This window comes from Ruminococcus sp. 1001713B170207_170306_F1, assembly GCF_015668065.1.
Lineage (GTDB): Bacteria > Bacillota > Clostridia > Lachnospirales > Lachnospiraceae > Blautia_A > Blautia_A faecis.
On sequence record NZ_JADPEX010000022.1, the window covers coordinates 1 to 57671 of the forward strand.

The following is a 57671-nucleotide window of genomic DNA, read 5'->3' on the forward strand; positions in this document are numbered from 1 at the left end:
ATCAATATAACAAGCCCCAGCAAAAAGCCGGGGCTAATACTTCAATTATTTTAGGACATTTTCAAAAACGCTTGACATTATGAAGCCACCAGACACAAATACCAAAACGTTTGTTGTGCCTGGTGGCTTTCTTTTTTACCCATTTCTACGCATTTAGAATAGCGTTTCGGCGGGGATAGGATAAATCATTCCACCACACCTGTAACCATGCCGGAAAAGCCCCGGAATACCGGGCGTTTTAAGGCCCTAAATGCGTAGATTGCCAGTACCTTTTCCGCTGTCGTTCTGCCTCTTTGCGGCGGCGAATCCGTTTGGCACAGGATGGACAGTATTTGGCCCGGTTGGACTTCGGCATAAATGCAGCTCCACACTCGGAGCAGCGTTTCACCTCTTCCCGGTCTTTGGTGATCTCGACACACAGGGCCGCATCCAGCGGGAGGACAGCAGCCCGGAACCACCGGCACAGTAGCGAATAGGAAATGCTTTGAACACAAACACATTCTTCACCATCGTCCAGCAGCAGACAGTTCCCGTCACAGTAATTGCAGCACTCCCGCACCAGCTTCCGGGCCTTGCGATATTGCGGGTAATTCATTCTCGGTAAGCTCATAGCTCTTGCGACCATTCCTTTCCCGGTGTCATCCGCAAAATGCCGTCCACATTCTGCTTGATGATACCGTATTCCTGCATCTGCTTTTTTGCTTCGCCGTACTGTTCATACAGCCGTTCTTTTTCCTCGGCCAGTCGCTTGTACTCGGCTTTCAGGGCGTACAGATCAGGGAGCTTTTTCATGCCCTGTTCCTTTAGGGCCTTTGCCGCAGCTACATACAAAATCAAGGTGCTTTCATGCTCATGTCGAAATTTAGCCTTGTCCGCTGCCTTGCGATATTCCAGCGCCACGGGCCGGAGCTGCTTGTAAGTGGTGATGTTCTTTATCAATACCGCCATATCCGCAAGCCGATGTTCCGCAGCTTTCAGGACAGCGGCGGCCTCGTCGCTGGCGGCGGTGATCTCGGCCACCTTGCGTTCCAAATCCGGGTAAGTGTCTATCCCATGTTCTGTCAGGAAGTTCAGTGTCATTGCGGCCTGCTTTAAGTTGTGGAGCTTCGCCCACTTCTCATAACCCGCCGACTGTTGGGCCTTGATGCTATTTTCCAGATCAATCCGCAGGGAAATTCCCTTGTGTTCTTTCGGTCTCCTTGTGGTGGTGCGGCCCTTGATACGCTCTTTGATTGCTTCCTCGGTGTAGGCTTCGCCCAGCGTCTTGCAGCGGGTGAAGCGTTCCTGTCCGGAGGCGCGGAACGAAATAAATTTGCCCGGTTTGATCTCATAGCCCTGCGCCTGCATGAACCGCAGAAAATCGTCAAAGTCTTTGGCCTGCGGGATGGCAGCATCAATAGCAACTTTGAGCTTTGCTTTCCAGCTTGTCCCTTTCCGCTGGGCGTCCCACTCGGCGTAGCTTTTGCCCTTACTCTGGCCGGGCTTTACAACGGACAATCCGTTTTCCTTGCACAGCCGATCACTGGTGCGCCGGATGTAGGCATAGCTCTGTTTGTTGGAAATGTACTTGCGCTGATTGACCATATCCACGGCACAAAAAATCAGATGATTGTGGACGTGACCCTTGTCAATATGGGTAGTCAGCACATAGGGATATTTCCCTTGCAGCACTTCGTCGGCAAGCTGCTTCACGATCTTGTGTGCCTGTTTCGCCGTGGCCTCGCCGGGAGCAAAGGACTGTATCAGGTGGTGGGCCAGATTGTTGCCCTTTTGGTATGCCTGTGCCAGCAGCATTTCAAATTCTATGTCTGCTGTTTCATAGGAGCAGGCAAAGGAGGACACCAGCAGTTTGTCGTCGGTCTTGTCCGGGTTCTCGATGTAGTCCAGGGCTTTTTTTAGCGTTGACTTGATAGGATGTATCTTTGTAACTGCCATATCTGCGCCAGCGCCCCCTTTATGTCCTCGATGTCCTGTGCGTACACCGGCCCCATGCTGTTCAGCCGCTTTGCAATCTGATTTACATTGACGCCAATCTTCTGTATCTCGGCGGTCTGCGCCCGGACGTCGGTAGTGTCCATATTGACGATATAGCCGTCAATGAGCATCTTCCGGGCGTAGGCTGAAAAGTTTTTCGTATGCAGCAGCGCCATTTTCTGTTCAATCGGTTTTCGTTCCTCCGGCGTCACGGGAACGCGCAGCACAATCTTTCTGGTTCTGTTTACCATGCTTCACCGTCCTTTCCATTCAAGGGGTTTGGGGACTTCCCCAACAAGCAAAACGGACGAGGCCCGGCAGGGGCGGGACGAGCCGTTTTTTCAGGAGTGTGGCTACACTCCCTATGCTTGCTACGTTACTGTTTCTCCGCTAACAAGACGTTACCAAACGCTAAAACTACCCGCAAAATAGACCTCTGGACAGAAAAAGCACAAAAAAAGAGGGCGCTTGCGCGTCCCTCCATAAAAGAGAAAACAGAGGATGTTTTTACTCACCCTCCGTTTCTTCGTTTGGCTGTTTGATTTTCAAGGCCCCGTCAATGGCACCCTCCACGATTGGTAGATACTGCTCCGGGCAAAGTCTCAGCTTGTGGCTGACACGTTTCCGATCTTCACTTTCCTCCCGCATGACTTCTGGATTAAAGTAGTGTTCCACGGGCAGACCGCAAATCTTGATAAACTGTATCACGACGGGCAGGCTGGGGATCGTCCCTTCGTTCTCGATATTAGCAAGATACCGGGATTCGATATTTACCTTTTCCGCCAAGTCTTTTCGTGTGAGATGCTTTGCTTTCCGCGCGACCTTTACGTCCGCACCGAAAGTTTCAAAACCGGGGCAATCTTCGATTTTTACCATATTGCATCACCCATTTACATTCTATATTTCATAGTCTGCTCATGGAATGTTGCTATATGCAGATAGATTAAACTTTATAATTCATATTTTCTTTCTTGCTTTCATACGGCTGACCGAATATAATATCTGGTAAAGCCTTTTCAGGAGGGAAAAACGATGCTTGAATACATTTCTGCGCCGGAAGCTGCGAAAAAGTGGGGTGTTTCCGAACGGCGGGTACAAAAGCTGTGTGAAGAAAATCGCATACCTGGCGCTTTCAAGTTCAGCCGTATGTGGCTGATACCAACGGACGCTGAAAAACCAAAAGATATGAGGATAAAAAACAGATAACTCCATACTGGTACAACATGAGTGCTTTATACTTTTTTAAGGAGGTGCTTTCTATGGCTCGGATAATGATCGTTGAAGATAACCAAGGAACAAACAAAGCTATTTGCGAATACTTGAAAACAGCGGGACATACTCTTTTTCCTGCTCTTGATGGCGAAGAGGCTCTGAATATTTTTCGTGATAACAGCATTGATTTAGCAGTGTTAGATATTATGCTACCCAAAATGTCCGGTGTAACGATTTTACATGAGATCAGAAAGATTAGCAACATCCCTGTTGTTATGCTTACGGCCGTTGACGATGAATATACACAATCCAACAGTTTTGATGAACTAGCAGATGACTACATAACTAAACCGTTTTCTATGCTGATTTTAGGAAAACGAATTACGGCCTTGCTCCGCAGGAGCGAGAATAAATCTACTGTAAGCACAATTCGGCTTGGGAATGTTACCGTAGACTTTGCGGGATATACCGCACATGATGAAAATGGGAAAATTGACATTACCCCGAAAGAACTCGAAATCCTGAAAGTCTTGATTGAAAACAAAGGCTTGGTGTTGTCCCGCAATCAAATACTGGACGATGTTTGGGGCTATGACTGTGATGTAATCGATAGGACAATAGACGCCTACATACGCAACATTCGGAAAAAACTCCGCCTTGATTGCATTACTACGGTCAAGGGCATTGGCTACAAATTCGAGATGGAGAATCACTATGAAAACAAAGCTATTTTATAAAATATTTGCATTTACATTCGGAATGATGCTTCTAATCACCGTTTTGGCTCATCTACTGATTTTTATGATTGCTCCATCAGAAAATGTCCTTATCACAAGCACAACGGTCACAAACGAAGATGTGCTTGCGTTTTCCGAAGTGGATATGCCGCAGCTCATAACGCAGACAATCCTAAAGTCATTTCCGCTGTCATTTGCCTGTTGCATGGCAATTTTGCTGGTTTTTTCGTTTTTGTTCTCCAAAGGAATAACGGGCCCGATATTGTCTATCTCAACGTCTGTCCATCAAATGTCAAAGTTGGATCGTACCGCCGAGATCACCGTGATCTCCACAGACGAAATCGGTGGATTAGCTAATGACATCAACAGCTTGTATCAATCGTTGCTTGTGACAATCCGGAATTTGGAGGAAGAAAAAGATAAAGTCCAACTTGTTGAAAAAGAAAAGATTGATTTTCTGCGTACTGCGTCCCATGAATTAAAAACACCTGTTACAGAGTTAAATGCGACATTGGAAAACATGATTCTTAAAATTGGAGAGTACAGCGATTATGAATCATATTTGCCGAGATGCAAAGAAATTACTGAGCAGCTTGCAGAAATGATAAAAGATATTCTCAATGCGTCACGGCTACAAATGCAGATGGAGGATGTTCCTGTTACAACTTTTTCATTGGCAGAATGTGTCAGCGAATTGTGTGAGCCATACCGCCTGATTGCTGAAACGAACGGGCTGCGGTTTCAGATAGAGATTATTGAAGATATATCAGTGCGTTTGCCAGAAATTCAACTAAAAAAGGCACTGTCGAATATCCTGTCAAACGCCGTGAATTATACAGAAACTGAAAGGCACATAAAAGTTAAGTTGGAAAAATCAGTTTTATCAATTCAAAACGAGTGCGTTCCGCTGTCACCGGATGAACTGCAACACATATTTGAACCGTTCTACAGGCCGAATAGAGCACGCGATCCGGCAAACAGCGGCAACGGCTTGGGGCTGTATATCGTAAAAACCATTTTAGATAAGCAGGGGCTTCAATACTGTTTCACTTCTATGAAATCAAAAACCGGCATGGAATTTGTAATCTATTTCTAAACAAGGCTCTGCCCTTTCATCGAAGGGCAGAGTTTTTTGCGTTCAACACTGGTACAACATTGCCTTTATATCCTTTCAACATCAATAAGGTATTCTACTGTACGAAAGGAGGAAAAGTGATTGATTTTTAGAAGCATAAAGTTCAAGGAGGTAATACGATGAAACTGAAAATCTTGACTGACGCGCTTGCGCTCCTGCTTACAGGAAGTGTCCTGACGGGCTTTTCTACACAAGCAGCACCATCAAAAACAGAATCCGATGACCATCAAGCACAGGAAATTTCCGAAGCTGTATTCCGAATGGATGGTGCTGCCGCTCAGGTGAGCTATGATGGCGGAAGTACATGGGATGCATCTCCCACCGTAGAACTTCCGGATTTCTACAGCTATGAAGAATTTGCTGGATGGATTGAAACTGAAAGCGACAACCTACAGGCGCTTGTAGCCGCAGGGGAACTTACTCAGGAGGAAGCTGCCGCTGCTATTGCACAGTATCAATCCGCATTGTCTGGGATCGAGGACGGAGTACAGGTTGGCAAGCGAAGTTCTTACGAAGAGGATCAAGTTTTCTTTAGTATGCCTAATAATCCGCAGTCCGAGGTTTTTCAGACAGTCTTGTATGACGGTAACAGTTATCGGAACTTTGGCCCGTATAATACAAAAGCTGAACTGTATGCGGCCTTGGAGCAATACACAAACGATCAGACTAAATCTGGAAATATGACAGAAGTAGAGGCAAATTCGATACTAGACAAGTACAGATAAGAACAACTACCGGACGACGGCAAAAGAAAAAAAGCCGTCGTAGAGCAGACAATTTGACACGCCCATTTGAAACGGCGGCTTTGATTTTCAGAGCCGCCGTTTCTTTGCGTTTGCACAAACCAATGACGACTTGCAGGGACGCGGTAGCCGATTGGAGGTTATTTTGCCGTGTCCTTCTTTTTATTTCGCAGTATCCATGATCTGCACCAGCTAAAAAAAGCGTAGCCCCTCCGTCGGAGTCATCCGGCTTTGGATATGAACTATACAGTGTAAGCAATCATCTTTATAAAACATTTCTGCGCCCAGCAGGTCCGTTGCGACTTGCTGGGCGCTTTTTGCTGTTTTCTGAGGACAAACCCGCCTCGAAAAAATATTTTGAGATTTTTTCAAAAAAGAGGCGTTTAGCGGGCAGCGCACGGCGTTGCCGGTGTCATGTTGGCGGAAAGGGACAGAACCACCACATCCCCCAAGGAAAGGGGGTGAGAAGATGGAAGCTATCCCCCGCGATTATGGCGAACAGTGCCGGTTTGATGCTTTTTGCAAAACCGTACTGCGAAATGAGGCCCGAAACTACCACCGGGATATGAAACGCCAGCGCGACCGTGAAATGTCGTTCAGCGTTCTCCCGCAGGCAGAATTGGACAAGCTCTGCACCGTAGATCATTACCCCAGCGATGACTTTGTGTTTTCGTCACATGGCTATGATTTACATATCGACAATGAGCTTGTGGCCGTTGCATTTGCCGAACTGCCCCAGCAGGCGCAGAGCATTTTGATTTTGCACTGTGTTTTGGAACTGGCAGACGGCGAGATCGGCGCACTCATGGGAATGTCCAGAAGTGCCGTCCAGCGGCACAGGACTAAAACGCTGAAAGAGCTGCGAACAAAATTGATGGCGTTGATGCCGGAGGGAGGTTAGACGCGGATGAAAAATCCCAACTACAAAGGCATTGAGCTTTTGCCCCTTTCGGTGATCGAGGCCGCCCGCGCCGGTGATGCCGAGGCCGTGGAACGAGTATTGCGGTACTACGAGGGTTACATCAACAAGTTATGTACCCGGACGCTTTACGACGAATACGGCCAGCCTCATGTGTGCGTAGACGAGTACATGAAGCGCCGTCTGGAAATCAAGCTCATTTCTTCCATCGTCACAATACCGTGACGAACCGGCCCCCGGAGGCTGAAACAGCTTAACCCTTTCCCTGTTTCTTCCCTCTGCCACGGGCCGCTGGCAGCACCTTGAAAAAGAAAGCCCGATGGGAGGCCACCGGTGCAGTATAGGGCAACGGACACATTCTGTATGTACCGCGTCGGTGGATGCGCCATGATCTCATATCCTTTGAGTGAGCGAGAACCATCTACACCGAGAGTTGGCAGCTCGTAAGCAGCGGCACATACGCTAACGATACTCCCGCGTTGAACGCCCACACAGCATTGCGCGGCGCACCCACAAGCATGGGCCGAGGTGAAATTCCTGTGGAGCTGATGCCATCAGCCGTCCGTTTTATGCCCATCTCCCTTATTCTGTAATAATATTGAACAAGCAGTATCGCATACGCTGTTTTGAAAGGGGCGATGTCGATGCAAGAACAAAATTCTACACAGCCGGTTCAGCAGACGTGTCAAAGTGTTTTCAAAAGCGGCGAAAGCACAACGACCAAAAATCAATTCACGCGCAAGTGGATTGAACTGATTAACCAGCTTGAAAAAAATAAAAGGATAGCCGCCGAAAATCGGTAATGACAAGCTATTGACTTGCATGGTATAATTCATGTATGTGAATAGCTTGTTTCTATCTCTACGGAGATGTGAATATGAAAGTAGCTATTTATTGCCGCTTATCCGAAGAAGATCGGAACAAGCAATTTGAAACCGACGACAGCAACAGCATCCAGAACCAGAAAGCCATGCTGCTGCAATATGCTATGGAACAGGGATGGGAAGTATATAACATTTACAGTGACGATGATTACACAGGTTCCGACCGCAGACGCCCGGAATTTAACCGTCTGTTAGCAGATGCGGAGGCCCGCCGATTTAACATTGTCCTCTGCAAAACGCAATCCCGTTTTACCCGTGAATTGGAATTGGTTGAAAAATACATACACGGCCTTTTTCCGATTTGGGGCATCCGATTTGTCAGCATCGTAGACAATGCCGATACTGCCAATAAGGGAAACAAAAAGTCCCGCCAGATCAACGGCCTTGTGAACGAGTGGTACTTGGAGGATATGTCTGATAATATCCGAAGCGTTCTCACCAACCGCCGACAAAACGGTTTTCACATCGGTGCTTTTGCTCTTTATGGGTACAAGAAAGACCCGGAACAAAAAGGGCATCTTATCATTGATGAAGAAGCCGCCGCAATCGTCCGGGAAGTGTTCATCCTCTTTTCACAGGGCAATGGCAAAACCGCCATTGCGCGGATGCTGAACGACAGAGGCATCCCAAATCCCACGGAGTACAAAAGGCTTCACGGCCTGCGTTACCAGCAGCCAAAGAGGAAGAACAGCACGCTCTGGAAATACTTTGCTATCTCCGATATGCTGATAAATGAAATCTATATCGGAAACATGGTGCAAGGCAAATACGGCAGTGTTTCCTATAAGACAAAACAGAACAAACCGCGCCCGAAAAGCGAATGGTATGTCGTCGAGGGAACCCATGAGCCGATTATTGATCGGGAACTTTGGGATAAGGTGCAGGCCATGATTGCAGAACGTGCGAAACCCTTTGATACCGGCACCATCGGCCTATTTGCCAGAAAAGCCCATTGCGCCAACTGCGGCTATACAATGCGTTCTTCCAAAAACCGAGGCAAACATTATCTTCAATGCTCCAACCGCCATGTTGCCAAGGAAGCCTGTATTGGCTCCTTTATCTCCGTGGATAAGCTGGAACAGATGGTGATTGCCGAACTGAACCGGCTGGCTGCGGAGTATCTGGACAAAGACGAGCTGGAACAGAACATTGAGTTTTGCGACAACTTACAGGGACAAAAAAAGCGGCTGCTTGCCGATATGTCGGCCTATGAAAAGAAGATTGCCGAGTACAGTAAAGGCATCCGGGAGCTGTATATGGATAAAGTCAAGGGCCTCATATCCGAGAGCGATTTTGTGGAATTGTCAAAGGACTTTACCACGGAAAAAGAACGCTTAGAGCGTGTGATGATCGACGACCAGAAGCAGCTTGCAGAAATCGAAGAACGGATTGCTGTTGGTGATAATCGTCGTGAACTGATCGAACAGTACACCAATCTGGAACACCTGACACGGGAGATCGTTGAAATTCTGGTTGACTATATCGTGATAGGCAAGCGGATTCCCGGAGCAAAGGATGTTCCCATCGAAATTCACTGGAATTTCTGATATCTGTCCTAAAAATGGGACTAAAACGAACCAATCAACTTAAAATGTTGTTCTTATATGATTGCAGCAGAACAGAAAGCACGCTCCACTTATGACAATATTCTCCGTGTAGTACGAAATATCCCGGAAGTTGCTGATCCTATCCGTTTCCTGCGTGCAAGGGAAGTGGTACATTTCCAGCGATTTGGTGAAGCACTTCGCTCCATCCAGGAACAGTTGGATGCTAAAAACTTCTACGCTTTCAATCCAGGCTTTGACAATCCCTGCTCTGCAAGCTGTGCACCTGAAGCAAAATAGCATATGCTGCTGGTCATAAAGATAACCGTAACAGCAATACACATCTCACAGAAAACCTTTTTTAAACACGCTCTAATACTGCCCGGCAATTGCTGGGCAGCTTCAAAACAGTAGTCAGCAGGCTTTTTCTCCCCATACCAATTGTTCGTTTACTCAACTTCAAAGTCACCACAAATATCCTCTGGAACTATATCATCGGATTCGTGCATAATACTTTTTCTTTCATACCCCTTCATAATCAAACGCCGGTATAAAACTTTCCTCCGCGGTCTCCCCTTCCTGAAAATAGCCATTTTCGATTCCAAGCTCAATGGCAGCGTCCAACACCTTTTCATACTCTCGTCTGGTCACTTTCCGATTCAGTTCCGGAAATTTCTCATTCTTCCAGACAGGCGTATATTGGTTCATTACGCTGATAAAAATATCCTCCCCATAAGTCCGGTACAGATATTTCAATACTGCAATAGAATTTTTGGTATGCCCTGGCAAAATCAGATGACGAACAATTGTCCCGCGTTTTATATATCCATCCTCCACAAACTGACAGGGACCGGTCTGACGCATCATTTCGGCAATTGCACTCTGCGCCGCCTGCGGATAATCCCTTGCGTTGGAAAAAGCAGCAGCCAATTCAGGCTCCATATATTTCATATCTGGCAGATATACATCCACATAACCATCCAGTCTCCGGATAGTTTCCACGCTCTCATACCCACTGGAATTGTACACGACTGGAAGATTCATTCCCTTTCCTCTGGCCAGCTCCAACGCCGAAATAATATGCGGCACATAATGCGCCCCAGTGACCAGATTCAGATTTGCCGCCCCTTTTTCCTGCAATTCCAGAAAAATTTCAGCAAGCCGCTCCACTGAAATTTCTTTTCCAGAATCCCCAATGGCAATATCCCGGTTCTGGCAGAAACAGCACCGCAAGCCGCAGCCAGAGAAAAAAACAGCCCCTGATCCTTTTTTTCCTGAAATACAAGGTTCCTCCCACATATGAAGAGCGGCACGGGCAGCCCTTATAGTACTGTCCATGCCACAATATCCTCTTTTGCCCTCCAGACGATTCACATTACACTTCCGGGGGCATAAGGTACAATTCTTAAATAATTCTTCTCGCATAAATTACGAATTCTCCTCTCTGATCTTCTCGGTCAGTTCCCTTCCCCCCTGGTCATACCACTCTTCCACAAAGGTATCAAAGTAATCCATGGGCTGCTCTCCCATGATCATCTGAATAAAGGCATTTTTCTCCAGGGAAGCAAGCATGTTGGGAATCTCTCCATCCGAATCAACCAGATATGTTCTGCGCACCGAACTATAATGGCCGTCAACCAGCACGCCCACTGCTGAAATTCTGGACTTGTACGCAGCCCAGTCCTCTACAGTTACATTTTTCCCGCTCAAATACTTCATACAGGCATCATAGTAAGACTTCTCCAGTGCGCTTAAATTACTTGCCTTCTGCTTGCCGGACATTACTCTCCTGATATCCTTCGTAACATTATAAATTGCCTCATTATAATCCACATTAATAACCAGCGGTCTGGCTGTAGGGTCCACATTCAAAGCAAAATAGCTGTTGATCTCATCCGCATTTTCCTCATCTTCGAACCGGCTGTAATCAAACAGAACACTGATAATTTTCATTACAATTTCCGGATGTTCGTAGCCCTTTCTCACAACCACATATTTGTTGTCCCGAAAAGAAGCATAAACGTTGTCTTTTTCCTGATATTCAGCAGTAAGGTAATAAGGCTCCCAGTCTGCTTCCGGATCATTCTCAGCCACATCCATAAGCGGATTATTCGGTGCCCACCAAAGTCCAAAAAACGCACCGCATTTACCTTCCACTACCAGATCACGGAGATTATTCTGAGCACGCAGGGCAAAGTTCTGATCCAGTATTCCTCTCTCATATAGCTCGTGCAAATAAGCAACGGCAGATCTGGTCTCCTCTGTCAAAGAACCATAGACAATTTCCCCGTCTTTGTCCTTGATCCATCTTCTTGGATAAGAATAAAATTTCTCAAAAACAGGTTCCACCGAATAATTCTGACTGGTAGTAGACACAAAATTGGTATCACACACAAGTCCCACAGGATCTTCCCCTTCCTCTGCTCCCATCCTGTTTTCCTGAAAAACCTGGATAATATCCATAGCCTCTTCCAGAGTCTTTGGCTCTGCAAGGCCTAGCTGGTCCATCCAGTCCTTTCTCATCCACAAAAGACAGGGACCGTGGTCGATCACCGCTTCCGGCAGCGCCATCAGCCTGCCATCAAAGGTTCCTGCACCGAGAAGCTGGGGACCATAGCTGTTATACATGGCCTTGATTCTCGGGGAGGTACAGTTTGCATAAACCTCAGTCAGATCCTCCACCATGTCATTTTCCACAAGAACATTTAAAGTCTCCCTGTCTGAAACCACCAGTACATCCGGCAAAGTGTGATCATTTACCAGCACATTCACATACTCGTCGTAGCGATCCTCCCGCTCCATATAGGCATTTTCATTCTGCACGTTCAGAATCTCTTTCAGATATCTGGTATAAGCGCTGTCTTCGTAGGTATTTCCTGCTGGAAGATTGGAATTATTGGCACCGCTCATCTGTCCTAAAGTATAAGTCACAAGCTCCGGGTACTTTCCATACGGAGTTGTGGAAGCTTTTTTCCACAATCCGCTATCTGTAAAATTATCTGTCTGGGATTCTTCTGTTTCTGTACTTTTCTCTGCATCCGTTCTGTTTTCTGCTGTCTTTTCCGTCTCGTTGTCTACAGTGCCTGGGTCAGCTGCATCAATTCCGGAATCACTGCATGATTCCTCAGAAAGCTCATAATCTGCTTCTTCGTATTCCACACCCGTTGTCTCTTTTCCCATATTTCCAGCTGCGCTATCACAGCCTGTCAATGAACCAGACGAAATCAACATGGAAAAAGTCAGTCCCAATACCAGAATTCTATTTTTTTTCTTCACTTTTTCCACCTTTCTTTCCTGTTGTGTCCTCTGTGTCTTCTTCCGGTTCCTGCAAAAACTTTTTCGTAGAAAACTCTCCGGCTGCCACAGCCTCCTCATCCGCTTTTTCTCTTGGAATTCTCATTTCTACCCTGGTGCCTTGATCAATCTTGCTAAACACCTTGATTCCGTACTCCATCCCATAAAGAAGCTGCATTCTGTCATTGACATTTTTAAGACCATATCCGGAAGCCTTGTAAGTTACCAGCTTATCTGCCTCTTCCTGTTCCATTCCTGGTCCATTATCCTCCACAGCAAGAAGCACATCCTCACCGTCCTTTACAAAAAACAGTTTCAGAATCTTCTCTCCTTCTTCTTTCATGTCCAGCCCATGCTCCAATGCATTCTCCACAACAGGCTGCAGCAGCAATTTAGGCACAATATCTCCTTTCACCTCCGGGTCAATGTCCCAGATCACCTGAAAATCATTGTCATGCATCACCAGCTGGATATCCAGATACGCCTTAATATTCTGAATACAGTTATCCACAGTTACCATATCCTGCCCCTTACTCAAAGCAGTCCGGTAGAACATAGATAAGGACAAAGTAACCTTACTGATTTCCCTCTGATTGCTTCGAATAGCCATCCAGTTGATAACAGACAGGGAGTTATACAAAAAATGAGGGTTGATCTGGGCAGTCAGTGCCTTCAGTTCAAACTCTTTCAACGCAATCTTATTCTCATAAACCTCATGGATCAGACGATTGATCTCGTCCATCATGCTTCGGAAGCTGCGCACCAAAAGGCCAATTTCATCTCCAGCATTGCTGTCCACCGTAACCTCACGGCTCCCCTGGTTTACCCGGTTCATGTTATCGGTAAGCTCCTCGATCTTTCTGGTAAAAAGTCTGGAAAAAGAAAGTCCCAACACCAGAATTATGGCTACACAGGCCGCAATCAGGGGAATCTCGCTGACCAAGATTCCTGACACAGAGCTGTCCACTGCTGATTGCAGCTTATACAGATAAAAAATCCATCCGCAAGCCGCGTTCTTCCGGTTTACAAAAGCATAATCTCCCTGCCCGGACTCCAGAAACTCCCTGGAGACAGCCTCTCCCGAATCCTTTTCTTCCTTTTCACCCAGCATTTCCTTCTGAAACAGAACATTTCCCCCTTTATCCAGGATCATGCCCCCGGATTCTGCAGAAATAATCTTTTCAAAGGGCTGAAAAATCTTATTATAATCCAGTGTAACGCAAAGAACTGCTGTCTGCTCTCTGCCAGTATAAATCCGCCTTACAGCTGCAATCTCCGGTATCTGGCTGTCCACCACCCACTGCACAGACACATCCTCTTCCAGTTTGTCATACCACCACTCCTTATCCACCTCTGACAAAGGCACAAGTGTATACTCATGGCGCACTTTAATGCTTTCTGCAAACAACTGGATCTGTATAATGGCATCATGATAAGACTTTGGTACAGACAAAAGAGGATCTGCTACTTCTGTATATTTTATATACGCTTGATAATTATCCATATTTTTCTCAGTGATCAGATCCTCAATATCCGGGGAATAAGTGAGATAATTCAGAAGACTGGAAAAAACTTCTATCTGGCTGTCGATTCCCTCTCCGGTCTGTTCCAGAATGGAAGACATATCCTCCATTTCTTTTTCCCGGAGCAGACTGCTCATGCGGTCATGACTATACAATACAAGCAGGATCATGGGAACCAGGCTGGCTGTCACAAGAAGAATAGTCAGCTTATGACGATATTTCATATTCTCAAATTTATTCTTTATGACTGCCGGTATTTTCATCCTCTTCACCGGTTCCTTTCCGATAGGACTCCGGGCTGCTTCCATAATATTCCCTGAAACTTCTGCAGAAATAAGAAACATTGGGGATTCCTACCTGTTCACTGACCTGTGCCACCTTCATATTAGAATTACACAAAAGCTCCTTCGCCTTTTCCATCCGAACCACACGTATAAAGCGGTTCAGGTTCATACCAGTCTCTTTTTTAAAAATAAAGCTGAGATAGCCAGAAGACAAATACACCTTCTCCGCCAATGTCTCAAGACTTAAATCCTCCGCATAGTGCTGGTAAATATAATTCTTCACAGAAGCAACTTCATCTCTGGAATCACTCATGGAACGCTCCAGAAACTCCTCGTACTCCTTAATATTCTCCTGGGTGATTGCAAGGATCTGCTTCAGATTGGTACAACTGTACAGCCGCTCTACCTCATGATCCAGCTTCCGCTCCTCAGAGAATTGATTTTCCTGAAAAAGCTCCTGGATCACATTGGAAAAAACAAATTTCACATACATGGCAGAGAAACGGGTATCATTCTCATATTTCTTCACCAGACACTCAAAATGCTTCTTCAGCTGTTCCACATCTTTGCGGGAAATGTCTTCGGAAATCTTCTCCATCAGACGGGAATCCTGTGTCTCCGCATTCACCGGCTGGCTGTCAGAGGCCTCATTATTAAACACATGCACATCTGGATGATAAAATTTCTCCTCCATGGTCTGCTCCAGCTGGGACATAATTTCAGGCAGCGCCTCATGCCCTTCAAACCGGCTGCTCACTGCAAGGTGAAAACTTGCAGAGTAATTCTGCTTCAAAATGTCATATAAATGCTTGGCAACCAGCTGATAATCGCAGTACACATCAGAAAAAAACAGCACAGACTGTCTGGTATTCAGATTCAGGTAAAAGAAATTCCGGTGCAATCCCTGCATCAGTTCCTCATCAATATTATCTGGAACATTATCAAAAAATGCCTTATCTGATTCGATAAGAATCGCACAGTGCCACTGCTCCCAGTTAGATTCATCTAAAATCTCCCCAGCTTTTTTCAACACTTCTTCATTTCCGGAATACAGGTAAGTCTGAAGAAAATACTGAAGAAGAAAATTCTTCCCTTTCTCTTCCTTCTGCTTCTTGGACCGGATACTTTGAAGCTCTGCTTTTACTTTCCCGATAGTTGTATGAAAGGTATCCGGATCAACCGGCTTCAGCACGTAATCCTTCACTCCGTAACGCATAGCTTCCTGGGCAAAAGCGAAATCACTGTATCCACTAAAAATTACAATTGGAAGATTGGGATACTCTTCTCTGACCTTGCTAGCCAGCTCCAGACCGTCCATATGAGGCATTTTTATGTCTGTTAAAAGAAAATCAATCTCTTCACTTCGCAATACATTCAGTGCCTGCCTGCCATTGGCAGCCTCATGGATCTCGTATTCTCCCTCTTCCTGTGCCAGAAGGAATTTAATTCCCTCCCGCTCAATTTTCTCATCGTCTGTTATCAAAACTCTGTACATATTGGTACTCCGATCTTTTATTATATTTAACACCGGGACAACTCTTCCAACTGTCATTTATGTCCGCCTGTCAGAAAAGCCAGAAATTTCATATCGCCTGTTGCTTCTGCCTCTTTTTTTCTGTCTGGCGCACATGAAATCTTATATAAAGATAAAGATAGCCCCTCGCATCTCTGCAAAGAACTATCTTTATTTTAACATTCTGGTATCATATTGAAAAGGGAATAATCTCCAAATTTCTCAGGTAAAAACCGTTCTTTTACCCAAAGAAATCAACCCTTAACTGCACCTGCAACAACTCCCTCGATAATATATTTCTGGCAAACCAGATATACAACAATAATCGGGATAATGTCGATCATAATACTTGCCATCATCGGTCCCATCTGCACATGACCATAGCTTCCACGGAAATACTGGATTGCCATTGGAATTGTTTTATACTTCTTAATATCCAGAACCAGTGTTGGAAGAAGGTAATCGTTCCATACCCACATCAGCTCCAGAATTGCAGTAGAGATAATGGTTGGTTTCAAAATCGGAATCAAGATCTTAAAGAAAACCTGCAGAGGACTGCATCCATCAATCATGGCAGCTTCCTCAATTTCCAGCGGGCTTCCTTTTACAAAACCGGTAAACATAAATACTGCAAGTCCGGCACCAAATCCAAGGTAAACAATGCAAATGGTGTATGGATTATTCAGTTTCAAAGTATCTGCTGTTTTTGCCAGGGTAAACATAACCATCTGGAAAGGAACAACCATACTGAATACGCAAAGGTAATACAGAACCTTGGAAAGCAAGCCGTTTACACGTACAATGTACCATGCGCACATAGAGCAACAAAGCAGAATCAAAACAACAGACATAACTGAGATCACAAGGCTGTACCAGAAGGATTTCAGGAAATCCATCTGTGTGACGCTGGCTATAAAGTTCTGGATTCCGTTCCAGGTCTCAGATGTAGGAAACTGGAAAACACCAGATGTAGTAATTGCGGACTCCACTTTTAAGGAGTTAAACAGGATCATAACAATCGGGTAGATCCAGATAATTGAAATTATAGAAAGAATTATAGTTGGGATAATACTTTTTTTCTTATCTGCCATTATGCCTGCACCTCCTTAGATGATGTTGCACGAAGCTGGATCAATGCGATCGCAACAACCAGTACAAAGAATACAACTGCTTTTGCCTGACCGATCCCCTTCCATGCAGGACCACTTCGTCCGTAGAATGTATCGTAAATGTTCAGTGCCAGTAACTGTGACTGTTTTCCAGGATCTCCGCCTGTAAGGGAAAGGTTCTGGTCGAACATCTTGAATCCGTTTGTAAGAGTAAGGAATGTACAAATTGTAACAGATGGCATGATCATCGGAATCTTGATTTTAAACAGGATCTGTGTTGCGGTTGCGCCATCAATCTGTGCGGCCTCAATCAGATCCGGAGATACGTTATTAAGACCAGCCACATAAATGATCATCATATATCCAATCTGCTGCCATAACAACAGAATGATCATTCCAATAAAACCATTTGTTGCAGACAACTTCAGAAGAGGCTGTCCCCACATGGAAAGCAGACCGTTTAACAGTGTCTGCCAGATATAACCAAGTACAATACCACCGATCAGGTTCGGCATGAAGAATACAGTACGGAACACGTTTGTTCCTTTGAATCCTTTTGTCAAAGCCAGTGCAATGGAAAATGCCAGCACATTGATCAGAATACTGGAAACAAATGCGAATACAACGGTCAGCCAGAATGCATGACTGAAGTCACCGCCGATAAAAATTTTCTGGTAGTTGGAAAGTCCAACCCAGACTACATCTTTTACAGTTGAAAATTTACAAAATGAAAGATAAATACCCCAGATAAACGGCCATAAGAAACCGATAATAAATGCAGCCAATGTTGGCAGAACAAATACCGGCCACCATTTTTTCAGAGATTTTCCTACCATTTTTCACTCCTCCTTTTCCTGTTATGACACCTTTGCGGAAGGTTATCCGCCACCCCAAAACATTACATCATTTTCCCATTAAAATGGGGAGGCTGTATTTCGCCTCCCCACCCTGTTCACCATTCTATATTATGTCCTGAATTTCTTCCGGACATATTATATGCTGTTGGAAAGAAATTTATTACCTGTTACGATTATTCGGAAAGAGCTTTCTCAGTTGCCCAATTGTCAACGAATGCGGAAACTACATCATCCCAGGAACCGCTTCCTGCTGCATATAATGTAAGTGCTGTACCAAGACCGTTCTTCCACTCTTCAGATGGCATTGTTGTGAAGTTCCATGATACAGGTGTAAGACCAGCTGCTGTATACTCTGCATCCTGTTTTACAAATACGTTTGTGGATTCCTGTGCTGTTTTGAAAGGAATTGTGAAGCCCATATCTTCTGACATAGCCTTTGTTCCATCCTCAGAAGTTACACACCAGTTCATGAAATCAAGTGTTGCCTGGATATCTTCCTCGGAAGCTTCTTTGTTTACACACCAGAAGTTCTCTGTACCGGTTGCAAGGCCTTCATTCTCATCATCAACACCGAAGTAAATCGGGATCATAGCCAACTCGTCATCACTGTATGTCTTGGACAGTTCGCCATATTCCCAGGAACCATTCTGATAGAATACTGCATCTCCGTTGATGAACTCGTTACGAGAGTCATCTGCTGTCTTAGCAGAAAGCTCTGCTCCATCGCAAGTAGAATCTGTAATATAAAGATCAAATACGTTCTTATAGTTATCAAGGTATGTTCCCTTGATTGCATCTGTATCATCGATGCCATCTGCCTGATACTCATAGTAGATTGGAAGGTTTGCAAGGTGTGTTTTGAATCTCCAGTCAGAGGATCCGTCCATACCAGCGCTTGTGAAAGCACCTTTCACTCCAAGCTCATCTTTTCTTGCCTGGATGTCATCAGCAACCTTCTTCAGATCATCAAAACTCTTGATGTCATCTACTGTGTAGCCTGCTTTTTCCAGTAAGGTTTTGTTTACGATCAGTCCATAGGACTCGATTACGTATGCAATACCATCAACTGCATCACCGTCTTTTACAGTGTAAGCATCAGATGTAAGCTGTGAGTAGATATCAGATCCGGACAGATCATAGCAATAATCCTTCCAGTTCTTAAGTCCTACTGGTCCATTTACCTGGAAAAGTGTAGGAGCATCGCTCTTAGCCATCTCAGACTGAAGTGTGGTCTCATACTGTCCGGAAGCTGCTGTAACAACTGTTACCGGAACGCCTGTCTCTTCTGTATATTTTGCTGCCAGGTTCTGCCATGCTTCATCCTGCTCTGGTTTGAAGTTTAAGTAGTAAACCTTTCCAGCTGCATCATCAGCCATAACCGGTAATGCCGGTACCATAGAAGCTGCCATAACTGCGCTAAGTCCCATTGCTGCGATTTTTCTCATCTTCATAATTTTACTCTCCTTTTCTTTGAAAACCGTTTCTTAAGATGTTTATATAATACTGATTTTTCTGTTAAAAAACCATGATAAAAAATCAAGAAACATGTTCATTTTTTTAGAGAGTGATATTTGAATATGGATATTTTGTCGCAACTTGTACAAAACATTACAATTTTTATCAGATCCAGACTTTGAATAATAATTCGGGTCACAAGCCAGAACCTATTGGAAAAAGCAGTCTGTGAAACATCTCATATATGCAAAAGAGGACTGCTTGCGCAGTCCCCTTTCTCTTTCCGCATGTGCGGAGAAAAATCATATTCAAGCTTTTCCAACGGATCCGAAGATTTCCATTTTCTCTTTAACAGTAGCCTTGATTGCATCGAAGCCAGGTGCAAGAAGCTTACGTGGGTCATATCCTTTACCCTGCTGATCTTTGCCTTCCTCGATGTATTTACGTGTAGCATCTGCAAAAGAAAGCTGGCACTCTGTGTTAACATTGATCTTGGAAACTCCAAGGTCGATAGCTTTCTTGATCATGTCTGTAGGAATACCTGTACCACCGTGAAGTACTAACGGCATATCACCTGTAAGCTGCTGGATTGCATCCAGAGTCTCAAAGCTTAAGCCCTTCCAGTTAGCTGGATATTTACCATGAATGTTACCAATACCAGCTGCCAGGAAATCGATACCAAGATCAGCGATCATCTTGCATTCCTTAGGATCTGCGCACTCGCCCATACCGATAACGCCATCTTCCTCACCACCGATGGAGCCAACCTCTGCCTCTAAGGACATTCCATGCTCTCTTGTGATCTTAACCAGTTCTTTAGTCTTAGCAACGTTCTCTTCGATCGGGTAATGAGAACCGTCGAACATGATGGATGAGAATCCAGCCTCAACACATTTCAGGCATCCTTCATATGAACCGTGATCCAGGTGAAGTGCAACCGGAACAGTGATCTTCTGCTCTTCCATCATACCTTTAACCATTCCAACAACGGTCTTATAACCAGCCATGTACTTACCAGCGCCTTCGGAAACGCCCAGAATAACCGGGGAGTTCAGTTCCTGTGCTGTAAGCAGGATAGCCTTTGTCCACTCAAGGTTGTTGATATTGAACTGACCTACTGCATAATGTCCAGCTTTTGCTTTTTTCAGCATTTCTGTTGCATTAACTAACTCATACATGATAAAATTCCTCCTATCTTTGGAAACACCTTAACTATTTCCATTGTCTGTAGTTTAGCAGATTTTTCCCCATTCGTCTACCTCTTTGCAAAAAAAATGAGTTATTGATTCTTTTTTCATTCACCTGGAGCGTATTTGAAAAAAGCTTTCTGCAAGATGTGCGTCACAATTTGTGGAAGATTTTGTCCGGATGAAGGCGCCGTAGCGGGCTACGGCAACTGAATTCAGGCAAAATATACTGCAAAGTGGGGCGGGCAGATTGCGGGAATGATTTTTCAAACACGCTCTGGCGCGCAAAACATCAAAAAAACTGAAAAAATATCTTGCAAAAACTTTCTTCTTTGTATATAATAAATTCATTCACGGATGGATTCCCGAGTGGCCAAAGGGGACAGACTGTAAATCTGCTGGCGATGCCTTCGAAGGTTCGAATCCTTCTCCATCCACTACTACTCCAGAGCATATTCGCTCTGGAGTTTTTCTGTCATATGCCAAAGCGGTTCGAATCCTTCTCCATCCACTATATTCTAAACTCTCAGATATTTTTACCTGGGAGTTTTTTATCCCTCTTCTCTGTATCAGCAGCGCAGCGCCCTGATACCAAACGTTCTTTTTTCGCCTTGAATACTCAGCCGCGAGGAGGGGCCTATGGACTGGCGGCCATTGCGAGGATTCCAGGGATTTTCCATATACGCGCAGGAGGTGGAGCACTGTCTGAGGCCACCATGTGGCCGAGTTTGCTCCACCTCCTGCAAATAAGCGTATATGGAAAATCCCGGAACCGCAGCTCTGGCCGTCAGCCCATAGGTCCCTCCTCGCGGCGTCCCTTAATCTTCCACAAATATAGTCGGATTCTCACACTTATGATACAACACCATCGCCCCAAACGCTGGCATCGGCACCCTGATCACACCTGCCTTGGCTGTATATTCATATTCCTCCGTAGTATATCCATCACGGTAAGACAGCATGATCCGCTTCAACACAGAATCCTTCAGTCTGCTGATTCCCGTCTTCCAGACCTCAATCTCAACCTCCCGATCCTCATTCCGGTTATTCAGAATCACGATCATTCTTTCATCATGGGAAAATCTTCCGAAGCAAAGTCCCTGATAATCATTCCATAGGAACACAAGGGAACCATTACTTAAGAAATCATATTCCTTATGGATCTTAATCATATCTCTGTGGAACGCAATCATCATCTGATCCTCATGTCCCCATGGATAAGTTCTTCTGTTATCCGGATCTGTAAAGCCACAGACACCTGCCTCATCACCATAATAAACAGTTGGTGCTCCCGGCCAGGTCATCTGCACCACAACACCTTCACGCATCACTGCAGGATTGATGTTCTGGGAAGCAGCTTCCGCACCGGCATAGGAAATCCTTCCCACACGGCGGTTTGTTCTGGTGAGAAATCTGGAATGATCATGATTGGACAGCTCATTCATGGACGTATAAAGTGCAGACATATGAAGTGCCCTCATATGAGTCTTCATAGCCCCAATAAAGGCATCACTGTTTCCATAAAGGTCATCCCTGCACTCATCACTGTGCTTCTCCATGCCCGTCAGGAACCAGGTCAGAGGTTCCATAAAGGCATCGTAGTTCATAACCGTATCCCACTCATCCCCTTGCAGCCAGCTCTCCGGATTTCCGTAATGCTCTGCCAGAATGATCGCATTGGGATTTGCCTCCTTTACAGCTTTCCGGAAATCCTTCCAGAACTGATGGTTAAATTCGTTGCTGTGCCCAAGATCTGCCGCCACATCCAATCTCCATCCATCTACATTATAAGGCGCAGAAACCCACTTCTTACCAATCTCCAGAATCTTATCATACAGATCCCTGGAGGCTTCATAATTCAGCTTCGGCAAAGTATCATGAGTCCACCATCCATCATAGGTAGGATTGTACGGCCAGCGGTTCTCGTCATAGAAATTAAAGTAATACCTATATGGACTGTCTGCAGAAATATACGCTCCCTTTGGATATCCCTCCTGGTTCTCATAGATCCGCTCTCTGTCCATCCATTTGTTAAAAGATCCACAATGGTTAAACACACCATCCAGGATTACTTTCATGCCTCTCTTATGGATTTCCTCCACAAGCTTTGCAAACAGTTCATTACTTGCCTCCAGATTCCGCTTATCGGTCACACGCTTAATAAATTTCCGGGCATGGGCATTCTCGCGGTCCCCCTCATTCAGAAGGCCATCATCCATATCCTCCACGATCTTGCCGTAATGGGGATCCACATACTCATAATCCTGAATATCGTACTTGTGATTACTTGGAGAAACAAAAATCGGGTTCAGATAAATAACATCCACTCCCAGATCCTGCAGATAATCCAGTTTATCCATAATTCCCTGCAGGTCACCGCCATAAAACTCCCGCACCCCCATTACTGCCGGAACTTTTCCCCAGTCTCTTACCCTGGAAGCCATATCGCCAATATAAAAATATTCACGATCCTCCACATCATTCGTCGGATCCCCATTGCAGAAGCGATCCACAAAAATCTGGTACATAACAGCACCCTTCGCCCACTGGGGTGTATCATAATCCGGATAAATCTCAAACTCCAGACGCTCCTCCGGGTTCATGGAAACACCCTGATAATTATAATAACAGGTCACCCATCCGTATGTGATCTCAAAATGGTAGCGGACAATCTCCTCTCCCATAATAATAGAAGTCTCATAATAATCAAATCCATTGGATTTGGCCACACGCTCCATCTGTTGACGCTTGCCATCGTATACTAAATAAACCATATCTACGTTGTTCCGCTTGGTGCGGAAGCGGATACGGACCTTGTCTCCTGCTTTGGGATTTGACGGACAACGGTAATAATCAGAACCATCGCTGAACAATGCCTCTGTATTCAAAACCGGTCTCATATTCAATATATATTGCATTTTTTTCATTACATCTGCATTATTACGATCCATAACATCCCTCTTTCAAAAAAATTACATCCTATATTTTAACTGAAAACATTTCTTCCCACAACTGTTAAAATTCGGCTTATTCTCCAAATTTCCGCCCAGCTTACCGACGTTTTCACCAAAGAACTCCCACCACATTTCAAACACGATCTAAAATACCTTATTCATTTAACGTAAAAAAGACAGCCGGTAAAAGCTGTCTTTTTTGGAGAAGGTATTTCTTCTTATGGGGTGTAGCAAAAACTATATAATGTATTGGGGGGTTTTTACGATGTATATAGTACCATGTGTCCACCAAAAAGTGTGCACAAACTTCACAAAAATCACTATTGTTTTTTGTGCATGTTATATACTTTCATTTGATTCACCCGATTTTTCCATTGTAAAAAGTGCTTCAAATTCATCCCGATGAACTTTTTCCTTCTCGAGAAGGAGCTTGGCACAGCCATGAAGAACCTCCATATGCTCAGAAATAATCTTCTTCGCATTGTCATGACACTCCTCAATGATACTGTGAATCTCACTGTCAATTGCCTTGGCAACATCCTCGCTGTAACCACGGGTGTGCGCCAGATCCCGTCCAATAAATACCTCATCGTCATCATCTCCATAGGAGATCAGTCCAATCTTATCGGACATACCATACTTGGTCACCATAGCTCTTGCTTCGCTGGTAGCCCGCTTGATATCGTTGGATGCACCAGTTGTAATATCGCCGAAAATCAGCTCCTCTGCCACACGTCCTCCAAGAAGTGTGGTAATATCCTGGAGCATTTTACCCTTAGTATTAAATATTTCGTCATTCTCTGGAAGAGGCATGGTATAGCCGGCTGCTCCCATTCCGGTAGGGATAATGGAAATGGTGTAAACAGGCTCCATATCCGGCAGCACATGGAACAAGATTGCATGGCCTGCCTCATGATAAGCGGTGATCCTTTTCTCCTTCTCGGAGATCACCTTGCTCTTTTTCTCTGCACCGATGCCAACCTTGATAAAGGCATTCTTAATATCTTTCTGGCGAATAAATACATGACCTTTTCTGGCTGCAGCAATAGCCGCCTCATTCATCAGGTTCTCAAGATCTGCACCTGTAAATCCAGCTGTAGTCTGAGCGATCTGTTTCAGGTCTACATCCTCGCCAAGAGGTTTATCCTTGGCATGAACATGGAGGATTTCTTCCCTTCCTTTAATATCCGGACGACCTACGCCAACCTTGCGGTCAAAACGTCCCGGACGAAGAATTGCAGGATCCAGAATATCCACACGGTTGGTAGCGGCCATTACGATAATGCCTTCATTTACCCCGAATCCATCCATCTCTACAAGAAGCTGGTTCAGAGTCTGTTCCCTTTCATCATGACCGCCTCCCATGCCGGTTCCACGCTGTCTTGCAACAGCATCGATCTCATCAATAAAGATGATACAAGGTGCGTGACGCTTGCCCTCTTCGAAAAGATCTCTTACACGGGAAGCACCTACACCAACAAACATTTCCACAAAATCAGAACCGGAAATGGAGAAAAACGGAACGCCCGCTTCCCCGGCAACAGCCTTGGCCAGAAGCGTCTTACCAGTTCCTGGAGGTCCTACAAGGATAACTCCTTTCGGGATTCTGGCCCCCACCTTGGTATACTTCTGGGGATCCTTCAGGAAATCTACAACCTCCTTCAGTTCTTCTTTCTCTTCCTCCAGGCCCGCTACGTTCTGGAAAGTCACTTTCTTATCATCCGGCATGGACATTCTCGCCCTGCTTTTGCCGAAATTCATCATCTTGGCATTGGTGCCACCACCCCCACCTGACATCTGACGGTTCATCATCAGCATGAGGAAGATGATAAGACCACAGGTAAGAAGTACCGGGAAAACAGAGTTCATAAATACACTCTGCTTCGGCACATCCTCAACAGCAGGATCAAGCCCGCTCTCTCGAAGAAGCTGCTCTGCCTCATTTACATCTGCCACATAAATACGCTTCTGTCCCTCGCCGCTTATATTCACGATCACAGAACCTGTTGGAACCTCACTGTTCTGATGGATCGTGGCACTGGTCACCTTTCCGTCTGTCACTGCCTGCTCCAGCTGTCCATAAGTATAATCACTCTGGACAGCTACCTGATTGTTCAGATACAGGTAACCTGCGATCAAAGCTACGATCAGGACAAGATACAAGCCAATTCTGCCTGACTGCTTATTCACTTGTATAATTCTCCTTTCATTCGAACTCTACCACTCCGATGTATGGCAGATTTCTGTATTTCTGGGCATAGTCAAGACCATAGCCCACAACAAACTCATCTGGAATATTGAAGCAGCAATAATCCACATCAACCCCTTTTACCACTCTGCGGTCCGGTTTGTCCAACAAGGTGCAAAGTCTCACGCTGTTTGGATTACGTCTCTTCAGAACGTCCAGCAGATAGCTTAAGGTTCTTCCGGAATCAATAATATCCTCCACAACAAGAACTTCTTTATCTTCAAGAGGCTGATCCAGATCCTTGACGATCTTTACAACTCCGCTTGATTTGGTGTCATCTCCATAACTGGAAACAGACATGAAATCAAGAGTTACCGGCACTGTGATTCTCTTGGCAAGCTCACACATGAAAAATACTCCGCCCTTAAGAACGCAGATCATGTGGATTTCTTTTCCCTTGTACTCTTCGCTGATCTGGGCTGCTACTTCGCAGATACGCTTCTCCACAGTCTCCTCATCCAGTAAAACTCTGATTTTTTCACTCATGATTATCTTTTCCTCCTTGGTATTGTATTTCCAATATTCTCCTGGTTCTGGGAGCTATTTTATAATTCTCATTTATTCTGCCTCCCACCACCCACAAAACCTCAGAGCCGGTACATAGAAGCAAGATGCTGTCTCTTTCCTCTGATGGGATCTTCTCATCTATAAAATAACGGTTCAGCTTCTTGCTGCTCCCTTTGTCATCTACAATGAGAAAATCTCCCGGCTGTCTGGTCCGGATGGACAGTTCCTGTTTTATTTTATCATAATCCAGCCATTTCGTATACTTTTTTTCTTCAATCTTCTGGCCTTCATTAGAAAATATTTTCAGATAAAAAACATTATCTGTAAAAAGTACCTGTTCACAAGCAGTTTCCAGCTCCTTTTTACTCAACTGGACACTTTTTTGCAGTGCATTCCTCTCCTGATTTTTTTCAGCTTTCACTGGATCGTACTCTTTTGAACTTAGATTTCTATCTGACATTCCCAGTAATTGTCTTTCTCCCAGTAAAATTCCTCCATAAGTTCGAAGCGCCGCCAGATCATAAGGCAGATTGATCCGTCGTCCCACCTGAAGCTTCAGAAGGCTCTCCACACTTTTTACATGAGCAGCTGTAAAATCCTTACGTTTCCCAGCCAGCTCTTCAAAAACCTGAAGCACTCCGTAAGAAGCTATGGCAGGCTCATCCCGCCAGAATGCTTCTGACAGGAAAATTCCCCGTTCCCTGTTTTCCCCATACTTTTTCACAAGGCGTTCTCCCTGACGGGACAAATACTCCTCTGCCTGACTAACAAGACTGGCCGTCTCCGCCATATGGCGGACAGCAGAAGCATTCACCTGTTCTTCCAGAATAGGCAATATCTGATGTCTGATCTTATTTCTTGTATAATCATCTGTAAGATTGGTACTGTCTGTTACATAGGGAATCTGTTCTTTTATTAAATAATTGACAATTTCCTGTTTATTTAAACACAAAATGGGCCGAATAATTTCATCCCGCACCGGCAAAATAGAAGCCAGACCTTTCAGCCCCGTTCCTCTGCAAAGATTGTGGAGCAAAGTTTCCGCCACATCATTTTCATTGTGGGCCAGAGCAATACGGATCCGTAATTTTCCTTCTCTGGCGGCAGAGACTCTTCCCCCACCCTGGAGGTCAGCCGTTTCTGATTTTCCAAAATAATCAGCTTCTGCCCTGGAAAACGCATCCTGTCTGACTTTTCTTCCTGTCTCTTCCAGTCCCATTTTCCATTTCTTTGCAAGCTCCGGTACCGGGTAATGATAGGATAAAAAAGGAATCGTCCATTTTTCGCAGGTCTCTCTTACTACTCTTTCATCCCGGTCAGCTTCCTCGCCGCGGATTCCATGATGCACATGTACCGCACACAGCGAAAAAGTTGCTTCAGCCTGATATCTTTTTAACATTTCCAGCATAGCCATGGAGTCTCCTCCTCCGGAAACTCCGGCAAGGACCACATCCCCATCCACTACCATGCCATGTTCTTTCATATATGCTTTCACTTTCTGATACATACTAGCTCTGCCTCTGATACGTTACTGATTCTTTCGTGAACCGTAACAATATTACTTCTTTCAAACATATTCATATGCTCATATGATTCCATATCTGTTTTTTACTCAAAAATAATCATTCTATTTCTTCCACATTCCAGCTACAAGAACCGTCATATCATCCCTGGCGCAGTAATCGCTGTATCCCAGCACCCGCTCCAGAATCCCCCGGCTCATCTCCTTGGGAGTCTCTTCATGGATATCCATAATGATTTCTTTCATGGTCTCCTCCTCCCGCATGGCAGGCAGCGCATCCAAGACGCCATCTGTCATCATGATCAGATAATCCCCGTGATACAGCTTCCTTGAAGATGTTTCAAAATCCACCTGCTGTATCAGCCCTGCCGCCAGACTCTCTGAAGAAATGGCCTCCACCCAGTGATCCCTTTTGATAAAAGTGGCGGAAGCCCCCGCTTTCAGGAAGTTACAGATTCCCGTATATAAATCCACTGCGCAGATGTCCACTGTTGAAAAAATCCCTTCCTGTCCCTTCATCACAAGAGCAGAGTTCACCATTTTCGCCGCCGTCTCCTGGGTAAAACCGGATTCCAGAAATTGTTCCAGAAGTTCTACCACTTCCTCGCTTTCCCGGCATGCCTCCACCCCGGAGCCCATTCCATCAGAAAGACACATTACAAAACGGCCTGCCTCTTCCTGTCTGCAAATATAATTGTCTCCGGAAACCTTCTCCATTTCCTTGGTCAGCTTTGCCACTCCGTAAAGTACCTGATAGCTTACATCCTCCACAAAATGAACCGTATGGTATTCTCCATTTACAATTCTTCTTCCTCCTGCTGCCGCCATGGGAGTTCCGAATTCCTGAGACAAAAGCTGTGCCACCTCATTAACAGAAATGCACTGCCCGCTTCTGGCACGCATGGTAAGAAAAATCTCACGTCTTCCTTCCACCTTGTCCATCACCCAGACCTGCTTCACCACAATATGACGCTTCCTGAGAATCTTCTGCAATTCCGTCATAAGCTGGGGATCCGCAATGGAAATGTCGTACAGGTCTTCTGCCACCATATCCATGATTCTGGACATCTCCTGGAGTTGCTGTGCCACGGCAAGACGGCTTTCGATCATCCGGTTGTCCCATATCAGCTTCTGCCGCTCCCTCATATAAGAGTTACCAAGTGTCTCATAATACTGGGAAAAACGACTGCATACACTCATCCAGTCGCTTTTTGTCTCCTGTATTTTCTCCTGATTTCCCTCCTCCATGGAACGAATCATCCGCTCGCTTCCTCTGTACATTTCCTGCGACTGGGTGCCCCAGCAGATTTCCCGCTGATAACAGTGGCTGCATATCTCATCACAGGTCTCCCTTATGATTCCATCCACCTGGCCGTTGCTTAAATAGTCTTTTCGGTAGGGTAATCCATAAAAGCTGTCTGCAAGCTTCCGAAAAGAAGCCGCATACCGCTCCACCTTCTCCTTCTGGGGATTTTTCTCTTCGGCCGGCTGCTCTGCCTTAAGGAAACTTCTTCCCCTGAAAAAAACTTTTGCCATGTCCCGCAGCACCAGCAGCACACTGATCACGAGCATGGCAATTATCCATTCCTGCATATTCTCCCCTCCCCTTTACAGCCTTACAGTGCCAGAGCCTGTTTGAAAAAGCATTCCCGCAAGCTGCACGCCCCACTGTTCATGTAGTCTTTAACTGCTGCCCTTGTTTTTGCAAAGGAATGCTGCATTTACATCACCTTCGGCAGCACCTTATGCCTATTATAGGGGACAGGTATGAAAATATATGTCAAACAAAGACGACCATATTGAAAAATATATCGTCAGAAACTTCCAAACTTCGTTTTTCCCAGAACCTTATTTCTCCTCCTGAAAAATAATCTCATTCTCCTTCACAAGACCCAGCTTCTCTCTGGCGGCCTGCTCTGCGTACTCATCCGTGAGCATATACTGCTTCAGATCTTCAATCTCCTGAGTGCGCGCCTGCTCTTCCTCAATCTGCTGGCTTAATGCCTCTGCCCTGGTCTCATAGCCGGCAAGAGATTCCTTAAGGTCCCGGCTCTGTGCCATAAGCGTCAGAATCAGAATCAGAACGATCAGAGAAATACCGAACATCCCGAGATGATTATACCCTATTGTCTTTTTTCTTCGTTTTTTCCCTGATTTTCCCAAACTTCCTGCCTCTTCTCATCTGCAAACGATTTCTGGTACTATTTTTGTACTGATTTGCAGATTGCTTAACTAAAATTTTACAACGTTTACAAAAAAATAGCAACCAATTTATATATTTTTTTGAAGTTTTTTTTACGAATCTGACAGGAACCTCCAGGATTATATAACAAATTTTTTCAAATAAAGGTTTTATTGTCAGATATGTAAGAAATGCCCCTGATATAATTCCCAAAAACAGAAAACTACGCAGGATTCCCTGGTTGATCCGGTAAATTCCTGCAAATACCAGAAGTCCTGCGCACACCCAATAAAGAAGGTCCAAAATCCCTCCTGCTGCCGGACTGCAGAAAATGAGCCTTCTTATTTCCTGAAGCAGGCTGTAGCAAAGGATCAGCACCGCACCCCCTGCAAAAGCCCGGACGAAAAGCCAGATCTCATTGTAGATATATATGCTCATAGCTTAACGGAACAGCCTTGTAAATAATGGTTCTTCTTTTCGTGGGGAATCTTTAGACAAATAGACAAGAGAATCCACATGTCCGGCAAGAGCAGCTTCTCCTTTTTCCAGGTTTAGTCCTTTTACATGAAGCCCGCTGCCGCGAATCTGCAGCTTCCCGTCAGCAGTCTGAAGAAGGATTTCCTTTTCATCAAAAGAAATCACATCCTTCACACCTGTGACAGATGCTTCTTTCCTGTTATCCAGTATCAGCTTATGGGAAATGTTCACAACCTTTTCTTCCAAATCCCTCTCTCCCAAATATGTGGGTTCACAGATAATCTATGAAATTTTCTTTAAAATTAGAACCTGCTTAAGTAATACTGTTTCCTTCGTTCACAGAACTCTTAAACATACCTGTACAGATTCTCAACTTCTTCCTTCTTCACAGTCTCTTTCACATCCAGCACTTCCACCTTCACATTGCGGCTTCCAAACTGAATCTCAATAGTATCTCCTGTCTTCACCTGGGCAGAAGCCTTGGCCGGCTTATCATTTACAAGCACTCTTCCTGCATCACATGCCTCATTTGCCACAGTTCTTCTCTTAATAAGGCGGGATACTTTCAAAAATTTATCTAATCTCATAATACTCTCCTATATCAGAGCGTGTTTAAAAAAGGAGGAACTATAAAGTTCCTCCTGTAAAAGCTTACGCGATTATGCGTTTACCATATCTTTTAAAGCTTTACCAGCTTTAAATTTCGGAGCCTTGGAAGCTTCGATCTTCATGGTCTCACCAGTCTGAGGATTTCTTCCCTCTCTGGCAGCTCTCTCGCTGACTTCAAATGTACCAAAGCCAACTAACTGAACTTTCTCACCTTTTTTCAGTTCTTCTGATACAACGTCGATGAATGATTTTAAAACAGCTTCAACGTCCTTCTTGGACAGATTGGTTTCTTTCGCCATAGCTGCTACTAATTCAGTCTTATTCATGGTGTTTCCTCCTCTAAAGATTCTTCTATCTATATATATACCTTTTGCCCTGTATTGTCAAGGTTTTTGCGCTAGAAAGGGGATTTTCTGCGCTAGAAAGGGGATTTTCCAAAGCAGTTTTCAGGGAAATCCCCCCATATTTTCTTCTGGGCAATTACCTTTTCCAGCTTTTCTGTATTCTTACCGGAAATCCATGCTTTGTTATGAGAAAAGTAGTAATTTGCCAGTTTCCAGTATTTTTCCGGATATGTGAAACGGATTCGCAGGTTTTCCCATTCTTCCGAAGAAATAGGACGTATTTTGTCATATTGCTCCAGCATCCGTCTGGCCAGAAATACATCCCAGTTATATTTTTCCAGGATTTTTCGCATAAAACAATACAAGTCGCTGATCTGCACATCAAAGCTGAAGTGACCAAAATTTGTCACAGCAGCCTGATTTTTACAAAGAAGAACATTGTGCTGGTTATATTCGCCATGACATAGAAGCCCCTCTTCGCCCGCCTTGTCCCTTAGTTTTTCATAGTCCGACTTTACAAGCATTTCCAGTGCTTTTTCCCCTTTTTCCAGAAACCACTGTACACTGCCCAGAAATTCCTTTTCAAATCTGGCACTGGCACCTTTCTGGCGGATAAATTTACGGATCTTGCGGATTTCCTGATTATGCCTTGCATACTCATCTGCAAGGGAACGCGCCATGTAGGCTTTTTCCACAGGCATATTCATAAATTTATGTACCCTTGCCAGAATCTGCACACTTCTTATAATATCTTCCCTGGACTTGGTGTCACACTCTCTGCCTTCATACCAGTTCTGAAGGGTATAGGGAATATTATCCTTATCTCTGGTAACCAAAGAGCCTTCCTGATTTTCAATAAAAGTATCAACCAGACAGCCTTCCTGGGAAAGTTTTTTTAACACTTCCTGCTGAAAAAGCAGTTTTTTTTCGGAGCCGTGAAACTCTCTGAGGAGCAGAATTCCCTGTTCTGTACGACATACCAATGCTCCCCGGGTCCTGGACGAAGATTTCACTTCAATTCCATACTGGGTCAGGGTGCTAAGACCATAATCATACAATAAAAATCCCCCCGTCACTCACATATGCCAAATGTCTTCAGATACCTTCTATCTTATGAGTGGGAGGGATATGTTATTCTAAAGAAGTTTTTTATCGGCTGCAAAAGCAAGGGAAAGAAGTGATTCTTTCTTGTTCAGTTCCGGATTCTCCAGAACAGCATCCAAAAGCTCATGGAGCACACTTCCCATTTCTTTTCCAGGCTTCATTCCGGCTGCGATCAGGTCACTGCCAGTAATTGCAAGACCTTTCATGGAAACACATTCGCCTTTTTCCATAATTTCTTCCCAGGTCATTCGAACTCCGGCCTGACGAGCAGCTTTTTCTTCCCCACGGTAATCACTTTTCGCTTTGTTATCCGCATACTGGACTTCCATCCACATGGGAAAAAGGTCTTCCCCAACTACATTGATGACTTTCCGCACCTCAGCCGATGCTGGAGTCGGGCGCAGATCATGCCAGCGGATCAGACGGCTCACTCTGGAAATAGTGTCATTGTCAAACTTCAGGCGGCGCAGAATTTCCTTGGACATTTTTTCTCCCACAGAAGCATGTGTTTTGAAATGATCCCTGCCGTTTTCGTCTGTTTTTCGTACAACAGGTTTGGCAATGTCGTGAAGGAGCATGGTCAGCCTTAACACCTTATCCGCCCTCACATACAAAAGGCTGTGGAGAATGTGTTCTCCCACATTATAGCAGTGGTGTGGAGTGTTCTGAGGTGTCTCCATACAGCGGTCAAATTCCGGCAGAAATTCCCTGGTAACTCCCGCTTCATAGGCAATCCGCAGATAATCTGGATGAGGGGACACCAGAAGTTTTACAAGTTCCACCTGGATCCGCTCTGCGCTTACATGTTTTAAATTTGGTGCAAGCACAGAAAGAGCTTTTCTGGTCTCTTCTTCCAGGGAAAAGCCAAGCTGCGCAGAAAAACGTACAGCACGCATAATGCGAAGAGCATCTTCTGTAAAACGTTCCAGAGGATCACCAACACAGCGGATCACCTTGTTTTCCAGGTCTTTCTGCCCTTCAAAAAGGTCCACCAGCCCTTTCCTGGGATTGTAGGCCATGGCGTTGATGGTAAAGTCCCGACGCTTCAAATCTTCCTCCAGGCAGGCCGTAAAGGTTACTTCTTTCGGGTGACGGCCATCTTCATACTCGCCATCCACCCGGTAGGTGGTAACCTCGAATCCCTCTTTTTCAAGCAGCACTGTTACGGTTCCGTGAGCGATTCCTGTATCTACGGTTCTGTGAAACAGGGCTTTGACCTGCTCCGGCTTGGCTGAGGTTGTGATATCCCAGTCATTTGGAGTTCTTCCAAGAAGGGCATCGCGGACACAGCCGCCTACTGCATAGGCCTCATAACCAGCTTTTTCCAGAATATTTATAATTATTTCAACTTTTTGTGGAATTTCAAATACCATCTTTATCACCTGCCTCTGATTTAAAACAAAACTTCTCCTCATACACTTCTCTGCCTTGAAAAACAAAGCGGGGCAAAATAATTTTGCCCCTTTTTGACTACTGATTGCAAAATAAACAGCAATCCCTTTTGTTATTAATAAGCACGTCCCCAGTATACCATTTTCTTGGCAGGTTTTCCACAGCATACACAGACATCGCTTAAATGTTCCTGCTCAAACGGCATACATCTGGATGTTGCCTGAACGTCTTCTTTGATCTTATCTTCGCACTCACGGTTGCCGCACCACATAGCTTTTACAAAACCAGGTTTTGTGTTGATGGTCTCCTTGAATTCTTCGTAATTTGTTGCTACATAGGTGTGAGCATCTCTGTGGGCTCTTGCACGCTCCAGCATTTCCTTCTGCATGGTGTCCAGAACTTTCTGAACCTTAGCAGCAAGTTCTTCGAACTTCACAATATATTTCTCTCTGGTATCTCTTCGGCAGATAACAGCCTGTCCGCTCTCGATATCCTTCGGACCGCACTCAATTCTTACCGGAATACCACGCATTTCCTGCTCTGCGAATTTGAATCCCGGGCTCTTGTCTGTAACGTCTGCTTTTACACGGATTCCAGCTGCTTTCAAAATCTGTGTCAGCTCCTCTGTTTTCTCCAGAACGCCCTCTTTTCTCTGCTGGATCGGGATTACAACAGCCTGGACCGGAGCAATTCTTGGTGGAAGAACAAGTCCGCTGTTGTCTCCATGAACCATGATCAGCGCGCCGATCATACGTGTTGTCATTCCCCAGGATGTCTGGTGTACATACTGAAGCTGGTTGTTTTTATCTGTGTACTGGATGCCGAATGCTCTTGCAAATCCATCGCCAAAGTTATGGCTGGTTCCAGACTGAAGTGCTTTTCCATCATGCATCAGAGACTCGATTGTGTAAGTAGCCTCTGCACCCGCAAATTTCTCTTTCTCTGTCTTCTGACCTTTAATAACCGGGATTGCAAGTACTTCCTCGCAGAAGTCTGCATACAGATTCAGCATCTGGATGGTACGTTCTTTTGCTTCCTCAGCTGTAGCGTGGGCAGTATGTCCTTCCTGCCATAAGAACTCACGGGAACGAAGGAACGGACGGGTTGTTTTCTCCCAGCGAACTACTGAGCACCACTGATTATATACTTTCGGAAGATCTCTGTGGGACTGGATCTCTTTCTGATAGAAATCACAGAACAGAGTCTCGGATGTAGGACGTACGCAAAGGCGCTCCTGAAGAGGATCAAGTCCGCCGTGTGTTACCCATGCAACTTCCGGTGCAAATCCCTCTACGTGATCCTTTTCTTTGTCCAGAAGGGATTCCGGAATGAACATTGGCATGTATACATTCTCTACGCCTGTCTCTTTGAATCTGCGGTCAAGCTCTTTCTGGATATTCTCCCAGATTGCATATCCTGCTGGTTTGATTGCCATACATCCCTTTACACTTGTATAGCCGCAAAGTTCCGCTTTTTTTACAACGTCAGTATACCACTGTGCAAAATCCACATCCATGGATGTGATAGCTTCTACCATTTTCTTTTCTTTTGCCATGATTTTTCTCCTTTTTGATTTTCTAATATTTAAACGCCAGGGAAATCTGGTAAATTCCATGTATTATTTGAAAAACACATAAAAAAAGACCTTCCATCCCTGCAAAAGGGACCGAAAGGCTTCGGCGGTACCACCCTGATTAACACTGGAAATGACTGCTCCACTGCTCACTCAATTATCCTGATAACGTAGGACAGACGCCGCACTTCAATTGTGCGGAGCTCTGAGGCCGGTTCCATGACTTGCGCACAAAATCCTCACACCATTGCCTGTCGGCTTGGATTTCTCTCTGAGATTGCTCCTCATGTACTATTCTCTTCATTGCCACTTCATTTATTTAATTTGCTCGTTAAGTCTTGTTTATTTTATGCGAAATTTTCCCATATGTCAAGTGGCGAAACAGAAAATACCCAGACAAAAAACAGCCAGAGGTTACTGTTCACTCCGTTCACAGTAACAGCCAGAGTTACCATCCACCGCATCTGTTTTGTCCGGGTACTTTTTTATTACTTCAATGTAAACAAGCTCTCTATTACATCTTTTTTCTCAAACTGGTTGTTATATTCCAGGATATTGTAATCGCTCAAAAACTGTCTGTAATTGTCCGGAAGATCCTCAGAAGCATACCAGTTCCCCTCCTGATCACACACTGCACCAACACCAATAACCGGCAGCTGTTTCTTCAGTTTCATAAGGAACTGATTATAAAACGGAAGGGAAATCCCTGCCTTAAACAGCACATAACTTCCCAGATAATTGGCACTGATATCCTCTTCTGCAGTCTCGGAAGAATAATTTGTCCAGATTACATATGGAGTTGTATACGTCACCTGGCTTTCAAAAAGGTCCAGCTTCTCCCTGTCTTTTCCGAGAACTTCTGCTAAAAAGCCTTCTTCCAGCTTAGGCCAGTGATCTCCAAACATGACGATCATGGTCGGCTCGTCTACCTTTTCAAAATATTCTACAAGATTCTGAAACGCTTTATCCGACTCTCTGGCAAGTGACAAATACGTCTGTGCCTCCGGATATTCTGTTTCATAATTCAGTTTTACATCTGGTTCGTATCCCTTCAGAGTGCTCTGGGAATATCCGCCATGGTTCTGCATGGTTACGCAGAAAGTAAACAACTTTTGATTTGTTTCTTTTTCTTTATACAGGCTGATGATCTTGTCAAAAACAGACTGGTCACTTACAAAGCCTCTCAGTTTATCCTGATATTCTCCACCCCAGTTATCCTGATTCAAAAACTCATCAAAGTCCATCTGCGGATATACCTGGTCGCGGTTCCAGTTATGTCCGTTATTGGGATGCATGGCAATTGTATAATATCCCTGAGATTTCAGAATATCTGCCATTCCATACTCCGGAGTCCGGATATACAGTTCATAAGGAACACAGCCAGAAGGAAGAAACGTAATACTGTTTCCGGTAAGTACCTCATACTCAGATCTTGCTGTTCCGCCACCGTAAGTGGGCATATGCAGACTTCCATGTGTTACATTTTTATCAATACTGTGAATATACGGCAATATTTCCACATCTGATCTGACACTCCCAATGCTCTCGAAATCCGCAAGACTTTCATTCATGATCATAATAATATTCTCAGGGATTACATCTGGCTCCTGCTGCCTTTCAGCCGGATCACCTTCAGTTTTTTCTGCAATTTTCTTTACCGCATCCACGGAATAGCCCTCCGGTTCTTCTACAAAAACAAACCGGAATTCTCTTGCAAAAGTATATACCAGCCCTTTATTCTGATATTCCTTGTTTACATTCCACAATGAAACATTTTCCTGCTTCATGATCAAAGGCCGAAATCCCACTGCCATTGCCACAACAAACACAGCTAAAAAGGCTAACCGCACAATCAAATTTTTTCTGCTTTTTTTCCCTAACTCCAGTCTCTGAAATTTCAGGATAAACTGGACAAATACCAGCGAATACGTTAACGGAATGCCAAGCATAAGAGGTATTTTAAACTCATATTCTCCTGCAACATCTGCAGCAGTTCCAATTCCTGTAATATCCAACAGAAAAAAAGCTTCTCCCCTAAATTCCATTACAAAGAAATTGATCAATGCCAGCAAAATCAGAAGCCAGCAAAATACAGCTGAAGCTGTCTTTATTTTTCGAAAAAGCAGGATCAATATACCAAGAATAACATAACAGACGATCAGGTTCCCTATAAGATTCATAAAAGATAGGGAAGTAACCTTTTTCAGAAGACTTCCCAGATAATTCACTGATTTATTTCTTTTTCCGGAAAGCCAGGTGATCATCTGCACTGCCCCTATCATAACAGGAGCGGACAGAATCAGTAAAATTCCATCCGCTGCTTTTGATATTCTGCAGGTATGCCAGGCATCACTTAGTCTGTCTCCCCACAAAACCAATAAAATCCATATCAGATTACCAATGGCAATCAGCAATATTTTCTTGGTATCTCCCTGAAAAGGATGGGCTGTTCCAAGCTCTGTATAGATCAGCAGCCCATCAATTACTGCCATTAACAAAAGGTTGCAAAACATTTGTGACAGTTTTTTCATAAACGCACCTCTTAATTGCCAATAGTAAACAAGCTCTCTATTACATCCTTTTTCTCAAACTGATTGTTATATTCCAGAATATTGTAATCCGTCATCAGTTTTTTGTAATCGTCCGGAAGCGCATCATTGGCATACCAGTTTCCATCTTTGTCGCAAACAGCACCAACTCCGATGATTGGAAGCTGCTCTTTCAGATTCATAAGGAACTGGTTGTAGCCTGGCATTTCAAGACCAGCCAGCTGAAGCATATAGCTTCCCAGATAATTAGCACTGAAATCTTCCTCTACTGTCTCAGATGGATAATTTGTCCAGATCACATAGGGAGTTGTATAGGACTGCTGGCTTTCAACAAGTCCCAGGCTCTGCCTGTTGCCGCCTAAAAGTTTCGCCATAAATTCTTCTTCAATCTTAGGCCAGTGATCCCCAAACATAACAATCATGGTAGGCTCATCTACTTTTTCAAAGTACTCCAGCAATTCCTTAAATGCTGAATCAGACTCTCTTGCCAACGATAAATACGTTTCAGCCAGAGGATACTCTGTATCATATCCAAGCTTTACAGTAGGTTCAAATCCAGCTCTGTCTTCTACTGTATAACCGCCATGATTCTGCATGGTTACACAGAATGTAAATAATTTTTCATCCGCATCCTTCTCTTCATAAAGGCTGATGATCTTTTCAAATGTTGCTTTGTCACTTACATAATTTCGAAGAAGCTCTCTGTGTTCCTCTCCCCAGTTCTCCAGGCTGATAAATTCATCAAATCCCATGCATGGATAAACAGAGGCCCGGTTCCAGTTATGAGCCTTGTTGGGATGCATGGCAATTGTGTAATATCCCTGGGATTTCAGGATATCTGCCAGACCATACTCCGGATCCCGCACATAAAGCTGATAAGGAACACTTCCGGATGGCAAAAAGCTCATACTGTTTCCTGTAAGAGCCTCGTATTCAGAACGGGCAGTTCCGGCTCCGAATGTAGGTACATGAAGCTGTCCATGTTTTACATTTTTGTTAAGGCTTCTTATGTATGGCAAAATTTCTACATTTGACTTTATTTTCCCTACACTTTCAAAATCTGTAAGACTTTCATTCATAATCAGGATAATATTTTTCGGTGTTACTGTTTCAAAAGTATCTGCAGCTGTATTATCAACACTTTCTTCAGACTCACCCTTGTCTGTCTCTGAAACAATATTTTCCCCATCTTCAATTTCCTGTGCCAGTTCTACGGTTTTTCCAACAGAATAGCCTTCTGGCTGCTCGATATAAAAATACTTGATTTCCTTAACAAGAGAGGAAATGTAGCCCTGTTCTTTATAAATACGGTTAATCTGCCATAAAGTAACAGCGTCAAGCTTCTGGAGGATAGGTCTTATAGTAAAACATAATGTAATCACGATCAAAGCCAGTACACTAAACCGGGCAGCTGTATTCTTTCTGCTCTTTTTTCCAAGCTCCAGTTTCTGGAATTTCAGTACAAACTCACCAAATACCAGGGCATAGATCAGTGGAATTCCAAGCATCAGTTTGATTTTGAAGCTATATTCTCCAACAACTTCTGCTGCCGTTCCCATTCCTACAATGTCAAGAAGCTGGAATGGTTCTCCACGGAATTCCATTACATAATAGTTTACCATTGCAAGGATTATAAAAAGGTAACACAACGCAGAAGAAGCAATATTGATTTTCCTGAATAAAATAATAAGTATTATAAAAAATATTGCATAAATAATAAGATTCAGTGTCAAATAAGGCTGCTCCATCAGTAATGACATCTTAACCAGGCCTTTAAATGTTGACACTGCCTTATTCTTATATCCCGACACCCAGGTGACCATCTGGACAAGCATAAATACAATTCCAGGAGTTGCCAACAGCAATATGACATCTGCTATTTTCAAAAAAGTGGTATTTTTAATTGCACTGCAGATTTTCTCCCCCCAGAACAGAAGAACAAGAAACAAAATATTTCCTGTAACAATTAGTAATATTTTAATGATTGTTCCTTTATATATACGATTTCCTTCGTTAATAAAAGTATATACCAACAATCCATCTATAAGCAGAAGCAAAGCAATGTTCAAAATGATTCCCAGTATCTTTTTCCATCTGTGATTCTTCGCTCTGCCCATATTCAAATCTGTATTTTCTTTCGTATTTTCCACAACAAACCTCTTTAACTTACACCGTCAGCGAAATCTCGCGTCCGGTTCTCTTATATTGATAATAGCGTACACCGGCGGAGTCCAGCATTCTCTTGGAAGCAAGGACTGACGGAGTGCTTGCATATTTGTCACAATCATAGACCAGAGTCTTGATTCCTGCCTGGATGATTGCCTTGGCACACTCATTGCATGGAAAAAGAGTTACATACATTTTCGCTCCCTCAAGGCTTCCTCCACGGTAGTTTAAAATTGCATTGAGCTCGCTATGGGTCACATACAGATATTTGGTATCCAGAGGCTCTCCCTCTCTTGCCCAGGGAAATTCATCATCGGAACAGCCTTTTGGGAAACCATTATATCCCATGGAAAGAATTTTATTATCATCGCTGACAATACACGCTCCTACCTGTGAATTGGGATCCTTGGAGCGCATGCCGGAAAGCATGGCAACTCCCATGAAATATTCGTCCCAGGTAAGGTAACCTTCTCTTTTGTGGTTCAGATCTGATGCAGCACTTACAGGCGCGATCTGTATATTCCCGGTGTTTTTCTGATTTGTGTTCTCCATAGAAGAGCTCTCCTTCCTATTCCGTCTCGATCTGAGCAATTCGGCGGATATGTCTCTCATCTCCTGAAAATGGTGTATTCAGGAAAGTATCCACAATCTTAACTGCAAGTCCAGGTCCAACTACACGTCCTCCAAGCGCAAGGATGTTTGCGTCATTGTGAAGTCTGGTTGCTTCAGCAGTAAAGCAGTCTGTACATACTGCTGCACGAATTCCCTTAATTTTGTTTGCAGTGATAGAAATACCAATACCTGTTCCGCATACAAGGATTCCTAGCTCACACTCTCCGTCCAGAATCCCATGTGCAACTTTCTTTGCATAGATCGGATAGTCTGTGGACTCTGTGCTGTAGCAGCCGTAATCCTTATACTCAATCTTCTTTTCCTCCAGATATTTGATAATCTCCTGTTTCAGTTCAAATCCGCCATGATCACTACCTAATGCTACTCTCATTGTTCTTCTCTCCTTATATTGATTATTTTGTGACCGGCTGCTTTTAGAAGCCGGTTCATAATTGCCTGTCCCATTTTTGGGGTATAAAAAGCTTCGGAATAAATTTTGCTTACCTGACACTGATCGAATTCACGCAGCACCTCATAAAGGTTATGAGCAATGGTTTCCTCTGCCTCTCTGCTCCCAATGCACTTCACAGTTCCGCAGGGATATCTGGAAATAGTCTCTTCTGTGGCAATAATTCCCGCCTGAAGTCCATTTGCCTGATCTTCCTTTACAAACTGATTAATGGCATTTATTACTTCTTCTGTGGGACCCTCCACAATTGCAAGATCTGCTTTCGGTGCATAATGCCGATATTTCATTCCCGGCGCCTTGGGATGAACTTTACTATCAGGCTTTATAAGACCTTTGTCCATTCTCACATCGCCAAGAACCTCCTGGAGCATTTCCAGTGAAATATAACCGGGTCTTAAAACCACCGGTACGTCCTCGGTAAAATCTACAATCGTTGACTCCAGGCCAATTCCCACAGGACCTCCATCAATGATCATCTCAATGGCATCCCCTAAGTCCTCCTCAACATGCTGTGCTGTAGTCGGGCTTGGCCGTCCGGAAGTATTTGCACTTGGCGCTGCCACGTATCCCCCTGCCTGCAAAATAAGCTCCGCTGCAATGGGATCACTTGGAAAACGCACAGCTACACTGTTGAGACCACCAGTTGTCTCCAATGGAACCAGGTCTGATTTCTCAAAAATCATAGTCAGGGGACCAGGCCAGAATTTCTCTGCCAGTATCTTCGCCTTCTCCGGTACTTCCTTTACAATTGGAACCAGCGCATTTAAATCTGCAATATGAACGATCAACGGGTTATCCGAAGGACGTCCCTTGGCTGCATATATCTTCTTCGAAGCCATAGGATCCAGTGCATTTCCTCCAAGACCGTAAACAGTTTCTGTAGGGAATGCCACCAATCCTCCCTGTTTCAATATCTCTCCGCCTCTGGCAAGTGCCGCATGGTCGATAGCATCTGCCGTCATGGCTACAATTTCTGCTTTCATTTTAGTCCAGCTTTCTATTATTTTTTCAGCATTCTTTAATATAACACCTGTTTAAAAACCTTGTCAATCCACCTTAACAATATAAGTGCCGGAATCTTCATCCATAAATACAATTTCTCCAAGTGACTGAAGAAGTGCATTATTCAAGCTGTCCTCATATTTCTCTCTTTCTTTAGAGCCCACAAAGATATAGGAAACACCATATTCCGTAAGAAGAGCTCTTACCTGGGTCTCATCCTGTGAAGTATAAATACTCATAATATCTGCCTGTTTCCGGTTCAGATCATCTGTATCATTCCTCCAGAGCCATTCGTGTACATACCAGCCAAGAATTGTTGGAAGACCTGTAGCTGCAGAAACACGCTCATAACCGCTGTAGCTGTCACCGTTTACCTCCAGCACTACCGGAGCCCCTTTAATATTCTCCTTTAGCCATTGGATTGCAGACACATCCTCTGAAAAATCCGTATCCAGATAGCCCAGAGCATAAAGCCCCTGATAGCCTGACGGATTCAAAACCTTTCCAAACCAGGAATCCACACTTTTTCCAAAATATCCTACCGTCCAGATCAGGAAAAACAGACAGATTCCGGAAATGATCTTAAATACTTTCTGTCTGCTAACAGCCAGAAGTCTGTAAATTCCATATCCCATAGTCAGTGCAAACATAATATATGCCTGATAAGTAAGCTTGAACATAGTGTTTGCCCTGGCATTTCCATTTTCATAAATATCACGCACGTAAACAAATTCCGGGATTACCACCAGACCAATAGCGCAAAGTCCCATAATAATGGCAAAAAGATCTGCCGTGCGGATAGCTTTCATAAGACGGTACAGGCTCTTGTGCTCCATCCCCCGCAGCTTTTCCCAGAGAATAGAAATTACAAATGTAATGGTAAAAACTGCCGGAAGTCCCCAGAGAACCAGCAGCTGGTAGAAATAGGAATGGTACTTGGCAATTCCTATTCCATCCACCATAGTGTCAAACTGTAAGGTAAATGGCAGGATCACAAGATAGGCAAGCAGATAGATTTCTGCCATTTGTGCAAAAGTTACAACCATGATTTTCTTTATTTTTCCCTGGAAACGGATAATATTGGCAAAAAGCACCGTTCCAAGAGTTACTACATAATAAATTACAAAATCCCAGAAATTTGTCCACTGAAACATTCCGAGAAGCGCACTGATTACCAGAAGATGAGGCATAAGAAGCTGCTCTTTCCAGAATTTTCCATCTTTCATGGAAGTCTCAACCGGTACTGTTTTCTTGCGCACACCCCTTAGCCATACATAAAGAAGTGCTATTACAAGAAGTACAAACATAATATTTACCACATGAGCATGAAGATCTCCCAGTACAAAAGAATAGCAGGGAAATTCATGTATCGTCCGGTCTTCCTCACGATATGGATTATATCCTATATAGCGGGTAGCATCCGGAAACCAGTAACTGCTCACTTCCTTACCTGTCAGCTTCTCAATCAGGGGAATGATCTGCGCATAAATTACGTAATGCATATTTCCTGCAATGGAAACAGCTGTACCAGCTGTAAATCCAGCTGCAAAAGGAAGTCCTTTTATTACTTTTTCGCTTTTTTGCAGTCCCTTCATACGGTCTGACATCATCTGGTAAACAAGGGAAAATGGCATTGCAAAAGCCAGTCCGGCTACAAAGGTACGCATAAGATTGTAAGTCAGTTCCACCTTTGTATGGGAAAGCTTGGTAAGAAAAACAGCAAAATACTGACCGCCATAATAATAATTAATATGTCCTTCTGAATACCACAGATCTCTTGCCGGAAGTGTGGTGCTTCTCATCATAGCTTCCATAAAACCATAATCCATGAACTTCTCGGTTCCATATGCAGCAGGGCGGAATCCTGCCAGATATGTCCACATAAGAAATGCAAGGAAAAACAATAATTCTTCCCAGTAAATCAGAGAAATCCTGTCAACTGGAAAACATTCTGTCTTTTCTTTTGATTCCTTTCGAAGAAGGAAAAAACAGATAACTGCGCATAGGATTGTTACAGCAGCACAAGTCAGGGCATTAAAAGGGATTAGTCTGATAGCTGTCAGAAACCAGGTAAGAAAACCTGTTGCAGCAATCGCCAGTACCTTAGAAAAAATCCATCCTTTGTCCTCAAAACGCCAGAACAGTCTTCCTGTAACAGGCATTGCAGCAAATCCCATCACTCCCGCCAGAAGCCACCAAGTCCAGAAAGTCCACACATCACCTTTCAGTAAAAATGCAGATAGGCCAAGCAGCACCACCGCCAGCAGAAGTTTAATTATTGTTTGTGTACTGATTTTTTTCTTATTCTTTTGTTCCATAAATTCTTATTCTCCCGTCATCTGACTGATACACCAGAGGATATGTATCCGCAATCACATCTTCGCGGCATTCTTTCTCCTCAAATTTCATACCTTCCTCAAAAAGGATATATGTAATTTGTTCTTCCTCAACTGTTTTCTTTAGTACCTGTGCGCTGGCTGTTGTATAGATTTCTACTGCCCTGGCAGCCCTGTAATAAGTGTCATAGCCTGCGGACCATGCATAATAAGGCCATCCCAGATACATCATAACCCCTGACATAGTGACTTCATTTATACTGTATTCCGGTGTCAAAATCAGATCGTCTTTTTTCAGATTTTCTGCAAGCCAGCTGGTCAGTCCACTGTTCAGGTTCACAGAAACCCGATGTCCCGAATCATTATCTTTTAGGATTACTGCAAAATCATAAATTCCTGTTATGGTCAGACTAAGTGCCAGAATCAAACTCAAAATTTTCCCAACAGCACCTTTCCAATGGAACAATCTGCTTACAGCTCCACCCCAGAAAACAGCAAGGAATGCATAAGATATTATAATATATTTATGATTCACGTTTATATCTGGTGTAAGAGACGCCACAAATGCAAAGATTGTTGGGAAAAGTATACTCACTGCAACTGCTCTTTCCATTTTTTTCAGAAAAAACAGCAGTACTAAAACGCCAAGGAAAACAATGCCGCTTATTTCAAATAAATATACAGCTATGCCTGGAAGTGATTTCTTTTCTGCCAGAAATCCAAAATATACAGAAGGTGATACAACACTTCCCCATACAAACATTTTAGATTGAATTTCCGAGAACACAACTGTCACGATTGCCAGAATCAGATAGTCAAGTTTTCCATCAGAAAAAAAGGCAAATCCCATAAGAATCAGAAGACATGCAATTACAGCAGCTCCATTCCAAAATGAACACAGACCCAATAGCATTCCGGCAAAAAGAGCTGTATTAGGTTTCTTAAACATCCATGCTTTTTTTGTAAGAAATCTGTTCTTCAGCCACAATATTCCCTTATCTTTCTCTGCACAGCTTTCTTCCACCCAGTCCAGGAAAATCCATAATACCAGCGCAGCCATCAAAAGACCAAATCCCAAGTGCCGCTGATTCAAATATACATTAAAATTCCAAAGTCCCCAGTTCTCATTGGGGGTATATCCAATAAAAGCAGTATTCCCGGCCAGAGTCTCCCACAAATCACCAGCCTGTAAATGTTCATATGCAAATCTGAAAAAAGCAGTTCCACTTCGAAATACAACAAACAAAACAGAAAGCACTCCGGCACTCATACTGCCAAAGAACCTTTTCGCCATAGAATACAGCATGATAAAGAAGCACCAGAGTGACAGACTGCTTACGGCATTGTACGCTATATCAATTCTCATTCCAAGATATTCCAGGTTTCCTGTCAGAAACTGAAACATAAAATGGTATTTTACATCTTCACCACCAAAATGAGGATACTGCGTGGGGAAATTATTTCCCAGCGAAAATGATCTCATCATCGCTGTATGAGGGGCATAATCTCCAAATACAGTAAATCCGGAATACAAATATCCGTCACTAACATGAAATACAAATACCATGATCCAGGTAATTCCCGCCAGTAAAATCAATAAGAACACGATTTCTTTCGCTGGAGGAACCTCGCCGGAAAGTCTTTTAATAAATTTCCCAAAAGAACCTTTTCTTCTATAACAGCACAAGAGCAAAAATATCCCCACAGCTGCCATCACCATCAGATTTGCTCCAAAGAGGGGGTTCTCCGCTTCAGAGTACACGCTTAGCAGCCATGCTGCTATATAGACAGCCCAGGTCATAAGCAGCACACCACTTCCAAATGACGCTGCAAAAGTCACCCACAAGGGCGTGATTCCTTTTTCTCTCATTCTTTGTTCCGGCAAAAAATTATGGGTAATTTCCCTACCCAATAATGCTGCCAGAATCAGATAAACACATCCTAACATGGTATTTTCCCTCGCTTATTTTTTCCAGTCCAGTATAGCAGAATCCACAGCTTCTGAAAAGTGTATAGTTTTTGATAAACTGAAATGTTTTTTCATTAACAGAGGATTCTCATTGTTCATTATTTTTTATGTATTCTTCCACACCGTCAGCCACTGCTGCCGCTACTTTTTCCTGATAATCATCCTGTAACAGTTTTCCGGCTTCTTCCGGGTTCGTAAGGAATCCACACTCCACAATATTCAATATCCCCGGGCTTCGTTTCAAAAGATAATAAGTAGTATTTCCTTTCGCCTGCCTTGGCCGCTCCACCTCAAGATAATCATTCAGTTTCTCCTGAATTATTTCCGCCAGTTCTTCTCCCTTAACAGAGTCCCGATAATAAAAAACCTGAGGACCCTTCACCCCAGAATCTTCGTAACTGTTCTGATGGATACTTACTGCAAGTACAGGCTTTACTTCCTGAATAAGAAAAATCCTTTTTTGCATATCCTGTACTTTCTTATTATTAGAGTCTTCATCGTATAATCCCACGTCTGTTTCCCTGGTCATAATCACCTGAAAATCTTTCTTTTCCAATGCACTTTTCACTTTCAGGCCAATGGCAAGATTTACATCCTTCTCCTTCAGACCGTCTATCCCGATCATACCTGGATCCATTCCTCCATGACCACAATCCACCACAATTACCTGCTTCTGATTCATCTCTACCGATACTGCTGCCGCCTCGCGGGAAAGATAATAAAAGCATATCAGCAAAAGACATCCCATAATCAGCTCCACTATATGCTTTTTCAATATAAAACACCCCCTGGCATATAATATATAATGTTATCGTTAAACTTTCGTCTTTTGTCGCTGTTCACGACCTTCACATTATTTATATGTCTCAGAGAGTGTTTTTATCATTCGTGTATTAGAGCATGTTTGAAAAAGGCGTAACTGTTCAGTACCCTCACAGCAATATGCTTCGTAAAATAGTACCTGTTTTAATTAGACGCAGACAGATTATCTGTGATCACCTGCCAGATACTGCTATTCTCAAATCCCAATTTCCATGCTGCCACACCGGCAAGATTATATTTCTGTATCAGCTGTACCTTCGCTGCAATAGACTGAGAATCCTCAATCCAGATCTGGTAAGTGCATCCATCCTTCTCAAAGCTTCCATAATTCTGACTTACATCGCTGTCCCAGTATACCTGGGCATTATTTGTATTTACTACTTCCTGGGCAGTATCCATGCCAATTGCCTCACTAGATAAGCTGCCAGCTTCTGTTTTCCATAATCTTGTGTAAAATGGAACTGCATTAATCACACGCTGCGCCGGAACTTCAGCGATAGTATCCTGAATTCCCTTCTCCACCCATGGAAGAGACGCTACTGAGCCCGCTTCCTCGGATCCAACGTAGTGCTCGTCATATCCCATAATAATGACATAATCTACTACCTTGCCCTGTTCAGCCCTGTCATAATGACTGGTGAAATCCTCTGGAACCGGATTGTCTACGGAAAGAACAAGATTGTTCTTATGGCATTCTATAGAAAGCTCCCGGAGGAACTCCAGGAAATGAACGCCCACGTCCTCACTAAGCTGCTCGAAATCCACATTAATTCCATCAATTCCAGCTCCAACAGCTGCATTCACTAGCTGTGAAATCAGATTCTGTCTGGAACTTGTTCTGGACAATACCTCATAAGTACTGATGTCCTGCGTAAAATTGTCCACAAGTCCCCATACCTTCAGCCCTTTTTCATGGGCAAGAGATACATAATCAGCTGTAGCATTGTTGATAATATTACCATTGTTGTCAGTTACATAGAACCAGGTTGGTGAAATTACATTCACTCCGGTCATATTCTGAATAGCCTCTGAAAGTCCTGCATTGGCATCTGTGGACATTACCTGATGCCATACCAGATTCACTGGTTGGTCCATGGTAAGATAAGTATAAGATTCCCCAACTGCTTTTCTGTCCATATTCAGATTCTGAACATCACTTACACTGCTCTTCTCTATATATCCGATATAACCGTCCCATGTGGCTACCTGATCCCAGTTCTCCAGTTCTTCCATAAGGATCAGATTATCTCCTTTGTTTACCTTGGATAGTACTTCTGATTTGATTCCTCCACGGTAGCGCACATATGTATCCTTAGTTGCTGTGACAACTGATACGCCTGAAAAATCCTTCTGAATCGCTATACGGTTTGGCTGCTGGTACACATAAGTATCCAGATCTGTATATCTCTTTATAAAATCAAGGCTCAGATAAGCGGTTCCGTCCTTCAGCCATACATCACCGCCCGCCTCAGTGGAAGCAGGTGTATAAATCAGCTCCGACGGAGTAGCGTACAGAATCTGCTGACCTTCTTCATCCCAGTAATATCTCTGGTTCAGATAACTATCCACCACATCTACAGGAAGATATGGCTGTTCGCCAGACATAACTGCCTTCTGCTCCAGAATCTGGGTACCTACTATAATTACGGCTTCTGAATCGTCTGTCTGTCCATAATATTCAGTCAAATCCATCTGTTTCCTGGTAGGAATGCGGCGCATGATCAGGGTTGTAACAATTCCGATCAGGGTAACTGCTGCGATCAGCATGCACACCACTACTACAGGATTAATTCTTCTCTTCATAAAATATTTATCCTCTCAGTGAACGTCTAATTGATATCTGCTGCGGACTTTTCCACAGTCGATTATCATTATAACATATTTTTTTTCAGGATTGTATTACATAATTCGACTTTTTACAATTTGTTTACATTATTGAATGTTGGTATCTAGTACATCGAAAATTAAGTATCTGCTATATTGACGTAGGATGATTTTCTCATATACAAGGCGGAGGAAGGAGGCGTAGCGGTAGCTACGGCGACTGACGACAACGCAGCAGATGAAAAATCAGACAAGTCAATATGGCAGTTACTTAATATTCGATGTACTAGAATCATTCCTGCAATCAGCAGCACCGGAAATTTCTTCCTGCCAAAGCATGAGTAGGGGGAAACTGCTGGTCTTGAAGAAATTCCGGTATGTACTGAATATTCATGGCTTACAACTGCTGATCATCGATTACAAAATCGAAATCCACACGGGCTATATGCCCATTCTCGTCCTCTGTATAATCCCGCATATATCCTCCGCCATCTGCAATCTGACAGGCTTTTGCAATGGCTCTGGCATCACTGGGCAGCCCTTCCAGATAAAGAGCAATTCCCAGTTCTTCATACTGATTCAGCTCACCCTCCAGCGATCTGCAGGATTCTTCCTTTCCTGATCGTGATATACGCTTCGTGTCCTAACCTCCTTTCCTCCTTTATGGATTCAGAAAACACCTGAATCATTTTGCAGAAAAAAGAGACGGAATGTGAACTCATTTCATCTTCAGGGAATGCAAACACCGCCCCAGCTGATACGCTGCATGATAAATCGACGCTGTTTTTAGAAAAAATAGATGTTAATGTTAATATTTAATACGAATCTGTGTTATCTCTGTTCTCAATTGCTTGTGAGTCACAGATCCATTTCTTTTTTCTTGTTCCCCATTATACGGATTCATTTTCCATTATGCAATAGATTTTGACCAGTTTATTCTTTTTTTCCATTCTGTTTCGAAAAATTTAATAAGTTGCAACTGAAATTTACAAACTGAAATTACCTGTTTTTTTCCTATTGCACTTTTGAAACATATATTATACAATGAGGAATCAAGATAGCTGATTGTTATTGTTCACTGGTAATGTTCTGCGAGGTATTTTTTGTGAATATAGTTCACAGAAAACCTGGGAAACCCGGCGCGAAATCATGCGAATGCATGATTTCTGTGCATCGCGAAGTGTGTTGTTATTCGCGAAGTGAGCATTAACAACTGATTATGGTAATCTTTTAATAATAAACACTATTTCCAAGAACAGGATGTGATCATATGAAAATAGAAAAAATCAGTGACAATCAAATCCGCTGTACTCTTACAAAGGAAGATCTGGACAGCCACCAGATCCGTATCAGCGAGCTTGCCTACGGCACAGATAAAGCCAAGAAGCTTTTCCGTGAAATGATGCAGCAGGCTCAGATTGAATTTGGCTTTGAAGCTGATAACATCCCGCTGATGATCGAGGCAATTCCCGTAAACGGTGAAAGTGTCATTCTGATTGTCACCAAGGTAGAGGATCCCGAAGAACTTGACACTCGTTTCTCCAAATTTTCACCATATAAAAAAACCAAGCAGGATACCCTTCATTTCGATGGTGCTGATAATATCATCGATATCTTCCAGAAATTATATGAGGAGACACAGAAAGCAGCCTCTCAGGGAGCTTCTTCCAGTAACAAGGAGGTCAAAGAATCTGGAGCTTCCAGGACTTCCAGAAGTACGGAAGCTTCTGAATCTGTTTCCAATACCCGGAAAGTTTCGGTAAACCTGATACGGCTCTATACTTTCCATACTCTGGATGATGTCATTGCTGCCGCACATGGACTGGATGGATTCTATAAAGGCGTCAATACTCTTTACAAGGATGAAAATTCCCTTTACCAGCTGATTGTACATCAATCCTCCTGCACAGCAGAAGAATTCAATAAAGTATGCAATATTCTTTCTGAATACGGCAGCGGACGCGCTTTTAATGCTGCCGGAGAAGCTCATTTAAAGGAACATGGTGAGCTTATTTCTCGCAAAGCCTTGCAGCAGCTTGCAAAAATCTGAAATAAAAAGAATCCTGCCTGCAGGATTCTCCGACTGACAATTCCAAAATGCCTGCACGCTGCGCAGACATTTTGAACAGGCTAGAGCGTGTTTGAAAAATCATTCCAGCAAATTGTGACGCACATCTTGCAGAAAGCCTTTTTCAAACACACTCTAAAACCTTATTAAAAAGGACTGGCAAATCGCCAGTCCTTTTTATTATAAGTTCGTATATACTCTGTCGGGGTTACCTTCTCAACCGGAACAGCCCGTCAAGAAACTATATACTAACGGCCTGCAAGATAATCGTTCAGCTGCTGGATTAAAACATCAGCATCAATTCCGTGTACCATAGCAGCCTCCTCCAGAGATTCCATCTGTGCGGATGGGCATCCTACACATCCCATACCGGATGCCATAAGAATACCAGCCATATTAGGATCTAACTGAAGAAGCTGACCAATCAGCATATCTTTTGTCACCTGTGCCATGATCTGTTTCCTCCTTTTTTATATCGAGCCACTGTTCAAGCCTGATCAGCAGCTGCTTCTCTCGTAAAAAATTTCCTGCCATTACATCAAAACCGGCAGTAACTCTCCACGTTCCACTATTATAATACCAAATACACATTTGCGCAACCGTCACAATTCTAAAATTTTGTTTATAATTTTGTACTTGATATCCTTTGACATATATATTAGAATAGACTCATATCCCAGAAAGGGTTTCTGTTCACTCTGTGAACAGTAATCATAAGGGAACTAAAGAGATTAAAGGAGGATATAACAATGGCATATGTAATTTCTGACGAGTGCGTAAGCTGTGGAACATGCGAGAGCGAGTGCCCAGCAGGTGCTATTTCTCAGGGAGATGATCATTACGTAATCGATGCAGATTCCTGCATGGACTGCGGAACTTGTGCTGATGCCTGTCCTACAGGCGCTATCAGCGAGGGTTGATTTTCCCACATAAGTGATGATAGCATGAAGGGGAGCTTCCTATGGAGCTCCCCTTTTTCAAACACATTCTACACTCCGTTTTTCTTTTTTCCCTTCTTCTCCGAAGATGCAGCTGCTTCTCTTCTTGCCATCTGCTGTCTCCTGATGGCTGCATCCAGAGTGCGCCACCTGTCTTCTCCTTCTTTTTTGGCATGAAGCTCCTGAGTAATCAGACGTTCTAATATCTCCTGAAACTCCAGAATCTTTTTATCTGGCTCCGCTTTAAAATTCTGAACATTCTCCAGCAGTTCTTCCCGAAGTGTATCTCTTGTTTCATTCTCTTCTTTTTCTATACTCTCAGATTCCAGTAAATGTATTTTATCCTTTTCTTCCGGCACGATTACTTCCATTCCTTCTTTTTTTGTAAGTTTTGGAAGAAGATCATGTATCGCCCGAAGCTGCAAGCCTCTGTTCTTTAGTTCTTTAATGTTCAAAAACAGTTGAATATCATCCTGGGTGTAGCAGCGATGCCCCAGCTCATTTCTGCGAATAGGAAGGGAAAGTTCATCCTCCCAGTAACGAAGGACATAAGATTTCACCCCTGTCAGCTTCACAGTCTCAGCCACGGTATAGCATTTTTCCATACTACCCCTCCTCATGAAATTGTTGCTGTCCACAAAACAAATCGGTCTGGCTGCCAGACAGCATCCGTATGGACAATAGCATAATTCACTGTTTTTATTATAACAAAAGGTCTTTCAAATGCAAGAAAAAAAGGTCGACATAACATGCCGGCCTTTTCGAAGAAATACCATAATCAATCAGCATTTCCTTATTTTTTCATATTTACAAACTGTGTATACTGAGGCAGCCATACCAGCTCAACGGTACCAATAGGACCGTTTCTCTGTTTCGCTATAATGATCTCAGCAATTCCCTTTTTCTCCGTATCCTTATGATAATAATCATCACGGTAGATAAACATTACCATATCAGCATCCTGCTCAATAGCTCCCGACTCTCGCAGGTCAGAAAGCATAGGTCTGTGATCCGGGCGCTGCTCTACAGCTCGACTGAGCTGTGAAAGTGCAATGACCGGAACGCTGATCTCACGGGCAAGTGCTTTCAGGGAACGTGAAATATCGGAAATTTCCTGCTGTCTGGAATCAGAATGTCCGCTTCCACTCATCAGCTGAAGATAATCAATCATAATAATTCCAAGATTGTGCTCTAATTTGTATTTTCGGCACTTGGAACGCAGCTCGGAAATGGAAATACCGGGGGTATCATCAATAATAAGATTAGAGCGTCCGATAATATCTGCACCCTCCACCAGCTTGGTCCAATCCTCGTCTTTCAGATTACCAGTTCTCATATTCTGGGAATCCACATGAGATTCCATGGCAAGGAGACGGTTTACAAGCTGCTCCTTGGACATCTCCAGACTGAATATCGCTACCGTAACGTCCTTACGAAATGCCATATACTGGGCAATATTAAGAACGAAAGCAGTTTTTCCCATAGACGGACGGGCTGCGATCAGCACCAGGTCTGAAGCATGCATTCCGGAGGTCTTGTAATCCAGATCCACGAAACCGGTAGGAATACCAGTTACCGTTCCCTTCATCTTGGAAGCTTTCTCAATATTGTTCACCGCATTCAAAACCACCTGCTGGATAGGCACAAACTCATCACTGGAGCGTCTCTGAAGAACATTAAACAATTTCTTCTCCGCTTCCTCCAGGATCATTTGTGTGCCTTCTTTCTCCATATAGCAGGCATTTTCCACTTCCTCATTCACTTTGATCAGTCTTCGAAGGACAGCCTTTTCGCTGACAATATTGGCATAATACTTTACGTTGGCAGAAGTGGGAACTGCAGAAATCAGATCTCTTACATATTCCATACTGCTGATATCTGGTGGAAGTTCCTTCTCTTTCAGACGGTTCTGAAGAGTGATCAGATCCACCGGCTTTCCTTCATTACATAACTCCACCATGGCATCAAAAATAATACCATACTGGCTCTGGTAAAAGTCATCACTTGTAAGAATCTCTGATGCTACCAGAATGGCATCACGGTCCAGGATCATGGAACCAATAACGGACTGTTCCGCTTCAATGCTGTGAGGAAGTATCCTCTTGATCAATGCTTCTTCCATTTCGTAAAAAACATCCTCTCCTGCAGCTTTATGCATTACTGTTTACACTTCTTCACAGTAGCCCTTATGCCTCTTCCTTTACCCATACTTTCAGGCTTCCGGTTACCTTAGGATGAAGCTTAACCGGTACATTTGTTACGCCAAGATTGCGGATCGGGTTTGGAAGTACCAGTTTCTTTTTCTCTATATCGAGATTCAGCTGTTTCTTGGCAGCTTCTGAAATTTCTTTTGTGGAAACAGAGCCAAATGTTCTTCCGCCCTCTCCCACTTTAAGAGTAAGAATAACCTCTTTATCTTCAAGATTCTTGGCAAAAGCTCTGGCAGCTTCTAAATTCTCCTGGGCAACTTTCTCTTCATTTGCCTTCTGAAGCTTCAGATCATTTAAGTTCTTTGGAGTTGCCTCAAGTCCAAGCTTCTTCGGCAGGATCATGTTTCTTGCATATCCGTCACTGACGTTTACAATCTCTCCCTTTTTTCCAAGGGCTTTTACATCTTCCAGTAAAATTACTTTCATTCTTTGAATTCTCCTTCCTGGTATAACTGATCTATAATATCTTTGATCATTTTCTCTGTCTCATCTTCCGTAGCCTTCACCTGGGCTCCGGCAATGTTCAGATGACCTCCGCCGCCCATTCTCTCCATCATAACCTGCACATTGACCTCATCAATGGCACGGGCACTTACATACACCTCATTATTATATGGAGTAAGAACAAAAGAAGCCTTCACACCTGCAATATTCAGAAGCTCATTTGCGGCCTGGGCTCCTACTACTGTAGGACTTTCCAACCCCTCGCTGGGGCATCTTCCTATTGCAAAACAATTTCTGTAAATCTGGGCAGTGCGGACAACTTCCGCTCTTGCTTTATATGCATCAATGTTATCCCGAAGCATTTTGCGGACTCTTGTAATATCTGCGCCATTTCTCCGAAGATAAGCAGCTGCTTCGAAAGTACGCACGCCGGAGCGTGTAGTAAAATTATTGGTATCAATTACCATACCTGCATACAGACAATCCGCCTCCAGGCTGCGAAGACGCAGATCCTCGTCAAAATACTGAAGGATCTCGGCAACCATCTCACATGTGGAGGATGCATATGGCTCCACATAGGAAAGTACTGCGTTCTGTATCACTTCACTGCCTCTTCTGTGATGATCCAGCACCACGATCGTCCTGGTCAGATAAAGAAGATCCTGACACTCTGTATAACTTGGTTTGTTTGTGTCCACCACAACCACAACTGTATTATTATCCACAAGATCCTTTGCCTGGGCACAATCTACAAACATGGAAGGCTCATAATCCGGATTATTGATATACCCCGCCATCAACGGACGGATGGATGTGGTCGGATCATTTACTACAATATGGACTGGCTTGCCAAGGGTCTTTCCTGCGCGATAAATACCGATTGCAGCCCCAAGGGCATCTACGTCTGTGATCTTATGTCCCATAACCACAACACGATCCTTGGTGCTCATAAACTCTTTCAGCGCTTGTGCCTTCACTCGGGCCTTTACGCGGGTATTTTTCTCCACCTGCTGGGATTTTCCGCCAAAATAGGCGATGGAATCTCCATTCTTAATTACTACCTGGTCACCGCCGCGTCCAAGAGCCATCTCAATGGCAATACGGCAATATTCATAATTCTGCAGATAGTTTGCGCCGTTCAGACCAATACCGATACTTAGGGTGACTGCCATTTCATTACCAATATTGACCGTCTTAACTTCATCCAAAATATGAAAACGCTGTTCTTTCAATGCTTCCAGGGAACTCTGACGCATGATCAGGAAGTATTTATCCCGCTCCAGCTTGCGTACAAGTCCGTCAAAATTGGAAAAATACTTGGTGATTTTCCTGTCGATCAGTGCGATCAGAAGGGATCTTCTGACTTCTTCCACACCTTCCAGAGCTTCTTCATAATTGTCCAGATATGCCAGAGCAACTACCAGCTTATCATCCTCATTCTTCTGAATATATTCCTGAAGCTCTGTCTCATCATAGAAAAACATTGCCACAAGATTAATGTCTGCATCCACATTTTCCAGAATACGGGCTTCATTTACCACATCTTTCATAGTAACCAGCTGCATGGAAACACGATAGATCCTGTCACCAAAGTTGGTGCTCATCTCTGTGATCTCCTGTTTCTCAGGTACAGGAAGTTTATCCGGTGTGATCTCCGGAAAAATAGTGGTAATGTGCTTGTTATACAGCTGTTCTTTCCCGGTAAGCTCTGCAAATACCTTGTTGGACCAGATCATTCTTCCATTGGTGTCCATAATGGCATAAGGAAGAGCCAGATCATCCAGAAGACGCTTCTCAAGAGATTCATACTGATTGGCAAACGCGATCAGATCATTGAGAATCAGCGGCCTGTGAAAGCGGGTAAGCAGAAGTGCGGCCACAATATATACCACAATTCCAAGTGTAGCAAGAATTCCTGCTTTCACACTTACCATAAAAATAAGAATATCCAGCCATATAAGAAGAATGGTCAGATACAGTGGCCACCTCATGAACTGCTTCATGGATCCCTTGAATTTCAGTTTTTTATTCATAAGTTTATCCTCACTTACAAATCCTCAGGTACCTTTTACATAGTGACAGGCAAAATACGCCTTTGCCAGATAGTATAACAGATTTCTGAGTATTTTTCCATAGAAGATTAGAGCGTGTTTGAAAAAGGCTTTCTGCAAGATGTGCGTTACAATTTGTGGGAGATTTTGCCCGGATGAGGGCGCCGTAGTGGGCTACGGCAACCGAATTCGGGTGAAATATACCGCAAAGTGGGGCGTGCAGATTGCGGAAATGGTTTTTCAAACACGCTCTAGATAGAAAAACCGCCATCCTTCCGGATGGCGGTAAACACTTCCAAATTAGTCCTGGATGTATGGCATCATAGCAAGATGACGTGCTCTCTTAACAGCAACAGTCAGAGCTCTCTGATGTTTCGCGCAGTTTCCTGTGATTCTTCTAGGAAGGATTTTTCCTCTCTCGGAAACATATTTTCTTAATTTTGCTACATCCTTGTAATCGATCTCGTTATTCTCTTTACCACAGAATACGCAAACTTTTTTTCTTCTGCGGCCGCCTCTTCTCTTCATTGGAGAATCTGGTCTTTCGCTTCTATTATTGTAAGCCATGTTGGTTTTCCTCCTGTTTTATTCAGTTCTAAGAGCTAAGCTCTAGTTAAATGGCAATTCCTCGTCAATGCCATCCGGAATGTTCATAAAGCCCTCTGCAGCGGTTCCCGGGTTCGGCATAGATGCCTCCGGTGCACTTGTGCGCGGATGGGAAGCAGCATAACTGTCGCTGGAAGCCTTGCTCTCAGCAAACTCCTGATCCTCCACAACAACCTCTGTAGTGTAAACCTTCTGTCCATCACGGTTGGTATAGCTTCCGGTCTGAATACGACCTGTAACGGCAATCTTCAGTCCCTGACGGAAATACTTCTCAGCAAACTCTGCCGTACGTCCAAAAGAAACACACTGAATGAAATCAGCAC

General features: G+C 43.8%; 52 protein-coding genes, 1 tRNA gene and 4 pseudogenes (1 of these 57 running past the window's edge). 14 read left to right on the top strand and 43 right to left on the bottom strand.

Annotated features, from left to right (window positions below; translation table 11 throughout):
* Window positions 1–238 precede the first annotated feature (238 nt).
* From I4V84_RS13295 to I4V84_RS13310, 4 genes are all read right to left on the bottom strand, one after another.
* Entirely contained in the window at window positions 239–610 is a 372-nt protein-coding gene (locus tag I4V84_RS13295; RefSeq protein WP_195992480.1) for a cysteine-rich VLP domain-containing protein, read from the bottom strand.
* Entirely contained in the window at window positions 607–1935 is a 1329-nt protein-coding gene (locus tag I4V84_RS13300; RefSeq protein WP_195992482.1) for a relaxase/mobilization nuclease domain-containing protein, read from the bottom strand. The genes I4V84_RS13295 and I4V84_RS13300 overlap by 4 nt, the downstream gene beginning before the upstream one ends.
* Window positions 1896–2225, bottom strand: a complete 330-nt coding sequence (mobC, locus tag I4V84_RS13305; protein WP_195992484.1) for a plasmid mobilization relaxosome protein MobC — start codon at window positions 2223–2225, stop codon at window positions 1896–1898. The genes I4V84_RS13300 and mobC overlap by 40 nt, the downstream gene beginning before the upstream one ends.
* Window positions 2226–2481: 256 nt before the next feature.
* On the bottom strand, window positions 2482–2850 hold the full coding sequence (locus tag I4V84_RS13310; RefSeq protein ID WP_195992486.1) for a helix-turn-helix transcriptional regulator: 369 nt from the start codon (window positions 2848–2850) through the stop codon (window positions 2482–2484).
* Between the two features lie 156 nt (window positions 2851–3006).
* On the opposite strand from I4V84_RS13310, the gene I4V84_RS13315 reads away from it, so the two are divergent.
* The 6 genes from I4V84_RS13315 (at window position 3007) to I4V84_RS13340 (ending at window position 6945) form a co-directional block, all read left to right on the top strand.
* Window positions 3007–3180 (top strand): helix-turn-helix domain-containing protein, encoded by a 174-nt coding sequence (locus I4V84_RS13315; protein WP_195992488.1) that lies wholly within the window; start codon window positions 3007–3009, stop codon window positions 3178–3180.
* A gap of 53 nt (window positions 3181–3233) precedes the next feature.
* Entirely contained in the window at window positions 3234–3923 is a 690-nt protein-coding gene (locus tag I4V84_RS13320) for a response regulator transcription factor (protein WP_195992490.1), read from the top strand.
* Entirely contained in the window at window positions 3901–5019 is a 1119-nt protein-coding gene (locus I4V84_RS13325; RefSeq protein WP_195992492.1) for a HAMP domain-containing sensor histidine kinase, read from the top strand. The genes I4V84_RS13320 and I4V84_RS13325 overlap by 23 nt, the downstream gene beginning before the upstream one ends.
* Window positions 5020–5177: 158 nt before the next feature.
* A complete protein-coding gene (locus I4V84_RS13330) occupies window positions 5178–5783 on the top strand; it encodes a hypothetical protein (protein ID WP_195992494.1) in 606 nt (201 codons plus the stop codon).
* 487 nt (window positions 5784–6270) lie between these two features.
* Window positions 6271–6702, top strand: a complete 432-nt coding sequence (locus I4V84_RS13335) for a sigma-70 family RNA polymerase sigma factor (RefSeq protein WP_195992496.1) — start codon at window positions 6271–6273, stop codon at window positions 6700–6702.
* A 6-nt stretch (window positions 6703–6708) separates the two neighbouring features.
* Window positions 6709–6945: a helix-turn-helix domain-containing protein gene (locus I4V84_RS13340; protein ID WP_116443990.1), complete on the top strand. Its 237-nt coding sequence runs from the start codon at window positions 6709–6711 to the stop codon at window positions 6943–6945.
* A gap of 329 nt (window positions 6946–7274) precedes the next feature.
* Here I4V84_RS13340 and I4V84_RS19690 read toward each other — a convergent pair whose 3' ends face one another.
* Complete coding sequence (locus tag I4V84_RS19690) at window positions 7275–7556, bottom strand: hypothetical protein (RefSeq protein WP_207748676.1); 282 nt, start codon at window positions 7554–7556, stop codon at window positions 7275–7277.
* A 41-nt stretch (window positions 7557–7597) separates the two neighbouring features.
* Between I4V84_RS19690 and I4V84_RS13345 the strand changes: the two genes are divergently transcribed.
* Window positions 7598–9151 carry a recombinase family protein gene (locus I4V84_RS13345; RefSeq protein ID WP_195992498.1) on the top strand — a complete coding sequence of 518 codons (1554 nt, stop codon included), beginning with the start codon at window positions 7598–7600 and terminating at the stop codon, window positions 9149–9151.
* A gap of 60 nt (window positions 9152–9211) precedes the next feature.
* Window positions 9212–9448, top strand: a pseudogene (locus I4V84_RS13350) (manganese catalase family protein); the annotation flags it as partial.
* Between the two features lie 222 nt (window positions 9449–9670).
* On the opposite strand, the gene I4V84_RS13355 reads toward I4V84_RS13350, so the two are convergent.
* The 9 genes and pseudogenes from I4V84_RS13355 to I4V84_RS20705 all read right to left on the bottom strand — a co-directional run.
* The gene (locus I4V84_RS13355) at window positions 9671–10573 is read right to left on the bottom strand and encodes a radical SAM protein (protein WP_195992500.1); all 903 of its coding nucleotides are present in this window, start codon (window positions 10571–10573) and stop codon (window positions 9671–9673) included.
* Between the two features lie 3 nt (window positions 10574–10576).
* Window positions 10577–12424 (bottom strand): sugar ABC transporter substrate-binding protein, encoded by a 1848-nt coding sequence (locus tag I4V84_RS13360; RefSeq protein ID WP_195992502.1) that lies wholly within the window; start codon window positions 12422–12424, stop codon window positions 10577–10579.
* On the bottom strand, window positions 12408–14273 hold the full coding sequence (locus tag I4V84_RS13365; protein WP_243284103.1) for a sensor histidine kinase: 1866 nt from the start codon (window positions 14271–14273) through the stop codon (window positions 12408–12410). Before I4V84_RS13365 ends, I4V84_RS13360 begins: the two co-directional genes overlap by 17 nt.
* A complete protein-coding gene (locus I4V84_RS13370; protein WP_226855044.1) occupies window positions 14200–15801 on the bottom strand; it encodes a response regulator in 1602 nt (533 codons plus the stop codon). Before I4V84_RS13370 ends, I4V84_RS13365 begins: the two co-directional genes overlap by 74 nt.
* Before the next feature lie 215 nt (window positions 15802–16016).
* The gene (locus I4V84_RS13375) at window positions 16017–16853 is read right to left on the bottom strand and encodes a carbohydrate ABC transporter permease (RefSeq protein WP_118581591.1); all 837 of its coding nucleotides are present in this window, start codon (window positions 16851–16853) and stop codon (window positions 16017–16019) included.
* Window positions 16853–17707, bottom strand: coding sequence for a sugar ABC transporter permease (locus I4V84_RS13380; RefSeq protein WP_118581588.1), 855 nt, complete (start codon window positions 17705–17707; stop codon window positions 16853–16855). Before I4V84_RS13380 ends, I4V84_RS13375 begins: the two co-directional genes overlap by 1 nt.
* Before the next feature lie 194 nt (window positions 17708–17901).
* Window positions 17902–19179: an ABC transporter substrate-binding protein gene (locus I4V84_RS13385; protein WP_118581585.1), complete on the bottom strand. Its 1278-nt coding sequence runs from the start codon at window positions 19177–19179 to the stop codon at window positions 17902–17904.
* Between the two features lie 312 nt (window positions 19180–19491).
* Entirely contained in the window at window positions 19492–20361 is an 870-nt protein-coding gene (fba, locus tag I4V84_RS13390) for a class II fructose-1,6-bisphosphate aldolase (RefSeq protein ID WP_148463679.1), read from the bottom strand.
* Between the two features lie 120 nt (window positions 20362–20481).
* A pseudogene (locus I4V84_RS20705) lies at window positions 20482–20580 on the bottom strand (DUF6783 domain-containing protein); the annotation flags it as partial.
* Between I4V84_RS20705 and I4V84_RS20710 the strand changes: the two are divergent.
* Window positions 20557–20712: pseudogene (locus I4V84_RS20710) on the top strand (DUF6783 domain-containing protein); the annotation flags it as partial. The pseudogenes I4V84_RS20705 and I4V84_RS20710 overlap by 24 nt on opposite strands.
* A gap of 13 nt (window positions 20713–20725) precedes the next feature.
* Window positions 20726–20807, top strand: a tRNA-Tyr gene (locus I4V84_RS13395).
* 381 nt (window positions 20808–21188) lie between these two features.
* Here the strand turns inward: I4V84_RS13395 and I4V84_RS13400 are convergent.
* The 21 genes from I4V84_RS13400 to I4V84_RS13505 all read right to left on the bottom strand — a co-directional run bounded on the left by I4V84_RS13400 (window position 21189) and on the right by I4V84_RS13505 (window position 49010).
* Window positions 21189–23321 (bottom strand): glycoside hydrolase family 13 protein, encoded by a 2133-nt coding sequence (locus tag I4V84_RS13400; RefSeq protein ID WP_173770837.1) that lies wholly within the window; start codon window positions 23319–23321, stop codon window positions 21189–21191.
* 342 nt (window positions 23322–23663) lie between these two features.
* Window positions 23664–25514: an ATP-dependent zinc metalloprotease FtsH gene (gene ftsH, locus I4V84_RS13405; protein ID WP_118581573.1), complete on the bottom strand. Its 1851-nt coding sequence runs from the start codon at window positions 25512–25514 to the stop codon at window positions 23664–23666.
* Between the two features lie 16 nt (window positions 25515–25530).
* Entirely contained in the window at window positions 25531–26058 is a 528-nt protein-coding gene (gene hpt, locus I4V84_RS13410) for a hypoxanthine phosphoribosyltransferase (RefSeq protein WP_118581570.1), read from the bottom strand.
* Window positions 26051–27586 (bottom strand): tRNA lysidine(34) synthetase TilS, encoded by a 1536-nt coding sequence (gene tilS, locus I4V84_RS13415; protein WP_195992510.1) that lies wholly within the window; start codon window positions 27584–27586, stop codon window positions 26051–26053. The genes hpt and tilS overlap by 8 nt, the downstream gene beginning before the upstream one ends.
* Before the next feature lie 120 nt (window positions 27587–27706).
* A complete protein-coding gene (locus I4V84_RS13420) occupies window positions 27707–29194 on the bottom strand; it encodes a SpoIIE family protein phosphatase (protein ID WP_118581564.1) in 1488 nt (495 codons plus the stop codon).
* 255 nt (window positions 29195–29449) lie between these two features.
* Entirely contained in the window at window positions 29450–29764 is a 315-nt protein-coding gene (locus I4V84_RS13425; protein WP_226815895.1) for a septum formation initiator family protein, read from the bottom strand.
* 460 nt (window positions 29765–30224) lie between these two features.
* Window positions 30225–30506: a sporulation protein YabP gene (yabP, locus tag I4V84_RS13435; protein ID WP_118581555.1), complete on the bottom strand. Its 282-nt coding sequence runs from the start codon at window positions 30504–30506 to the stop codon at window positions 30225–30227.
* Window positions 30507–30607: 101 nt separating this feature from the next.
* Window positions 30608–30847, bottom strand: a complete 240-nt coding sequence (locus I4V84_RS13440) for an RNA-binding S4 domain-containing protein (RefSeq protein WP_118581552.1) — start codon at window positions 30845–30847, stop codon at window positions 30608–30610.
* A gap of 72 nt (window positions 30848–30919) precedes the next feature.
* Window positions 30920–31195, bottom strand: a complete 276-nt coding sequence (locus I4V84_RS13445; RefSeq protein WP_117851504.1) for an HU family DNA-binding protein — start codon at window positions 31193–31195, stop codon at window positions 30920–30922.
* Window positions 31196–31287: 92 nt separating this feature from the next.
* A complete protein-coding gene (locus I4V84_RS13450; protein WP_195992512.1) occupies window positions 31288–32271 on the bottom strand; it encodes a CotS family spore coat protein in 984 nt (327 codons plus the stop codon).
* Window positions 32272–32349: 78 nt separating this feature from the next.
* Window positions 32350–33732: a CCA tRNA nucleotidyltransferase gene (locus tag I4V84_RS13455; RefSeq protein ID WP_334286098.1), complete on the bottom strand. Its 1383-nt coding sequence runs from the start codon at window positions 33730–33732 to the stop codon at window positions 32350–32352.
* Window positions 33733–33824: 92 nt separating this feature from the next.
* Complete coding sequence (proS, locus tag I4V84_RS13460) at window positions 33825–35264, bottom strand: proline--tRNA ligase (RefSeq protein WP_195992515.1); 1440 nt, start codon at window positions 35262–35264, stop codon at window positions 33825–33827.
* A gap of 506 nt (window positions 35265–35770) precedes the next feature.
* Entirely contained in the window at window positions 35771–37813 is a 2043-nt protein-coding gene (locus I4V84_RS13465; protein ID WP_195992518.1) for an LTA synthase family protein, read from the bottom strand.
* Between the two features lie 11 nt (window positions 37814–37824).
* Entirely contained in the window at window positions 37825–39981 is a 2157-nt protein-coding gene (locus tag I4V84_RS19985; protein WP_195992519.1) for an LTA synthase family protein, read from the bottom strand.
* 16 nt (window positions 39982–39997) lie between these two features.
* Window positions 39998–40483 carry a dCMP deaminase family protein gene (locus I4V84_RS13475; RefSeq protein WP_118581740.1) on the bottom strand — a complete coding sequence of 162 codons (486 nt, stop codon included), beginning with the start codon at window positions 40481–40483 and terminating at the stop codon, window positions 39998–40000.
* Between the two features lie 82 nt (window positions 40484–40565).
* Window positions 40566–41000, bottom strand: a complete 435-nt coding sequence (rpiB, locus tag I4V84_RS13480) for a ribose 5-phosphate isomerase B (RefSeq protein ID WP_195992521.1) — start codon at window positions 40998–41000, stop codon at window positions 40566–40568.
* Window positions 40997–42040 carry an L-threonylcarbamoyladenylate synthase gene (locus tag I4V84_RS13485; RefSeq protein WP_347088245.1) on the bottom strand — a complete coding sequence of 348 codons (1044 nt, stop codon included), beginning with the start codon at window positions 42038–42040 and terminating at the stop codon, window positions 40997–40999. The genes rpiB and I4V84_RS13485 overlap by 4 nt, the downstream gene beginning before the upstream one ends.
* An 84-nt stretch (window positions 42041–42124) precedes the next feature.
* Window positions 42125–44398, bottom strand: a complete 2274-nt coding sequence (locus tag I4V84_RS13490) for a DUF2298 domain-containing protein (RefSeq protein WP_195992523.1) — start codon at window positions 44396–44398, stop codon at window positions 42125–42127.
* Entirely contained in the window at window positions 44382–46364 is a 1983-nt protein-coding gene (locus I4V84_RS13495; protein WP_195992525.1) for a hypothetical protein, read from the bottom strand. The genes I4V84_RS13490 and I4V84_RS13495 overlap by 17 nt, the downstream gene beginning before the upstream one ends.
* A 109-nt stretch (window positions 46365–46473) precedes the next feature.
* Window positions 46474–47160, bottom strand: coding sequence for an N-acetylmuramoyl-L-alanine amidase (locus tag I4V84_RS13500; RefSeq protein ID WP_243284104.1), 687 nt, complete (start codon window positions 47158–47160; stop codon window positions 46474–46476).
* A 191-nt stretch (window positions 47161–47351) separates the two neighbouring features.
* On the bottom strand, window positions 47352–49010 hold the full coding sequence (locus tag I4V84_RS13505) for a glycosyl hydrolase family 18 protein (RefSeq protein WP_187565729.1): 1659 nt from the start codon (window positions 49008–49010) through the stop codon (window positions 47352–47354).
* A gap of 358 nt (window positions 49011–49368) precedes the next feature.
* Here I4V84_RS13505 and I4V84_RS19695 point away from each other — a divergent pair, with 358 nt between their 5' ends.
* Together I4V84_RS19695 and I4V84_RS13510 are read left to right on the top strand one after the other, a co-directional pair.
* On the top strand, window positions 49369–49653 hold the full coding sequence (locus I4V84_RS19695) for a hypothetical protein (protein ID WP_207748677.1): 285 nt from the start codon (window positions 49369–49371) through the stop codon (window positions 49651–49653).
* A 648-nt stretch (window positions 49654–50301) separates the two neighbouring features.
* Entirely contained in the window at window positions 50302–51081 is a 780-nt protein-coding gene (locus I4V84_RS13510; protein WP_118581522.1) for an adaptor protein MecA, read from the top strand.
* A 266-nt stretch (window positions 51082–51347) separates the two neighbouring features.
* Here the strand turns inward: I4V84_RS13510 and I4V84_RS13515 are convergent, their stop codons facing one another.
* Window positions 51348–51551 (bottom strand): DUF1858 domain-containing protein, encoded by a 204-nt coding sequence (locus I4V84_RS13515; protein WP_117851487.1) that lies wholly within the window; start codon window positions 51549–51551, stop codon window positions 51348–51350.
* Window positions 51552–51848: 297 nt separating this feature from the next.
* On the opposite strand from I4V84_RS13515, the gene I4V84_RS13520 reads away from it, so the two are divergent.
* Window positions 51849–52019, top strand: coding sequence for a 4Fe-4S binding protein (locus I4V84_RS13520; RefSeq protein ID WP_118583690.1), 171 nt, complete (start codon window positions 51849–51851; stop codon window positions 52017–52019).
* A gap of 68 nt (window positions 52020–52087) precedes the next feature.
* Here the strand turns inward: I4V84_RS13520 and I4V84_RS13525 are convergent, their stop codons facing one another.
* From I4V84_RS13525 to I4V84_RS20715, 5 genes and pseudogenes are all read right to left on the bottom strand, one after another.
* Complete coding sequence (locus I4V84_RS13525) at window positions 52088–52642, bottom strand: helix-turn-helix domain-containing protein (protein ID WP_173715668.1); 555 nt, start codon at window positions 52640–52642, stop codon at window positions 52088–52090.
* A 188-nt stretch (window positions 52643–52830) separates the two neighbouring features.
* Window positions 52831–54159: a replicative DNA helicase gene (gene dnaB / locus I4V84_RS13530; protein ID WP_118583698.1), complete on the bottom strand. Its 1329-nt coding sequence runs from the start codon at window positions 54157–54159 to the stop codon at window positions 52831–52833.
* A 64-nt stretch (window positions 54160–54223) separates the two neighbouring features.
* A complete protein-coding gene (gene rplI, locus I4V84_RS13535; RefSeq protein WP_118583688.1) occupies window positions 54224–54673 on the bottom strand; it encodes a 50S ribosomal protein L9 in 450 nt (149 codons plus the stop codon).
* Window positions 54670–56724, bottom strand: coding sequence for a DHH family phosphoesterase (locus I4V84_RS13540; protein ID WP_118583686.1), 2055 nt, complete (start codon window positions 56722–56724; stop codon window positions 54670–54672). Before I4V84_RS13540 ends, rplI begins: the two co-directional genes overlap by 4 nt.
* 10 nt (window positions 56725–56734) lie before the next feature.
* Window positions 56735–56926: pseudogene (locus I4V84_RS20715) on the bottom strand (DUF6783 domain-containing protein); the annotation flags it as partial.
* Here I4V84_RS20715 and I4V84_RS20720 point away from each other — a divergent pair.
* A complete protein-coding gene (locus I4V84_RS20720) occupies window positions 56864–57001 on the top strand; it encodes a DUF6783 domain-containing protein (RefSeq protein WP_306797036.1) in 138 nt (45 codons plus the stop codon). The pseudogene I4V84_RS20715 and the gene I4V84_RS20720 sit on opposite strands and share 63 nt — an antisense overlap.
* Before the next feature lie 41 nt (window positions 57002–57042).
* Here I4V84_RS20720 and rpsR read toward each other — a convergent pair whose 3' ends face one another.
* Window positions 57043–57309 carry a 30S ribosomal protein S18 gene (rpsR, locus tag I4V84_RS13545; RefSeq protein ID WP_118583682.1) on the bottom strand — a complete coding sequence of 89 codons (267 nt, stop codon included), beginning with the start codon at window positions 57307–57309 and terminating at the stop codon, window positions 57043–57045.
* A gap of 42 nt (window positions 57310–57351) precedes the next feature.
* Window positions 57352–57671: the 3' portion of a single-stranded DNA-binding protein gene (locus I4V84_RS13550; protein WP_118583680.1), read on the bottom strand. It continues 133 nt past the right edge of the window; the window shows 320 of its 453 coding nt (coding positions 134–453); the start codon falls outside the window, past its right edge — the gene reads right to left on this strand; its stop codon occupies window positions 57352–57354.

Coding starts and splice junctions, on each gene's coding strand:
- I4V84_RS13320 (WP_195992490.1), top strand. CDS start 3,234: ATGGCTCGGATAATGATCGTTGAAGATAACCAAGGAACAAACAAAGCT.
- I4V84_RS13345 (WP_195992498.1), top strand. CDS start 7,598: ATGAAAGTAGCTATTTATTGCCGCTTATCCGAAGAAGATCGGAACAAG.
- mobC (WP_195992484.1), bottom strand. CDS start 2,225: ATGGTAAACAGAACCAGAAAGATTGTGCTGCGCGTTCCCGTGACGCCG.
- rpiB (WP_195992521.1), bottom strand. CDS start 41,000: ATGAGAGTAGCATTAGGTAGTGATCATGGCGGATTTGAACTGAAACAG.
- I4V84_RS13465 (WP_195992518.1), bottom strand. CDS start 37,813: ATGAAAAAACTGTCACAAATGTTTTGCAACCTTTTGTTAATGGCAGTA.
- I4V84_RS13315 (WP_195992488.1), top strand. CDS start 3,007: ATGCTTGAATACATTTCTGCGCCGGAAGCTGCGAAAAAGTGGGGTGTT.
- I4V84_RS13310 (WP_195992486.1), bottom strand. CDS start 2,850: ATGGTAAAAATCGAAGATTGCCCCGGTTTTGAAACTTTCGGTGCGGAC.
- I4V84_RS13325 (WP_195992492.1), top strand. CDS start 3,901: ATGAAAACAAAGCTATTTTATAAAATATTTGCATTTACATTCGGAATG.
- I4V84_RS13330 (WP_195992494.1), top strand. CDS start 5,178: ATGAAACTGAAAATCTTGACTGACGCGCTTGCGCTCCTGCTTACAGGA.
- I4V84_RS13365 (WP_243284103.1), bottom strand. CDS start 14,273: ATGGAAGCAGCCCGGAGTCCTATCGGAAAGGAACCGGTGAAGAGGATG.
- I4V84_RS13505 (WP_187565729.1), bottom strand. CDS start 49,010: ATGAAGAGAAGAATTAATCCTGTAGTAGTGGTGTGCATGCTGATCGCA.
- I4V84_RS13445 (WP_117851504.1), bottom strand. CDS start 31,195: ATGAATAAGACTGAATTAGTAGCAGCTATGGCGAAAGAAACCAATCTG.
- I4V84_RS13385 (WP_118581585.1), bottom strand. CDS start 19,179: ATGAAGATGAGAAAAATCGCAGCAATGGGACTTAGCGCAGTTATGGCA.
- I4V84_RS19690 (WP_207748676.1), bottom strand. CDS start 7,556: ATGAATTATACCATGCAAGTCAATAGCTTGTCATTACCGATTTTCGGC.
- dnaB (WP_118583698.1), bottom strand. CDS start 54,159: ATGGAAGAAGCATTGATCAAGAGGATACTTCCTCACAGCATTGAAGCG.
- rpsR (WP_118583682.1), bottom strand. CDS start 57,309: ATGGCTTACAATAATAGAAGCGAAAGACCAGATTCTCCAATGAAGAGA.
- I4V84_RS13520 (WP_118583690.1), top strand. CDS start 51,849: ATGGCATATGTAATTTCTGACGAGTGCGTAAGCTGTGGAACATGCGAG.
- proS (WP_195992515.1), bottom strand. CDS start 35,264: ATGGCAAAAGAAAAGAAAATGGTAGAAGCTATCACATCCATGGATGTG.
- I4V84_RS13300 (WP_195992482.1), bottom strand. CDS start 1,935: ATGGCAGTTACAAAGATACATCCTATCAAGTCAACGCTAAAAAAAGCC.
- I4V84_RS13455 (WP_334286098.1), bottom strand. CDS start 33,732: ATGAGGAGAAGTTTTGTTTTAAATCAGAGGCAGGTGATAAAGATGGTA.
- rplI (WP_118583688.1), bottom strand. CDS start 54,673: ATGAAAGTAATTTTACTGGAAGATGTAAAAGCCCTTGGAAAAAAGGGA.
- I4V84_RS19695 (WP_207748677.1), top strand. CDS start 49,369: ATGAGTAGGGGGAAACTGCTGGTCTTGAAGAAATTCCGGTATGTACTG.
- I4V84_RS13485 (WP_347088245.1), bottom strand. CDS start 42,040: ATGACGGCAGATGCTATCGACCATGCGGCACTTGCCAGAGGCGGAGAG.
- I4V84_RS20720 (WP_306797036.1), top strand. CDS start 56,864: ATGTGCGTTACAATTTGTGGGAGATTTTGCCCGGATGAGGGCGCCGTA.
- I4V84_RS13490 (WP_195992523.1), bottom strand. CDS start 44,398: ATGGAACAAAAGAATAAGAAAAAAATCAGTACACAAACAATAATTAAA.
- I4V84_RS13420 (WP_118581564.1), bottom strand. CDS start 29,194: ATGCAGGAATGGATAATTGCCATGCTCGTGATCAGTGTGCTGCTGGTG.
- I4V84_RS13375 (WP_118581591.1), bottom strand. CDS start 16,853: ATGGCAGATAAGAAAAAAAGTATTATCCCAACTATAATTCTTTCTATA.
- I4V84_RS13295 (WP_195992480.1), bottom strand. CDS start 610: ATGAGCTTACCGAGAATGAATTACCCGCAATATCGCAAGGCCCGGAAG.
- I4V84_RS13510 (WP_118581522.1), top strand. CDS start 50,302: ATGAAAATAGAAAAAATCAGTGACAATCAAATCCGCTGTACTCTTACA.
- I4V84_RS13540 (WP_118583686.1), bottom strand. CDS start 56,724: ATGAATAAAAAACTGAAATTCAAGGGATCCATGAAGCAGTTCATGAGG.
- I4V84_RS13515 (WP_117851487.1), bottom strand. CDS start 51,551: ATGGCACAGGTGACAAAAGATATGCTGATTGGTCAGCTTCTTCAGTTA.
- I4V84_RS13335 (WP_195992496.1), top strand. CDS start 6,271: ATGGAAGCTATCCCCCGCGATTATGGCGAACAGTGCCGGTTTGATGCT.
- I4V84_RS13380 (WP_118581588.1), bottom strand. CDS start 17,707: ATGGTAGGAAAATCTCTGAAAAAATGGTGGCCGGTATTTGTTCTGCCA.
- I4V84_RS13440 (WP_118581552.1), bottom strand. CDS start 30,847: ATGAGATTAGATAAATTTTTGAAAGTATCCCGCCTTATTAAGAGAAGA.
- I4V84_RS13355 (WP_195992500.1), bottom strand. CDS start 10,573: ATGCGAGAAGAATTATTTAAGAATTGTACCTTATGCCCCCGGAAGTGT.
- hpt (WP_118581570.1), bottom strand. CDS start 26,058: ATGAGTGAAAAAATCAGAGTTTTACTGGATGAGGAGACTGTGGAGAAG.
- fba (WP_148463679.1), bottom strand. CDS start 20,361: ATGTATGAGTTAGTTAATGCAACAGAAATGCTGAAAAAAGCAAAAGCT.
- tilS (WP_195992510.1), bottom strand. CDS start 27,586: ATGTATCAGAAAGTGAAAGCATATATGAAAGAACATGGCATGGTAGTG.
- I4V84_RS13525 (WP_173715668.1), bottom strand. CDS start 52,642: ATGGAAAAATGCTATACCGTGGCTGAGACTGTGAAGCTGACAGGGGTG.
- I4V84_RS13370 (WP_226855044.1), bottom strand. CDS start 15,801: ATGACAGTTGGAAGAGTTGTCCCGGTGTTAAATATAATAAAAGATCGG.
- I4V84_RS13340 (WP_116443990.1), top strand. CDS start 6,709: ATGAAAAATCCCAACTACAAAGGCATTGAGCTTTTGCCCCTTTCGGTG.
- I4V84_RS13400 (WP_173770837.1), bottom strand. CDS start 23,321: ATGGATCGTAATAATGCAGATGTAATGAAAAAAATGCAATATATATTG.
- I4V84_RS13495 (WP_195992525.1), bottom strand. CDS start 46,364: ATGTTAGGATGTGTTTATCTGATTCTGGCAGCATTATTGGGTAGGGAA.